General features: G+C 65.4%; 50 protein-coding genes (1 of these 50 only partly in view). 19 read left to right on the forward strand and 31 right to left on the reverse strand.

Annotation, left to right across the window (positions count from 1 at the left end):
• Positions 1-106: 106 nt before the first annotated feature.
• Both F3H87_RS00005 and F3H87_RS00010 read right to left on the reverse strand, forming a co-directional pair.
• Entirely contained in the window at positions 107-1180 is a 1074-nt protein-coding gene (locus F3H87_RS00005; protein WP_223227925.1) for an HPP family protein, read from the reverse strand.
• A gap of 279 nt (positions 1181-1459) precedes the next feature.
• Positions 1460-2347 (reverse strand): LysR family transcriptional regulator, encoded by an 888-nt coding sequence (locus F3H87_RS00010; RefSeq protein ID WP_188129150.1) that lies wholly within the window; start codon positions 2345-2347, stop codon positions 1460-1462.
• A gap of 113 nt (positions 2348-2460) precedes the next feature.
• On the opposite strand from F3H87_RS00010, the gene cuyA reads away from it, so the two are divergent.
• Genes cuyA through F3H87_RS00025 form a run of 3 tightly spaced genes read left to right on the forward strand, consistent with a single transcriptional unit; the run spans position 2461 to position 5279 of the window.
• On the forward strand, positions 2461-3483 hold the full coding sequence (gene cuyA, locus F3H87_RS00015; protein WP_149787076.1) for a D-cysteate sulfo-lyase: 1023 nt from the start codon (positions 2461-2463) through the stop codon (positions 3481-3483).
• 28 nt (positions 3484-3511) lie between these two features.
• Positions 3512-4201, forward strand: coding sequence for a cysteate racemase (gene cuyB, locus F3H87_RS00020; RefSeq protein WP_149787075.1), 690 nt, complete (start codon positions 3512-3514; stop codon positions 4199-4201).
• 52 nt (positions 4202-4253) lie between these two features.
• Positions 4254-5279: a YeiH family protein gene (locus F3H87_RS00025; protein ID WP_149787074.1), complete on the forward strand. Its 1026-nt coding sequence runs from the start codon at positions 4254-4256 to the stop codon at positions 5277-5279.
• Between the two features lie 27 nt (positions 5280-5306).
• Here the strand turns inward: F3H87_RS00025 and F3H87_RS00030 are convergent, their stop codons facing one another.
• The 6 genes from F3H87_RS00030 to F3H87_RS00055 are packed head-to-tail and all read right to left on the reverse strand — an operon-like array spanning position 5307 to position 12320.
• Complete coding sequence (locus F3H87_RS00030; RefSeq protein ID WP_149787073.1) at positions 5307-6290, reverse strand: ABC transporter ATP-binding protein; 984 nt, start codon at positions 6288-6290, stop codon at positions 5307-5309.
• Complete coding sequence (locus F3H87_RS00035; RefSeq protein WP_149787072.1) at positions 6287-7279, reverse strand: ABC transporter ATP-binding protein; 993 nt, start codon at positions 7277-7279, stop codon at positions 6287-6289. Before F3H87_RS00035 ends, F3H87_RS00030 begins: the two co-directional genes overlap by 4 nt.
• Positions 7280-7281: 2 nt before the next feature.
• Positions 7282-8199, reverse strand: a complete 918-nt coding sequence (locus F3H87_RS00040) for an ABC transporter permease (RefSeq protein ID WP_223227926.1) — start codon at positions 8197-8199, stop codon at positions 7282-7284.
• Positions 8196-9137 (reverse strand): ABC transporter permease, encoded by a 942-nt coding sequence (locus F3H87_RS00045; RefSeq protein WP_149787071.1) that lies wholly within the window; start codon positions 9135-9137, stop codon positions 8196-8198. The genes F3H87_RS00040 and F3H87_RS00045 overlap by 4 nt, the downstream gene beginning before the upstream one ends.
• Before the next feature lie 60 nt (positions 9138-9197).
• Positions 9198-10775 carry an ABC transporter substrate-binding protein gene (locus F3H87_RS00050; RefSeq protein WP_149787070.1) on the reverse strand — a complete coding sequence of 526 codons (1578 nt, stop codon included), beginning with the start codon at positions 10773-10775 and terminating at the stop codon, positions 9198-9200.
• A gap of 48 nt (positions 10776-10823) precedes the next feature.
• On the reverse strand, positions 10824-12320 hold the full coding sequence (locus F3H87_RS00055; protein WP_149787069.1) for a M81 family metallopeptidase: 1497 nt from the start codon (positions 12318-12320) through the stop codon (positions 10824-10826).
• Positions 12321-12607: 287 nt separating this feature from the next.
• Between F3H87_RS00055 and F3H87_RS00060 the strand changes: the two genes are divergently transcribed.
• Positions 12608-13033 carry an HIT family protein gene (locus F3H87_RS00060; RefSeq protein WP_149787068.1) on the forward strand — a complete coding sequence of 142 codons (426 nt, stop codon included), beginning with the start codon at positions 12608-12610 and terminating at the stop codon, positions 13031-13033.
• 21 nt (positions 13034-13054) lie between these two features.
• On the opposite strand, the gene F3H87_RS00065 is transcribed toward F3H87_RS00060, so the two are convergent.
• On the reverse strand, positions 13055-15568 hold the full coding sequence (locus F3H87_RS00065) for a cation:proton antiporter (protein ID WP_149787067.1): 2514 nt from the start codon (positions 15566-15568) through the stop codon (positions 13055-13057).
• Between the two features lie 261 nt (positions 15569-15829).
• Between F3H87_RS00065 and F3H87_RS00070 the strand changes: the two genes are divergently transcribed.
• Positions 15830-17785 carry a TonB-dependent receptor domain-containing protein gene (locus F3H87_RS00070; protein ID WP_149787066.1) on the forward strand — a complete coding sequence of 652 codons (1956 nt, stop codon included), beginning with the start codon at positions 15830-15832 and terminating at the stop codon, positions 17783-17785.
• 34 nt (positions 17786-17819) lie between these two features.
• Here F3H87_RS00070 and F3H87_RS00075 read toward each other — a convergent pair whose 3' ends face one another.
• Complete coding sequence (locus tag F3H87_RS00075; protein ID WP_149787064.1) at positions 17820-18110, reverse strand: DUF2218 domain-containing protein; 291 nt, start codon at positions 18108-18110, stop codon at positions 17820-17822.
• Positions 18111-18241: 131 nt separating this feature from the next.
• On the opposite strand from F3H87_RS00075, the gene F3H87_RS00080 reads away from it, so the two are divergent.
• The 4 genes from F3H87_RS00080 to F3H87_RS00095 are packed head-to-tail and all read left to right on the forward strand — an operon-like array spanning position 18242 to position 21773.
• Positions 18242-19147, forward strand: coding sequence for a siderophore ABC transporter substrate-binding protein (locus F3H87_RS00080; protein ID WP_149787062.1), 906 nt, complete (start codon positions 18242-18244; stop codon positions 19145-19147).
• Positions 19148-19151: 4 nt separating this feature from the next.
• Complete coding sequence (locus F3H87_RS00085) at positions 19152-20084, forward strand: iron chelate uptake ABC transporter family permease subunit (RefSeq protein ID WP_149787061.1); 933 nt, start codon at positions 19152-19154, stop codon at positions 20082-20084.
• Entirely contained in the window at positions 20077-21021 is a 945-nt protein-coding gene (locus F3H87_RS00090; RefSeq protein ID WP_149787059.1) for an iron chelate uptake ABC transporter family permease subunit, read from the forward strand. Before F3H87_RS00085 ends, F3H87_RS00090 begins: the two co-directional genes overlap by 8 nt.
• Positions 21018-21773 carry an iron ABC transporter ATP-binding protein gene (locus F3H87_RS00095; protein WP_149787058.1) on the forward strand — a complete coding sequence of 252 codons (756 nt, stop codon included), beginning with the start codon at positions 21018-21020 and terminating at the stop codon, positions 21771-21773. Before F3H87_RS00090 ends, F3H87_RS00095 begins: the two co-directional genes overlap by 4 nt.
• Here F3H87_RS00095 and F3H87_RS00100 read toward each other — a convergent pair.
• The 9 genes from F3H87_RS00100 to F3H87_RS00140 all read right to left on the reverse strand — a co-directional run bounded on the left by F3H87_RS00100 (position 21770) and on the right by F3H87_RS00140 (position 30852).
• Positions 21770-22702 carry a TonB family protein gene (locus F3H87_RS00100; protein WP_149787057.1) on the reverse strand — a complete coding sequence of 311 codons (933 nt, stop codon included), beginning with the start codon at positions 22700-22702 and terminating at the stop codon, positions 21770-21772. The two genes, F3H87_RS00095 and F3H87_RS00100, sit on opposite strands and share 4 nt — an antisense overlap.
• On the reverse strand, positions 22699-23085 hold the full coding sequence (locus F3H87_RS00105) for an ExbD/TolR family protein (protein WP_149787056.1): 387 nt from the start codon (positions 23083-23085) through the stop codon (positions 22699-22701). The genes F3H87_RS00100 and F3H87_RS00105 overlap by 4 nt, the downstream gene beginning before the upstream one ends.
• Positions 23082-23462 (reverse strand): ExbD/TolR family protein, encoded by a 381-nt coding sequence (locus F3H87_RS00110; RefSeq protein ID WP_149787055.1) that lies wholly within the window; start codon positions 23460-23462, stop codon positions 23082-23084. Before F3H87_RS00110 ends, F3H87_RS00105 begins: the two co-directional genes overlap by 4 nt.
• Entirely contained in the window at positions 23455-24105 is a 651-nt protein-coding gene (locus tag F3H87_RS00115) for a MotA/TolQ/ExbB proton channel family protein (RefSeq protein WP_149787054.1), read from the reverse strand. The genes F3H87_RS00110 and F3H87_RS00115 overlap by 8 nt, the downstream gene beginning before the upstream one ends.
• Positions 24102-24536, reverse strand: a complete 435-nt coding sequence (locus F3H87_RS00120; protein ID WP_223227927.1) for a hypothetical protein — start codon at positions 24534-24536, stop codon at positions 24102-24104. The genes F3H87_RS00115 and F3H87_RS00120 overlap by 4 nt, the downstream gene beginning before the upstream one ends.
• Positions 24537-24747: 211 nt before the next feature.
• Positions 24748-26682: a TRAP transporter permease gene (locus tag F3H87_RS00125; protein ID WP_149787052.1), complete on the reverse strand. Its 1935-nt coding sequence runs from the start codon at positions 26680-26682 to the stop codon at positions 24748-24750.
• Between the two features lie 70 nt (positions 26683-26752).
• On the reverse strand, positions 26753-27877 hold the full coding sequence (locus F3H87_RS00130; protein WP_223227928.1) for a TAXI family TRAP transporter solute-binding subunit: 1125 nt from the start codon (positions 27875-27877) through the stop codon (positions 26753-26755).
• A 42-nt stretch (positions 27878-27919) separates the two neighbouring features.
• Entirely contained in the window at positions 27920-29131 is a 1212-nt protein-coding gene (locus F3H87_RS00135) for a CaiB/BaiF CoA transferase family protein (protein WP_149787050.1), read from the reverse strand.
• Positions 29128-30852, reverse strand: a complete 1725-nt coding sequence (locus F3H87_RS00140) for an acyl-CoA dehydrogenase family protein (RefSeq protein ID WP_149787049.1) — start codon at positions 30850-30852, stop codon at positions 29128-29130. The genes F3H87_RS00135 and F3H87_RS00140 overlap by 4 nt, the downstream gene beginning before the upstream one ends.
• 119 nt (positions 30853-30971) lie before the next feature.
• Between F3H87_RS00140 and F3H87_RS00145 the strand changes: the two genes are divergently transcribed.
• Entirely contained in the window at positions 30972-31868 is an 897-nt protein-coding gene (locus tag F3H87_RS00145; RefSeq protein WP_149787048.1) for a LysR family transcriptional regulator, read from the forward strand.
• A gap of 24 nt (positions 31869-31892) precedes the next feature.
• Here F3H87_RS00145 and F3H87_RS00150 read toward each other — a convergent pair whose 3' ends face one another.
• From F3H87_RS00150 to F3H87_RS00180, 7 genes are read right to left on the reverse strand one after another with little or no spacing between them, the layout of a single operon-like run.
• On the reverse strand, positions 31893-33059 hold the full coding sequence (locus F3H87_RS00150; protein WP_149787047.1) for a phenylacetate--CoA ligase family protein: 1167 nt from the start codon (positions 33057-33059) through the stop codon (positions 31893-31895).
• A gap of 33 nt (positions 33060-33092) precedes the next feature.
• The gene (locus F3H87_RS00155; RefSeq protein ID WP_149787046.1) at positions 33093-33884 is read right to left on the reverse strand and encodes an ABC transporter ATP-binding protein; all 792 of its coding nucleotides are present in this window, start codon (positions 33882-33884) and stop codon (positions 33093-33095) included.
• Between the two features lie 2 nt (positions 33885-33886).
• Entirely contained in the window at positions 33887-35134 is a 1248-nt protein-coding gene (locus F3H87_RS00160) for an ABC transporter substrate-binding protein (RefSeq protein ID WP_149787045.1), read from the reverse strand.
• Positions 35135-35171: 37 nt separating this feature from the next.
• Complete coding sequence (locus F3H87_RS00165) at positions 35172-36245, reverse strand: branched-chain amino acid ABC transporter permease (RefSeq protein ID WP_149787044.1); 1074 nt, start codon at positions 36243-36245, stop codon at positions 35172-35174.
• Between the two features lie 3 nt (positions 36246-36248).
• Positions 36249-37127, reverse strand: coding sequence for a branched-chain amino acid ABC transporter permease (locus tag F3H87_RS00170; RefSeq protein ID WP_149787043.1), 879 nt, complete (start codon positions 37125-37127; stop codon positions 36249-36251).
• A 2-nt stretch (positions 37128-37129) separates the two neighbouring features.
• The gene (locus F3H87_RS00175; protein ID WP_149787042.1) at positions 37130-39088 is read right to left on the reverse strand and encodes an AMP-dependent synthetase/ligase; all 1959 of its coding nucleotides are present in this window, start codon (positions 39086-39088) and stop codon (positions 37130-37132) included.
• Positions 39078-39863 carry an ABC transporter ATP-binding protein gene (locus tag F3H87_RS00180; protein ID WP_149787041.1) on the reverse strand — a complete coding sequence of 262 codons (786 nt, stop codon included), beginning with the start codon at positions 39861-39863 and terminating at the stop codon, positions 39078-39080. The genes F3H87_RS00175 and F3H87_RS00180 overlap by 11 nt, the downstream gene beginning before the upstream one ends.
• Before the next feature lie 120 nt (positions 39864-39983).
• Here F3H87_RS00180 and F3H87_RS00185 point away from each other — a divergent pair, with 120 nt between their 5' ends.
• Complete coding sequence (locus F3H87_RS00185; RefSeq protein WP_149787040.1) at positions 39984-40892, forward strand: LysR family transcriptional regulator; 909 nt, start codon at positions 39984-39986, stop codon at positions 40890-40892.
• Between the two features lie 37 nt (positions 40893-40929).
• On the opposite strand, the gene ctaD is transcribed toward F3H87_RS00185, so the two are convergent.
• Positions 40930-42594, reverse strand: coding sequence for a cytochrome c oxidase subunit I (gene ctaD / locus F3H87_RS00190; protein ID WP_149787039.1), 1665 nt, complete (start codon positions 42592-42594; stop codon positions 40930-40932).
• 362 nt (positions 42595-42956) lie between these two features.
• Positions 42957-43685 carry a DUF1428 domain-containing protein gene (locus tag F3H87_RS00195; RefSeq protein ID WP_149787038.1) on the reverse strand — a complete coding sequence of 243 codons (729 nt, stop codon included), beginning with the start codon at positions 43683-43685 and terminating at the stop codon, positions 42957-42959.
• Between the two features lie 98 nt (positions 43686-43783).
• On the opposite strand from F3H87_RS00195, the gene F3H87_RS00200 reads away from it, so the two are divergent.
• Together F3H87_RS00200 and F3H87_RS00205 are read left to right on the forward strand one after the other, a co-directional pair.
• On the forward strand, positions 43784-44440 hold the full coding sequence (locus F3H87_RS00200; RefSeq protein ID WP_149787037.1) for a winged helix-turn-helix transcriptional regulator: 657 nt from the start codon (positions 43784-43786) through the stop codon (positions 44438-44440).
• A 285-nt stretch (positions 44441-44725) separates the two neighbouring features.
• Positions 44726-46444: an ABC transporter ATP-binding protein gene (locus F3H87_RS00205; protein WP_317510909.1), complete on the forward strand. Its 1719-nt coding sequence runs from the start codon at positions 44726-44728 to the stop codon at positions 46442-46444.
• Positions 46445-46451: 7 nt separating this feature from the next.
• On the opposite strand, the gene F3H87_RS00210 is transcribed toward F3H87_RS00205, so the two are convergent.
• Positions 46452-46937 (reverse strand): MarR family winged helix-turn-helix transcriptional regulator, encoded by a 486-nt coding sequence (locus F3H87_RS00210; protein WP_188129149.1) that lies wholly within the window; start codon positions 46935-46937, stop codon positions 46452-46454.
• Between the two features lie 246 nt (positions 46938-47183).
• Here F3H87_RS00210 and ectA point away from each other — a divergent pair, with 246 nt between their 5' ends.
• The 6 genes from ectA (at position 47184) to F3H87_RS00240 (ending at position 53859) form a co-directional block, all read left to right on the forward strand.
• A complete protein-coding gene (ectA, locus tag F3H87_RS00215) occupies positions 47184-47711 on the forward strand; it encodes a diaminobutyrate acetyltransferase (protein ID WP_149787035.1) in 528 nt (175 codons plus the stop codon).
• Positions 47712-47746: 35 nt separating this feature from the next.
• The gene (ectB, locus tag F3H87_RS00220; protein ID WP_149787034.1) at positions 47747-49042 is read left to right on the forward strand and encodes a diaminobutyrate--2-oxoglutarate transaminase; all 1296 of its coding nucleotides are present in this window, start codon (positions 47747-47749) and stop codon (positions 49040-49042) included.
• Between the two features lie 5 nt (positions 49043-49047).
• Positions 49048-49452, forward strand: coding sequence for an ectoine synthase (locus tag F3H87_RS00225; protein ID WP_149787033.1), 405 nt, complete (start codon positions 49048-49050; stop codon positions 49450-49452).
• A 3-nt stretch (positions 49453-49455) separates the two neighbouring features.
• Positions 49456-50880 carry an aspartate kinase gene (locus F3H87_RS00230; protein ID WP_149787032.1) on the forward strand — a complete coding sequence of 475 codons (1425 nt, stop codon included), beginning with the start codon at positions 49456-49458 and terminating at the stop codon, positions 50878-50880.
• Positions 50881-51035: 155 nt separating this feature from the next.
• Positions 51036-51995, forward strand: a complete 960-nt coding sequence (locus F3H87_RS00235) for a TAXI family TRAP transporter solute-binding subunit (RefSeq protein ID WP_149787031.1) — start codon at positions 51036-51038, stop codon at positions 51993-51995.
• Between the two features lie 73 nt (positions 51996-52068).
• Complete coding sequence (locus tag F3H87_RS00240; RefSeq protein ID WP_149787030.1) at positions 52069-53859, forward strand: TRAP transporter permease; 1791 nt, start codon at positions 52069-52071, stop codon at positions 53857-53859.
• A gap of 4 nt (positions 53860-53863) precedes the next feature.
• On the opposite strand, the gene F3H87_RS00245 is transcribed toward F3H87_RS00240, so the two are convergent.
• Positions 53864-57079, reverse strand: coding sequence for an efflux RND transporter permease subunit (locus tag F3H87_RS00245; RefSeq protein WP_149787029.1), 3216 nt, complete (start codon positions 57077-57079; stop codon positions 53864-53866).
• A protein-coding gene (locus F3H87_RS00250; protein WP_149787028.1) for an efflux RND transporter periplasmic adaptor subunit crosses the window boundary here: on the reverse strand, positions 57072-57258 show its 3' end. It continues 785 nt past the right edge of the window; only the last 187 of its 972 coding nucleotides appear in the window; its start codon lies beyond the right edge, outside the window; the stop codon is at positions 57072-57074. Before F3H87_RS00250 ends, F3H87_RS00245 begins: the two co-directional genes overlap by 8 nt.

The following is a 57258-nucleotide window of genomic DNA, read 5'->3' on the forward strand; positions in this document are numbered from 1 at the left end:
GCTGCAGTCGGAAAGATGCAAAATCCGTGCCCAACCAATAACCGAAAAAAACACAACGCTTTCGATGATGACGGAACTCAGCAATCAAAGCCGCCGAATGGCGGGCTCATGCCGTTTGTCGTTCACGTGCGCCCGTCAGCAGCAGCCGCATGATATCCGATCGGGTGATGATGCCGGCAAGGCGCTCCCCTGCCATGACGGGAACCGTCTCTGTGCCCTGGATCGCAAGGCGGTTCAGGATTTGGCCCACCGGGGTGTCGGTCGTCGTCGAGCGGTCCGCCGGGCGGGCGATTTCGGCGGCGGTGATTTTCGGGGATCTTCCCACGATCCGCCGATCGAGTTTCGGCGCTGTCAGCGCATCGATGATATCGGCCTGCAGGATGAGCCCCGAAAACCGGCCATGGCGGTCGACGACCGGAAGGCTCTTGATCCGGTGCTGACGAAACAGTTTCGCCGCCTGCCGGATATCGGTATCGGGCGTCACGGTGATAAGCTGCGCGGTCATGATTTCCGCGCAGGACACGTTGTCGAACCGGTGGTTCGCGGCTTCCCGCTCGGCCGCGGCAAGCAGGCGTCCGAGGTCCGCGACGCCGATATTTGCCGATTGCCTGAATGTTTGCAGGAGCGTGGCAAGCTCGTCCCCGGTCAGCCCGAGCCGGACATCCTCGGCGGTTTCCTCCTCGTCGCCGGTTTGCCGGAACGGATAGACACGGCCCGTCATCCGGTTGAAGACGATGGCGGCCCCGACAAGAAGCGCCGACATCACACCGACCGGCGCCACGGCAAAGGCCGGACCCGCCTCGATCACCGGTTCGGGATGCAGCGCCGCGAGGAGGGCGACCGCGCCGCCCGGCGGATGAAGCGCGCGGGCAAGCATCATCACGGCGATGGCCAGACCCACTGCAAGGGGCGGTGCCCAGGGCCCGGAATAGATGGAAAGAACGACGACCGCGACCAGGGCGGACAGGGTATTGCCGGCCACGGCCGACCAGGGCTGGGCGAGCGGGGCGTTCGGAACCGCGAATGCCAGCACGGCGGATGCGCCGAGCGGTGCGATCAGGGCAAGGCGAAAACTTCCGGCATCGGGTATTGCCAGCGCCAGCAGGGCGCACAGCCCGATGCCGAAGGCGGCGCCGGCCGATGCGCGCCATACCTCGTGACCGACCGGGCGGGGAAGCACTGGCAGAAAGCCGGAGAGATGGAGGCGCCCGTGAGACATGTGGAATCGACTTGCAATTAGGTGGATTGACGGGCTTTTGCCTCAAAATCGGACAGAATGAAAACCCTTTGGATTCCGGGCTGTCACGACAAGGCCGGTGTCATGCCGGTGTGCGGGGCGTTCCGGGAATGACCTTTCCGTTTTGCGCGTGACCTGCGGACATCCGCACGGATCGCCAGGCGCCGTCGAGGCGGATTTCCTTTTTTGCAATGGTGCGGTTTCCGGCCGTTTCGGGGCAGGTCAGGGGTGATCCCGGTTCGAGAGCTCGGCCCAGATACGTTCTTCGGCATCGGATTTCCTGCCGATAAGGCGGGTCGCCGTGGTTGCGATCCGCGGCGTCGGCAGCAGGTCGGAATAGCTTACAAGGCCGCTGCGCGAGGGCAGGTTTTCCAGCATGGATCGCGGTATCCAGGCGATCCCCACGCCGTTGGCGGCGATCTGCATGGCGGCGACCGTAAGGGCGGTTTCCACCGTGACTTCGGTCGAGATCCCCTCGGGGATATGCGGGCTGACCTCGGTTTCGATCAGCTTGCCCAGGAATACGTCGGAGGGATAGCCGATCATGGGCAGGTGGCCGCCTTCGATCTGCGGCCGCATCCCGGCCGACCCGACGGGGATCAGGTCTTCTTTCGAGATAATCAACTCTTCCATGTATTCCTCGGGCGGGTGGGCCAGCTCGGCCATCGACTTGTAGGTCAGCACAAGGTCGGCCTCTTTCGTGATCAGCATTCCCCAGCATTCGGACCGGTTCGCGGACCGCAGACGGAGCGTGTAGCCGAGCGTTGCCAGCCGGTCGGCGATCAGCCCAGGCAAAAGAGATGTCGTGATGGCGTGCTGGCTGGCGATGACGACCCGGCTGCTGACCTGACGGTCGGCCTTGCGCAGATCCACGACCAGCGACTTGAGATCTGCCGACAGGCGGCGCAGGCGCTCTTCCTGTTCTACAAGCGTACCGGTGGGGCGTGCGGGCTTGCGCGAGCGGTCCATGAGTTCCACGCCCAGATAGTCCTCGATGCTGCGCACCCGCCGGGAAAAGGCCGGTTGCGTCAGGTAACGCCGGTGTGCCGCTTCGTTCAGCGAGTCGCTTTCGAAGATAGCGACGATGTCTTCCAGCCATTCCAGTCTCATGTCCGTGCTCCCGGTATTATGCCGATACTGCATGATAGGTCGGAAACTTGGCATTTGAGAACCGGAAATCTTCATTGCATCCTGTGCAGGAACGCGACCTCGGAGGATCTACTATGCATTTCGCGCGATTTGACCGCATTCGCCTGGCACATCTGCCAACGCCTTTGGAGCCGATGAACCGACTGTCGGACGCCCTGGGCGGGCCGCGGCTGTGGATCAAGCGGGACGATTGCACGGGCATGTCCACCGGCGGCAACAAGACCCGCAAGCTGGAATTCCTGATGGGCGAGGCGCTTGCGCAGGGGGCAGACACGGTCATCACCCAGGGCGCGACGCAGTCGAACCATGTCCGCCAGACCGCCGCCTTCTGCGCCCGGCTGGGGCTGGAATGCCACGCGATCCTCGAGGACCGCACACATTCCAACGATCCCGACTACCGCCTCAACGGCAACGTGTTGCTGGACGGGCTGCACGGGGCCACCGTCGAACATGTGCCCGCCGATACCGACATGGTGGCGGCCTGCGAAACCGCCGCGAACGAGCTTCGGGCGAAGGGCAGGACGCCCTATATCATTCCGGGCGGCGGATCGAACCCGGTCGGTGCCCTCGGCTATGCGAATTGTGCGCTGGAACTGGTCCATCAGGCCAACGAGATGGGGCTGAGGATTTCGCGGCTGATCCATGCGACGGGGTCGGCCGGCACCCAGGCGGGGCTGGTGACCGGGTTGCGGGCGATCAATTCCGGTATCCCCCTGCTGGGGATCGGGGTCCGGGCGCCGAAGGAAAAGCAGGAAGCCAATGTCTTTTCGCTCGCCCAGGCAACCGCGGACAAGCTGGGCTGCCCGGGGGTCGTGTCGCGCGAGGATGTCGTTGCCAATACCGACTATGTCGGCGAGGGTTACGGTATTCCGAACGCCGGAACGATCGAGGCGATCGAAATGTTCGCGCGCTACGAGGGGATACTTCTCGATCCGGTCTATTCCGGCAAGGGTGCGGCCGGCCTGATTGATCTTGTGCGGAAAAAGACGTTCGACGGGGCCGAGAATATCGTTTTCCTGCATACCGGCGGGTCTGCGGGCCTGTTCGGGTATCGCGCGACCTTCGAGGAACCCCGGCTGGTCACGCTTGTGGCCTGACCGGGCAGGGGACAACGGGACGGAACGGATGCGCAGGGTGATCGGACTTATCGGCGGAATGGGCCCCGAGGCCACAATCCTGATGATGTCGCGCCTGCTGGCGGCGACGCCCGCGCGGGACGATGCCGATCACATTCCGCTGCTGGTCGACAGCAATACGCGGGTGCCGTCGCGTATCGCGCATCTGATCGAGGGGGGCGGAGAGGACCCCACGCCGGTCCTTGTTGCGATGGCGCAGAAGCTTGTCGCGGGCGGGGCCGGGGTTCTGGCCATGCCGTGCAACACGGCGCACAGCTATTATCCGGCGATTGCCGGGGCGGTGTCCGTGCCGGTGCTGAACATGGTCGAACTGACCGCCGGTGCCGTCAACGGGCAACATCCGGCCGGTCCGGTCGGTATCCTTGCCTCGCCCGCGGTCGAGATTACCGGGATCTTTGCCCGTGCCTTTGCCGATCTGGGCCGCGAGGTGATCTATCCCGCCGACAGGGGCCGTATCCTGTCGGCGATCCGTGCGATCAAGGGCGGGCAGGCCGACAGGGCGCTTCCGATCCTGAACGAGGCCGCGGCCGAGCTTGCCGATGGCGGCGCGCGCGTCGCGGTGATCGGGTGTTCCGAGTTCTCCATCGTCGCGCCGCGCCTGACCGATCCGCCGCTGGCGCTGATCGACAGTCTCGACGTGCTGGTGGCGGCCTGCGTCGCATCCGCGACCTGGCAATGACTGTCCGTTACGTCAGATATGCGGCGCCCCGCGCGGCTTAGGAGGTTTGCAGATGGGATTTTCCGGCAGGGCCCGCCTGACGGGTCACGAAGGGGCTGTGCGTGTCGTCCGTTCGTGGGCCGGGCGGCACGGGCAGGGGATGGCGCTTGCCGCCGTGATTGCGCTCTCGGCGGCATTCCTTGCGGAAAGGTGGGGGGCGCCGCCCATGCTGCTGGCGCTCTTGCTGGGGATGGCGTTCCATCCACTGTCCGAGGACGCGCGCTGCAGGGAGGGTTTGACTTTTGCCAGCGGCACGCTGCTGCGCACCGGCGTCGCGCTTCTGGGGGTCCGGGTGGCGCTGTCGGACCTGGCCTCGCTTGGTCCGGCACCTTTTGTCGGAACGGTGCTTGTGCTGGCGCTGACCATCGCCGCGGGGCTGGGGATCGCCCGGCTTCTGAAGCGGGACATGGCGTTCGGCCTGCTTGCCGGCGGGGCGGTGGCGATTTGCGGTGCTTCGGCGGCACTTGCCATCGCCGCCGCCCTGCCGGCGCGATTGCTGCGCGGGAAGGACGTGACGTTCACCGTGGTCGGGGTGACGTCGCTTTCGTCCGTCGCCATGGTGCTCTACCCCGTCCTTTTCGACGCGCTCGGCATGTCGGACCGGCAGACCGGGTTCCTGATCGGCGCGACGATCCATGACGTGGCGCAGGTTGCCGCTGCCGGGTATTCGCATGGCGTGGATACCGGCGATACCGCGACCCTGGTCAAGTTGACGCGGGTGATCCTGCTGCCGGTGGTCCTGTTGGTCGTGGCTTTTGCAGTCCGCACGCCCGGCCGCAAGGGATTTCCGCTGCCCCCGTTCGTTATCGTGTTCGGCGGGCTTCTCTGCCTGAACAGCGCGGGTGTCTTTCCCGAGGTGCTGCAAGACGCGGTTACGCATCTGTCGTCGGTTCTTCTCCTGCTGGCGATTGCCGCGCTCGGCGCGCGCAGCTCGCTTCCGGCGATGATGAGGTTGGGGGCCGGGCACCTTGCCGTGCCGGTCGGAGCGACCCTGTTCCTTCTGCTTGCGGCGATCCTCTGGGCCGTGCTGTTCGTCTGATCCGGCGCATTCCCCGCCGGCGCCGTGTCAGACGTCTTCGGCGTAGTGGCAGGCGCTCATGTGGCCCGCGCCCATGTCGCGCAGGGCGGGGACCTCGGCGGCGCAGCGGTCGGTCGCCATCGGGCAGCGGGTGCGGAAGAAGCAGCCACTTGGCGGGTCGATCGGGCTGGGCACGTCGCCGGTCAGGACGGCGCGATCCCGGTCGGCCTCGGGGTCGGGCAGGGGCACCGCCGACAGCAGCGCCCGCGTATAGGGATGCCGGGGGTGACGGAACAGGGATTCGCGGTCCGCGATCTCCATGATGCGGCCAAGATACATGACGGCGATCCGGTCGCTCATATGCTCCACCACCGCCAGGTCGTGAGAGATGAAGAGAAGCGCCAGGCCAAGATCCTTTTGCAGATCCATCAGCAGGTTGATGATCTGCGCCTGAACCGAGACGTCGAGGGCCGATACCGCCTCGTCGCAGATGATGATATCCGGCTCCGAAGCCAGCGCCCGAGCAATGCAGATCCGCTGACGCTGCCCGCCCGAGAACTGGTGCGGCATCCGGGCCATCGCCTCGCGCGCGAGGCCGACCTTTTCCAACAGATCGCCGACGCGCGCGTGACGTTCGGCGCGGGTCCGGGCCATGCCGTGACTGCGCAGGGGTTCGGCCACCAGGTCTTCGACGGTCATCCGGGGATTCAGGCTGGAAAAAGGGTCCTGGAACACGACGTTCAACCGTTTGCGCACCGGTTTCATCTGCGACCGGCTGAGCCCGTCGATGCGTTGGCCGTCGAGCGTAATTTCCCCCTCGGTCAGGGGGATGAGCCGGGCCAGACATTTGCCGACGGTGGACTTGCCGCAGCCGGATTCGCCGACCAGCGACAGGGTTTCGCCCCGCGCGATATGAAAGCTGACATCGCTGACCGCATGGACGACCTTGTGCGACCGAGAGAACAGGCCGCCCCCGATCGGAAAGCGTTTCACGAGGTTGCGGACTTCGATGAGGTGTGGCGCGTCGGTCATGCGGCTGAGACCTCTCTTGGCGCGAAATGGCAGGCGGCAAGGTGCCCGGCCGCCTTGGTTTCAAGGGCAGGGTCGATGCGGTGACAGACCTCTTGCGCGCGGGGGCAGCGGTCGGCAAAGGCGCAGCCCCGCAACGGTTTCGACAGGTCGGGAACCCGCCCGGGGATTTCGGCCAGCCGGACAGAGGTTTCGGCGCCCAAAGACGAGCCCAGCCGGGGCACGGCCTTGAGCAGGCCCTGGGTGTAGGGATGGCGCGGGGTGCGGAAAAGGTCGCGGACGGTCGCCTCTTCGACCTTGCGGCCTGCATACATGACCAGCACCCGCTCTGCGAATTCGGCGACCACACCCAAATCGTGGGTGATCAGCATGACGGCCGAGCCGACCTTGCTGCGCAGGTCCTGCATCAGGTCGAGGATCTGCGCCTGGATGGTCACGTCCAGCGCCGTCGTGGGTTCGTCGGCCACCAGAAGGGCCGGATTGCAGGCCAGTGCGATCGCGATCATCGCCCGCTGGCGCATCCCGCCCGACAACTGGTGGGGATATTCGTCCACCCGCCTTTCGGGTGAGGGGATGCCGACAAGGCGCAGCATCTCGATGGCGCGGTCGCGCGCCTCGGCGCGGCTTGCCTTTTCGTGCAGGCGGACAGACTCACCGATCTGCTGCCCGATGGTGAAGACCGGGTTGAGCGACGTCATCGGCTCCTGAAAGATCATGCCGATTTCCGCCCCGCGCAGCTTGCGCATCCGGCTTTCGGAGGCATTCAGCAGGTTCTGGCCGCGGAACCGTATCTGCCCGGCGATTTTCCCCGGCGGCGTCGGCAACAGGCCCAGGATCGACATCGACGTCACCGATTTGCCGCAGCCGGATTCCCCGACCACCGCCAGCGCCTCGCCCGCTTCGATGTCGAAGCTCAGGCCGTCCACCGCGCGGTTCACGCCGGTCGCGGTGCGAAAGTGGATCTGGAGATCCCGAACTTCGAGAAGGGCCATTGTCACACCTGCTTTGCAAGCCGGGGGTCGACCGCGTCGCGCAGCCCGTCACCGAGAAGGTTGACGGCCAGGACGGTGACCGAGAGAAAGATCGCCGGGAAGAAGACGATGCTTGGCTTCACCTGCCAGAGCGCGCGCCCTTCGGCCATGATATTGCCCCAGGACGGCACGGACGAAGGCATACCAGCGCCGATGAAGCTCAGGATCGCTTCGGTGATCATGGCAGAGGCGCAGATATAGGTGGCCTGCACGGTCAGCGGCGCCAGCGTGTTCGGCATGATGTGCCGCCAGATGATCCCGAGCGTGCTGGTGCCGCAGGCGGTGCCGGCTTCGACATAGGGCTGTTCGCGCACCGACAGCACGACCGAGCGCGTCAGGCGGGCGACGCGCGGGATCTCGGCGATCGTGATGGCGAGGATCACGTTGAAGACCGATCCGCCCCGCATCAGGGTCATCAGGGCGATGGCCAGCAGGATCGCGGGGATCGACATCAGCCCGTCCATCACGCGCATCACGATGTTGTCCGCCCACCTGAGGAAACCGGACAACACCCCGATGGCCAGCCCGAAGATCGACGCGCAGACCGCAACGCCCGCCCCCACGATCAGCGAGACCCGTGCGCCGTAGACCGTGCGCGAGAAAATGTCACGACCAAGCATGTCGGTGCCGAACCAGGCCTCGGCCGATGGCGGCTTGACCCGGAATGCCGGGTTGAGTGCGGCAGGGTCATGCGGCGCGATGAGTGGCGCAAGGATCGCCATCAGGGTCACCAGAACCAGCAGGGCGAGCCCGATCCAGAGCGTCGGATGCTCGATCAGCATGGCCATGCCGCGGCTTCGCTGCGGCGGCGGGGCAAGGATCTGCGGCCTTTCGGGGGCGGCGGCAAACTGCGCGTCGGGATCGGGGGGCTGGGCGGTCAATAGCGAATCCTGGGGTCGATTAGGGTATAGCTGAGGTCGATCAGCAGGTTGATGATGACGTAGACGAAGCTGAAGATCAGGATGATCGCCTGGATCACCGGGTAGTCGCGGCGCAGGATCGACTCGACCGTCAGGCGGCCGAGGCCGGGCAGCGCGAAGACCGTTTCGATGACCACTGCGCCTGAAATCATCAGGGCGACGCCAAGCCCCACCACCGTCACGATCGGCACCAAGGCGTTGCGAAGGGCATGGACGTAAAGAACGGTATGGCCGGCAGCCCCCTTGGCGCGGGCCGTGCGGATGTAATCCTGCTGGAGGATTTCCAGCATCGTCGCGCGGGTGATCCGGGCGATCAGGGCGATATAGACGCCCGACAGGGTGGCGGCCGGCAGGATCAGGCTGCGCAGCCAGGGCAGGATGCCCTCGGCTATGGGCTGGTAGCCCTGGACCGGCAGCCAGCCGAGTTTCAGCGCCAGTGTCCAGGCCAGCACGTAGCCGACCACGAAAACCGGCACCGAGAAACCGAGTACGGCAAAGAGCATGATTGCCCGGTCAAGCAGCGAACCGCGCTTCCACGCGGCGGCTACGCCCATGGGGATGGCGATCACCAGCGCGATGGCCAGGGTCACGACCATCAGCGACACCGTGGGTTCGACCCTTTGCAGGATCATGCCGGTGACGGGTTCCCGGGTGAAGATCGACGTGCCGAAATCGCCCCGCAAGACACCGCCGGCCCATTCCACGAACCGCACGGGAAAACTGCGGTCGAGGCCCAACTGGTTGCGGATCGCCTCGATATCCTCCTGCGTGGCCTGGTCTCCGGCCAGGATCGCCGCCGGATCGCCGGGGGCGAGGTAGAGCAGGCTGAAGACGAAGATCATCACGAAAAGCACGACCGGAATGGTCGACAGGATGCGTCTGAGAATATAGGCGCTCATACCGTTTCGATCCCAAGGGGGCATGGGGCACCCGGAAACCGGATGCCCCGTTCCGATGCGTCAGGCGCGATCGACGTTCCAGAACAGGCTGACCGACGCCTGCAACAGACCGGTCAGGTCGGACCGCACCGCCCCGTCCTGGAAGGTCTGGCCAAGCGGTATGGTCGGCACCTGGTCCAGCGCACGGGCATGGGCCTTGTCGAAAAGCTGCTGTGCCTCTTCGTCCGATCCGGCGGACAGCCAGGCGGCGGCGGTCTCTTCCATCTCGTCGTCCTGGTACCAGCCCCACCAGCCTTTTTCGCCCAGGCCGCGGGTCGTGGCGTTGGTCGCGGGGTTGTCGATCGAGATCGAGGGCCAGTTGGTGTGGGCGATACTCCAGCCGCCGTTCTCGACCGGCTCCTTCGACACGCGGCGCTGCACCACGGTGCCCCAGTCGGTGTCCTGAAGATCGACATTCATGCCGATCCGGGTCAGGATATCGGCCGTGATCAGGCCGTGCGGATGGATCGAGGCGATGTCGGTCGGGTTCAGGATCACGACCCTTTCACCGTTATAGCCCGCGTCCTGCAACGCCTTTTTCGCGCCCTCGATATCCAGCGAACCGATGATGCCTTCGCCCAGTTCGTTGACGCCCGGCAGGCCGCAGGGGAAGGAGGCAAGGCACTCCCGGCGGTTGGCATCGTCGGCCGTGACCGCCTGCATATAGGGCGTCTGGTCGATCGCCTTGAGAACCGCGCGCCGGATATCGACATTGTTGAACGGCGCCTGCAGGTGGTTGAACCGCATGACCGAAATCAGGCCGAAGGGGTCCTGGCGAAAGAGGTTCACGTCCGGGTGTGCCTCCATCAGCGGGGCGAGATCGGGCAGGACCCCGGCCAGCCAGTCGACCTCTCCGGCCTGTATGGCGGCGGCGGCGGTGGCGGGGTCGGGAATGACCTGCCAGATCACCCGGTCGAAATTGACCACCTTTCCGCCCGAGGTCCAGGCCGCGGGCTCGCCGCGGGGTACGTAATCCTCGAACTTTTCATACACCATGCGGTCGCCCGAGACATATTCGTCGGCGACGAACCTGAACGGGCCCGATCCGATCATCTCGGTCACCTGTTCGGAAATGTCGGTCTTCGCCAGCCTTTCGGGCATGATCATGGCGGGCGAGGAATGCGGCTTGCCGATCGCGTGCAGAAGGCGGCCGAAGGGGCGGGTCAGCTTGATGACGATGGTCTTGTCATCCTTGGCCGAGAAGCTTTCGGTCGCCGCGCCGAGCGCCTGGCCGAAACCGTCCCGCCGGGACCAGCGTTCGAGGCTGGCGGCGCAGTCCTGCGCCCGGACCGGTTCGCCGTCGTGGAACATCAGCCCGTCGCGCAGGGTGATTTCCCAGGTCAGCCCGTCGTCGGACACGGTATGCCCCTCGGCCATCTGCGGGACCGGCTGAAGGTTGGCGTCCATGCCATAGAGCGTGTCGAAGACGCAGTACCCATGCGTGATCGACACCGCCGCCGGGGTGAAGACCGGGTCCAGGATGGTGAGGTTGGAACTGGGCACGTAGCGCAGCACCTTGGTGTTGTTCTGCGCGATCGAGGGAATGGACAAGAGCGGCGTCGCGGCGGCGGCGCCAAGGAGGCTGCGTCTGGTGATCATGATCTTTTCCTTCCTGAAGGTATCGTTCTTATGGTGTTTTTCCGTTTCTCATGCCGTTGCGGGGAGCGGCTGCGGCTGGTCGGTATCGTCGGCGGGCCAGAACGGTCTTTGCCGGTTCTCCCAGGCGACGTCCTGCAGGCGGAGCGGCGCCCCGCCGGGGCCGTGCAGGGGGATGTATTGCACGCCCGGCCCAAGCAGTTTGCGGTAGTTCATCAGGTTCTTGAACGAGGCGATCTTGCACCCGGCGATGTCGATACCGCAGGCCGCGTAATGTTCGTCCATATGTTCGTAGAAGGGGAAGCTGCCGACCAGGATTCGCACGCCGCCCTTGCGCAGCAGCGCCGTCTGCCCGGTCGTGACGGTTGCGCCGGATGCCGGGCCGCCCGAATAGGTGAACCTGCCATCGCAGAGCCGTTCGATCCGGGCCACCACGCTGACGGGGCGGAACCAGCGGTCGTCCTGCTTGGCGCCGATGTGAAACTCGGCCTCGGCCCCTTCGCCCAGCTCGAAGGCGCGGGCGGCCGTTTCGGGGTCGACGATGTAAATCGCCGCGTCCGTTTCGGGCGCGACTTCGAGCAGCGCGGACAGCAGGGCCGGGGAATCGCCCTGTGCGCCGGCCCCCATGGCGTCGGGCGCATCGACGATGAGGGTCCGACCCGGATAGTCAACCGCCGCGCGGACCGCCTCGGCCGGGGTCATTGCGGGCAGTTCGAAGACACGGCGGCGATCCCAGATCGCATCCAGAACCTGCTGCGCGACCTCGGTCGCGGCGGCCGGATCGCCATCGGTGACAGCCAGGCCCGTCACCCCGACATCGGCCATGTCGAGCCATGGCTGGACCGGGAAGTAACTGACCGAAAGGGCGCGGCCCTCGGCCTCGAGCCCGCGCGACAGGGCGGCGACCTGTGCCATGGGTTCGTCGCCAAGCGTGGCGCCGCCCAGCACCGGGACAATGGCATTGTACTTGCGGATGCGCGTGACCGGATCGATCTCGCCCTTCATCGCCCGCACCAGGAGCCCGGCTGCGCAGGCGCCGGTCCGGTAGGCATCGACATGGGGATAGGTCTCGTACCCGACGATGATCTGCGCCATGTCCGCCATCCGCTGTGTCACATGGGCGTGCAGATCGAGGCTGACGGCAATCGGGATCGCCGGATCGCCAAGCCGCTCGCGGACGGCCCGGATCACGCCGCCTTCGGGGTCCTTTTCGGTCGCGCAGATCATCGCGCCGTGCAGGGACAGGTAGACGCCGTCAAGCGGCAGGGCGGCAGAGATGCCTTCGGCAATGATATCCACGACCTCGTCGTAAAAGGTATCGTCCACATGCCCGCCGGAAACGCAGCGCGACATGAAGATGGGGACGACCTCGACCCCGGCTTCGGTCAGGGTGTCCAGCGCGCCGGTGATCGAAAACTGCTTGCCGGCAGCGACCCTGGTGACGTCCTCGCCGTGGAAAATCCCGAACCGGGCGAAATCCTCCTTCCGCGCAACGCGGAGCGACAGGCTGTTTCCCTCGAATTCGAAGCTGGCGATGGCGACTCTCATGACGGTTCCCTGGCCTGTTATCGTGTCGTTCCGAAGCGGCCCCTGCTTTCATCGAAAGCCGGGATGTTGTCCGAACCTATGGGCTTAACGAAAAGTCTTGCAGTAGCTTGGACCGATTTCAAATGCGAATTGAAGTTCTCAATATGCCAATCTCGCATATTTTGTTGAATTGGGCGTGGGGCGCCGCCGCCGCGGCCTGTGCGAACCGGAGCGGTTTGCACTTGCGGTCTCCGGCAGGGAGGATGAAACAATGGCTTTACTGACAGGTGCGAAGGAAAGGCCGGTTCATGATCTCCAATTGCTTGTTTTGCAGGATCGCCGCCGGCGAGTTGCCCGCGCATCGCCTGTACGAGGATGACCACATCGTCGCCTTTCTGGACCTGCACCCGATTCGTGCCGGTCATGCGCTTGTCATTCCAAAGGCGCATCATGTCTGGTTTGAGGACCTGCCCGAGGATCTGGCGACAAGGATCACGACCTGCGCGCAACGTCTGGCACGGCGGATGAAGACGCTGTACGGGGTTGAGCGCGTGGCGATGTTCTATACCGGCATCCATGTGCCGCATGCCCATGCCCACGTTGTCCCCATGCATCATGTGCATGACGTTACCTCGCAGGCGTACCTGTCGGCAGGGTCCGACGATTATGCCACGCCGCCGCAACTGCCGGCCTCGGAAATGGAAGAGATTGCCCGCCAATTGCGTGAAGGATAGCCGCCCTTCCGGGGCCGGCCGCTACGGCCGATGCGAATTCGCGGGCAGTAACGTGACTGCGTCGATCCCGCGCTTTTCCGCACTGGCCCGCACGGCGTCCTGAAGGGCGCCGCTGCGATTGAGAAGGCGAACGAAACGCGCTTCGTCGAGAACCAGAAGCGTCGAGGGCGCGATGGAGCGCACCTCGGTCCGGCGCGTCTTTTTCATGAGAATCGCCATCTGTCCGAACATCTCGCCCCGGCCCAACCGCCAGGTCTGGCCCGCGGTCTCCAGCTCGACGGCCCCCGAGGCGATGAAGAACACGCTTTTCGCATCGGTGTCCTTGCTGACGACCGTTTCGCCGGCATTCACATAGCGTGTCCTGAACGCCTGGCTCAGCCGTTTCAGGCTGGCGTCGTCCAGATCCGCGAAGAGGGGAAATTGGCGGACCAGTTCGATACGCTGCAGGGCGATGTCGAGATGCGGGCGCTCCTCTGCCGCGGCACGGCGCGAGGCGAGATCCTCCAGAAGCTTGGTATAGATTTCCGCCTCGATCAGCCCATCCTCTCGCATCGCGGCATATTCGCGTTCTTCGAGCCGCAGCGCGGTGCGGCGGATGAACCGCCGCTCAAGCTCTTCGGCATAGCCGGGGTATTGCAGGCGCAGCCCTTCGAGCGCGGTTTCGACCGCTTCGACCCGGCGCGACAGCAACTCGTGCAGCAGATCGGAGAGCCGCCGTCCGTGAATGCGCCGGATGCGGCCGTCGATAAAGGCCCCCAGATCCCGCAAGACAAGGCGCTGCGACAGCAAAAGCTCGAACCTATCCGCGGTCATCCGGGCAAGCGGGCCGGAAATGTGAAACCGGCTTTGCAAAAAACCGGCCGCCCGGAACCCGCGGCCATAGGCCACGCTGCGCCGCGCGGCGCGATTATAGCCGTTGCGCCCGCCGGTGCGCGCGCCCTCGATCAGGCGGTCGGCATCGGACAGGACCTGTTCCGCCATCCTGGCCGAAATCGTCCGCTCGCGGACCTTGGCGAGAATGGTGTCGCGCTCGTGACCGGCCAGCGCGATCAGGCCAAGCGTCACCCGGTCCCGGTCGAGAATATCGGTGCTGTCCTCTGCCGCCTTGACGGCGTCGTCCAGCCTTTCGCCGAACCGCTTTGCCTCGGACCGGACGATTTCGCGGCTGAGATCGTAATTCTCGGTCGTCCGGGCCACATCCTCGCGCACGGTTTGCAGCGCAACGGCGATAACCTGACGGGACAGCGCCTCGTCGATCGGCGACAGCCGGTCGAGGCCCAGGCGGGTGATGATCCACCGCAATGTCGAGCCTTGCGCGATCAGCGTAAACAGCGTGAAACCCGTGGCGAGGATGCCGACGACCCGCTGGATTCCGTCGGGAACCCGGAAACTCTCGGTCACCGCAAGCGCCAGGGCGAGCGTTACCGCCCCGCGCAGCCCACCCCAGAGAATGGCGACCCGATACGGCCTTTCGACCGTCGGAGAGAGCCGGAGCAGGGTCAGGAGCGGCAGAAGGCCGAACAGGATTATCGCCCGTGCCGCGATGGCGGCGAGGGTGACGACCCCGATCAGCACGAAATCCGCGATCCTGACTTCTTCCAGCATCCGCGGGATCAGGAGGGCGGCAAGGATAAAGATCAGGGCCCCGGCCCAATGGGCAAGCACGTCCCAAAGCTCCCGCAGGTTTGTCCAGGTCTGCGGGGGCAGGCGCCCGGGCCCGACAAGGTTCAGCGTCAGGCCGGCGGCGACCACGGCAATCACCCCCGAGGCGCCGACACTCTGCTCGGCGACGACATAGGCCAGGTAGGGCAGGGCCACCGAGGTCGAAAGCACGGCCAGTTCGTGACCGCCGAACAATGCCATCAGCCGAACCGAAAGCCGCGCGGCCAGCCAGCCCGTGAACGCCCCGCCTGCGATCAGGAGCGGAAAGCGGGCCAGCGCGTCGGCAAGGCTCGGGTTGGGCACGCCAAGCATCACGAAGCCCATGAACAGGCCGAACAGCGCAATGGCCGCCGCGTCGTTCAGCAGGCTTTCGCCCTCGATGATCCGTGCCAGCCGGCGCGGCGCCGAGATCGAGCGGAAGATCGACACGACGGCCGAGGGATCGGTGGTCGACACGATGGCCCCGACCAGCAGACAGGCTGCCAGCGGCAACCCGCTTGCCCAGGACAGGGCGTAGCCGACGCTGATGGTCGCCACCACCACCGCGACGACCGCCATCACCAGGATCGGCACCCAATCGTCCATCATCCGGCGCAGGTTCATGCCCAGGGTCGCCTGAAACAGCAGCGTCGGCAGGAACACGTAAAGAAAGACATTCGAGCGGATCGGCAGCCCGAGGATCGCCTCGGCCACCGGGTTCAGGGCGTCCGTCAGCTCTGTCTGCAGGAAAAAGATCGCGCTGGCGCCGATACAGATGCCGAGGATGGCAAGGATCACGCTATAGGGAAGCTGCAACCGGGCCGCCAGCGGCTCGGCAGCGCCGATCACCAGGAAAAGCGCGGCGATGAAGGTTGTGACCAAAACAATGTCCATAGCATTGAAATACCACAGGGATCACCAGGCGCATTTGAAAAACGATGGATACAGGCTGTGCACGGGTATGTGTGTGAAGGGAACCCCGGGCCGGCCACCCCGGTGCGGCGCTATTGCGCAGCCGGACAATGGCAGGATCGTCTTGGCCGCCTTGACCTGACTATTTTTGTCAACTAATGAGGGCGCCGAAAGCACGTAGCCAGATGGCCCTCCTCCCTCGGTAGGCGCCCAGCCACGCTGGAACAATCGGGGGATAGAGATATGCAACTGACATATCGCAGCATATTGCTGCTTGGAACGGCGCTTTGCGCAGGTATGGCATCGGCGCAGGAACCGGGGCCGGTTTTTCTCGGGACGCTTCGCATCGACGTCGAGGCGGCGCAGAACCTTCTTGGCAATGACGAGATCACCGAAGAGGAAATCGAAGGGCGCAACCCGGCAACCATGGCCGACGTGTTCGCCGGCGAATCATCGGTGACGGCATCGGGCGGTGCGGCGATCGGGCAAAAGGTGTTCGTCAACGGGATCGAGGAAAGCCTGTTGTCGGTCACGATCGACGGAGCCCGGCAGAACAAGTCGGCCTTTCACCATACCGGGAACATCCTGCTCGATCCCGCGCTGCTGAAATCGGTCGAGGTCAGCAAGGGTATCGCCCCCGCCGATGCCGGGCCGAATGCCCTGGCTGGCGGGCTGGCCTATACGACCAGGGACGCCCGCGATTTTCTTGAGGTCGGGGATACGTTCGGCGGCCTTACGACGCTGCGGGTGGGATCGAACGGGCAGGGCTTCCGCCGCTCGCTTACGCTGTTCGGGCAGCAGGGCGGTTTCGAATGGCTGCTGAGCGGCACGCGCCAGACCGGCGATGATTATGCCGATGGCGACAACGTGACCGTGCCGGGCACCGAGGCCGATCTGGGTGCTTATGTCCTCAAGCTGGCGCATACATCCGATACCGGAAAGCGGCTGTCCTTCTCGGCATCCGATACCAAGGATACCGGCATTCGCGCGGCGCAGGCCGGGGGTGGCGGCCTTTTGTTCACCCGGCCCGATTTCGCCGAGGTCGTGGGCCGGCCGAGCACGTTCGTCGAGGGCCTGTCGCGGCGGCAATCCTATACCCTGACCTACACCGACGAGAACCCGCAGGGCTGGCTCGCGCCGACCCTGCAGCTTAGCTATAACGAGCAGGAAATCGACGCGTCGGGCGTCTGGGGGCTGAACACCAGCCTGAGCGGCGTGGCGAAGAACGAGTTTCAGCTTGGCAATGGCACCCTGACCGCGGGACTGGATTTCTTCCGCGAAACCGCCGAGGGCGAGGGGCGCGGAACCGGGCCGTTCGGCTCTTCCGGCGAGGAGACGCTGACAAGCGTCGGCATTTTCGCGCAGGCCCGGCAGGATCTGAGCGACCGGCTTTCAGTGTCCTATGGCGGGCGCGTCGACCACCAGGAATTCGAAGGTGCGGACGGTTCGAAATTCGACGAAACGGGGCTGAGCGTCAACGGCGCGCTGGACCTTGTGCTGACCGACACGCTGAGCCTGAATGCCGGTGTGGCGTCAAGCTGGGGCGGCTTCGAACTGGGCGAGGCGGCGCTGATCAATTTCGGCGATGTCTGGGATTATACCGGGTTCCGGTCGTCGCGCGCCAATACCGCGCGCATCGGGCTGCGCTACGAAAGCGGCCCCTGGGCCGCAAGCGGCGCGCTGTTCCACACCGCGATCGACGATATCGCGGCGGTTCTGCCCGAGGGCAGCCCTAGGGCGCGCGGCGCGCTGTCCGACCTGACCTCGCGCGGGTTCGATGCGTCGCTGAGCTGGACCGGCGAAAGGTTGTTCGCGCGGCTCAACTATACCTACGCGGATGTCGAGGTTGACGGTGACCCGATCAGCTCGACGGCCTATTACCTGGGCCGCCCGATGGGTCACATCTTTGCCCTCGAGGCCGGCTATGACGTGACGCCGGAATGGCGGGTCGGCGGCAATGCGCAGGTGGCCCTGGACAACGATGACGGCGCGGTGTCGCTGCCCGGCTACGAGGTGCTGAACCTCTATGCCAGCTACAAGCCAAGGCATGTGGACGGTCTGGAAATCCGTCTGGACATCGAAAACCTGTTCGATGCCACCTATTCCAGCCGCAGCTCGGACGGGATCGGCCTGCCCAATGTCGTCGCCCTGAACGAGCCCGGACGAACGATTTCCCTCACCGCGACCATGCGGTTCTGAAACCTGGGGCGGCCCGCGGGCCGCCCTTTTTTTCTTATACCGGGGCCCAGTCCATTCCCGAAAAATCCTCGCGGAAGGCAAAGCGTTTGAGATGGTCGTCGATAATGTGCCTGGCGAGTTTGAGCCCGTCTTCGTCGCTGGCGGTGATCTCCACGCGCAGCGCGGCATCGGTCGCGGTAAGGCGTGCGGGGCCGGGGGGCAGGTCGGCGGTTCCTTTTTCGGCGTCGTATTCCACCGGTATCTTGTGGGCGAAATGCTTGCACAGCTGCTGAAGGTATCTTGCGCCGTTCGACGTTGCGAAGGTTCCGGTTTCGGTGATCGTCATCCTGTGTCCTTTCCTAGTCTTTTTGTCAGAATATCGCTTGCCAAGGGTGGCGGCAATCCTTTACCCACCCAGTCAAGCGCGCAGCCATGTCCCCGAGCCCAGCCACGCGACAACATCCAAGGAGTCGACCCATGCGCATGAGCCTTTTCGGCGCGCTGTTCGCTGCCGCATTCGCCGGACCCGTGCAGGCGCAGGACGTGACCGTGCAAACCGCGACCGGCCCCGCAGAGGTTGCGGCCAACCCCGAAACGGTTGCCGTGTTCGATATCGCTGCTCTCGACACGCTGAACGCGATGGGCGTGCCGGTCGCCGGCGTTCCCTCTCCGGTCTATCTCGAGGCGCTGGAGGACCTCGCCGCCACCGCACAGACCGTCGGCACGCTGTTCGAGCCCGATTTCGAGGAGCTGGCGGTGATGCGGCCGGATCTGATCGTCGTGGGCAACAGATCCTCGGTGCAGACCGGGGCGCTGGAACGGATCGCGCCGGTGATCGACATGACGATAGGGGGCGAGAACCTTGTCGAGCAGGCGCGCGCGCGTATCCGCGCCTACGGGGCCATCTTTTCGGCCGGGGACAAGGCCGAGGCGCTGATCGGCACGATCGACGCCCGGCTCGACGACGCCCGGTCCGCCGTTGCGGGAAAAGGCAATGCGCTGATCCTGCTGGCCAGTGGCGGCAAGATTTCCGCCTATGGCGCGGGCAGCAGGTTCGGCTGGCTGCATACCGATCTCGGCCTGCCCGAGGCGGTCGGGGGCCTTGAGGCGGAAAACCACGGTCAGTCCGTTTCGTTCGAATTCGTGGCCGATGCCGATCCCGACTGGCTGCTGGTCATCGACAGGGGCGCCGCCGTCGGCGCCGAGGGCGAGGCCGCCGCCGCCACGCTGGACAACCCGCTGATTGCCCGGACGACTGCCGCGCGCAAGGGGCAGATCGTCTATCTGGACGCGGTGCCGCTCTATATCGCGGGCGGTGGCGCGGGATCGCTGATGCACACGCTGGACGAGGTCGTGGCAGCCTTCGGCGACGCAGAAGGCTAGCGTCTTGGCGCGCGTGGTCTTTGCCGCGGTGCTGGCCGGGCTGATCCTTGTCAGCCTTGGTCTGGGCGCGGCCTCGCTTGCCGAGGACGGTGCGTGGCTGCTGATGGTCAGCCGCTTCCCGCGCACCGCCGCGGCGCTTCTGGCCGGGGCCGGGCTGGCGCTGGCCGGTGTGGTGGTGCAGCAGGCGGTGCAGAACCGCCTTGTCGAGCCGTCGCTGACCGGAACGCCCGAGGCCGCGATGCTGGGTATGCTGGCGGTGACGCTGATCGCCCCGGGCTTGTCCGTGGCGGGCAAGATGCTGGTCGCGGCGGCCAGCGCGCTGGCCGGGATGGCCGGTTTCCTTGCGCTTGCCGAACGTGTGCCCCGGCAGGACCCGATGCTTCTGCCCATCGTCGGCCTGATCTACGGCGCCATTCTCGGTGCCGTTGCCACCTGGGCGGCCTGGTACACGGATCTGATGCAGTATCTCGGGATCTGGCGGCTGGGTGAGTTCTCGGGCGTGATGCAGGGCCGGTACGAATGGCTTTGGGTCGTGGCCGGGCTGGCCGTGCTGCTTTATGCCGTTGCCGACCGGATCACGATCCTCGGGCTGGGCGAGGCGCAGGCGCGGTCGCTCGGTCTCGATTTCAGGCAGACGCGTGGGCTGGGGCTGGTGATCGTGTCCGTCCTGACGGCGCTGGTCCTGGTCACGGTGGGGGCATTCCCCTTCGTCGGGCTGGTCGCGCCCAACCTGGTGTCGCGGTGGCGCGGCGACAACCTGCGCGCCAACCTGCCGCTGATCGCAGGGCTGGGCGGAACGCTGGTGCTGGCCGCGGACGTGATCGGGCGGCTGGTCGGCCATCCGTTCGAGATCCCCGCCGCCACGGTGTTCGCCGTCTTTGGCGCCGGCGTGTTTCTCTGGCTGCTCCATGCCGCCCCCGGACGATCCCATGGCTGAGCGGCGGCTGGTCCTGCTTGCACTGGCGCTTTTGATAGTCAGCGCCGGTTTCATGGCGTGGAAACTGCGCGCGCCCTTCGGTTTCATCCTTGAGTTGCGCGGTATCAAGCTTGCGGCGCTGATCTGCGTCGGCGCGGCGACCGGTGCGGCGACGGTGCTGTTCCAGACCGTTGCGATGAACCGGCTGCTGACGCCGGGGATCGTCGGGTTCGACGCGTTGTTTGTGCTGTTCCAGACCCTGTTGGTGGCCACCATCGGCGGCAGTGGCGTGGCGCGTATTCCCGGCGTCGTTCAATTCGCGGTCGAGGCGTCGATGCTCATGGTCGCGGCGGCGGGGTTGTTCGGCGTGCTGCTCAGACGCGACGCGGCCGACGTGACGCGGATGATCCTGACGGGGGTGATCCTCGGGGTGTTGTTGCGGGGGCTGGCCGAGATGGTCCAGCGCCTGCTGGACCCGTCGGAATTCACCGTGGTGCAACAGGCGATGTTCGCCTCGTTCGGGGCGGTCGATCCGGGGCAGCTCGGTGCCTCGTTCGTGGTCCTGGCCTGCGTGCTGGCCCTGTCGTGGCGGATGGCCCCGGCGCTGGATGTTGCCGCCCTCGGGCGTGGCACGGCGCGGGGGCTTGGGCTGGATCACGACCGGGTTGTCATCGCAGCCATGCTGATGGTCGCCGCGCTGGTGTCGGTCTCGACCGCGCTGGTCGGCCCGGTCACCTTTCTGGGGCTGCTGGCGGCCAGCCTCGCCCGGCAGCTTGTCGATACGCATCGCCATGCGGTGCTGATCCCGGCCGCGGCCGGGATAGGCGCGACGATCCTGGTCGCCGGGCAGTTCGTCTTTGAGCGCCTTTTTTCGAGCCAGTCGGCGCTTGCCGTGGTGGTGGAGTTCTTCGGGGGCCTGCTTTTTCTCGCCCTCGTCCTGGGAAAGGCACGCGCATGATCGAGGTTCGGTCCCTTACCTATCGCGTCGGCGATGCCGATATCCTGAAAGGCGTCGACCTTGAGCTGCCGGAGGGCGGGATCACCGCGCTGATCGGCCCGAACGGCGCGGGCAAATCCACGCTTTTGCATAGTATCGCGGGGCTGAACCGACCGGCGGCGGGCACCGTGCGCATCGGCACGCTCGATCCGTTTGCCGCGTCAGGTCCGGCGCGTGCCCGTACCGTCGCGTTGCTGCAGCAGACGCCCGTGGCGGTCAGCCGCCTGCGGGTGAGAGAGCTTGTCGCATTCGGGCGCTGGCCGCATCACAGGGGCCGGGTGACATCGCGGGACGAGGATATCGTTGACGAGGCACTGGCCGCCTTCGCGCTGACCGACCTTGCCGGGCGGCAGGTCGAAACCCTGTCGGGCGGGCAGCGCCAGCGCGCCTTCATTGCGATGACCTGGGCACAGGACACGCCCTGGATGCTGCTGGACGAGCCGCTGAACGCGCTCGACCCGCGCCATGCGCGCGACCTGATGGCGCGGTTGCACCGGCTGTCCCGGGAAACGGGGCGCAGCGTGGTGATCGTGCTGCACGATATCAACGCCGCTGCCGGATGGTCGGACCGGATCGTGGCCATGAAGGACGGCCGTGTCTTTGCCCATGACACGAGCACCGCGCTTCTCAGGCCCGATACGCTGGCGGCGGTGTTCGACACGCCGTTCGACGTGCTGGAGCACAAAGGCCGGCCGGTTGTCGTGGCGCGTTAACGCCCCTTGATCTGGATCGAAAAGCTGCGTTGCGCGCCTTGCGGCGGCTGCGGAAACGGCGCGGCGCCCCGCACCAGTTGCAGCGCCGCGCGGTCCAGCTCGGCCGAGCCCGAACTCCGCGCCAGCGAGACCGAAGACAAACCCCCGTTACCGCTTATCGAAAAGGCGACCACGGCCGCGCCGCGCGCCCGCACCCGCGGCTTGCCGGCGCGTGACAGCTTGCGCATCACGATGCCCGGGTAATTGCTGACCGCCGCGTTGCCGGCTGCCTGCTGGCGGCCGCTGTTGCCGCTCTGGCGCGCGGTGGCGTCGGATTTTCCGGTCGCCTCGCCGGCGCGGGTGTCGCGCGCGCCGCCGGTCGGGGCCGGTTTCGGATCGCGCACGGGTTTCGGCGCCGGTTGCGCCTTGGCCACGGGTTTCGGTTTCGGGGCGCGATCGGGGTCGCGCAGTTGCGGACGCACAGAGCGGGAAACGGCCGCGCTGTCGGGCGCCTCTCCGGTCAACCGCTCGGGCCGGTCCTCGGTGGCGGGTTCGACGGGCTCCGGCTGAACCGGTTGCAGCGCGGCTATCCGGTCGGGGGCATCCGCAATCTCGGGCATGACCGGCAATGCCTTGTTTGCCGGTTGCACCTCTGCCCTGGTTGCATCCTCCTGTGGTGTCGGTTCCGGTTTCAGCGGCGTTGCGTGCTCGGGCCGGTCCTGCGGTGCCGGTTCGGCGTTGGAAACCGGCGTGGCCGTATCGGGCTGCTCGGCCGTCAGCGTGCCTGCGGACATATCCGCGAAATCGTTGCCCAGGCGGACCTCCGACGCGCCGGATGCGCCCTCGATCAGGGGCGTGTCCTGTGTGACAAACGTCACAGCCAATGCCGCATGAGCCGTGACCGCGACGATCAGCGCGGCCGCCTTTGCCAGCCGGGACGAGGCGGTCATTCCAGCCCCCTTTCCGTGACGATCGCCACGCTTTCGGCCCCTGCGGCGCGCAGGGCGTTGCCAATGCTGACAAGCGTTCCGGCCGGCAGGTCGCGGTCGGGCACGATCCGAATCCTGCCGCGCGCGTCCTCCGGCAGGGCGTCGACGAATGCGGCCGGGCTAAGGACCGCAACGCCGCCCCGGGTCATCCGGCCATCGGAATGGACCACGAGGGCATCGGCGGGCGCGGTTCCCTCGATATCCGCCGTGCGCACCAGCGCCAGCCCCTTGTCGAGAGGCGGGGCCAGCGTTCCGGCAACCAGGAAGAAGATCAGCATCAGGAAGACGATGTTGATCAGGGCGGTCGTGGGTTCACGATCTTTCCGGGCGGCTCTGCGTCTCATGTCGCCTCCAACACCGTGACGCGCAGTTGCGGAAGGCTGCGAAGGGCGCTCAGCAGATCGGTCAGGCGCTGGGCCGTCACGTCGCCCTGCATGGCGATCAGCACGGTCAGCGGCGCATCCCCGGCGCGATGCGCATCAAGCGCCCCGGCCAGCGCCTCGACGGTGCTTTCTGCCCCGTTCAGGCGCAGCCGGTCCGGCGCCAGCGAGATGAAAACCGGGTTCTCGGGCGCGGCGCCCGACCCCGCGCCGCCGGTGGCCAGTTCAATCTCGGCAAAGCGGGTGAAGGTCGAGGACAGCATGAAGAACAGCAGCAGCAGGAAGATCACGTCGATAAGCGATGTCATCGACAGCCTGCGCCTGCGTTGCTTCCTACGCATGGGCCGGTTTCGACTCTGCCGTATCCGGCAGGCGACGCCCCTCGGGCGCAAGGATCGTGTGCAACGCCGTCTGCGCCAGCACGCGTTCGGAATCCATGCGCGCCTCGAACCAGCTCAGCACCAGGGCGGTCGGCATCGCAACCGCAAGCCCGACCGCCGTGGTCAGCAGCGCCACCCAGATACCGCCCGCAAGGATCGAGGGGTCGACCTGCGCGCCCGCCGCCTGAAGTGCCTGGAAGGCGGAGATCATGCCGAGAACCGTGCCGAAAAGGCCCAGCAGCGGCGCCAGTTGCGCGACCGAGTCCAGCAGGCGAAAACCGCTTTCCAGCCGGGCAAAGCGCATTTCGGCCTCGGCTTCGAGGCGCGCGGCATCCGTCTGGCCGTCAATGGCCATGCTGACGACGGGGCGCAGGTAGCTGCCCGAACGGTCCAGATGCGCGCGCGCGCCGGTGCGGTCACCGGCGTCCCAGGCCATGACGGCCTTTTGCAGCGCCTTGTGCCGGCCGACGCCGGCAACGGTGAACTGCCAGAGCTTGTAAAGCACCACCGCCAGCACGAGGACGGACAGCGAAACCAGCACCAGCACGACCGGACCGCCCAGATCGGCGATGCGCAGGATGGAGTCACGGAGCATGGTAATCATCCCAGCACCTCCACCCCGGTCCGGCTGCGCAGTTCGAGATCCCTGGTGCAGGCGTCGGGCGGCGTGCCTTCCCCGGTGCAGGTCTCGGCCCCGTTGATCAGCAGGCGGCCAAGCGACGCGCAGGCAAGGCCGGGCACCACGAACTGCCTGACACGCGGCCGGGCGGCGGGCAGGGCGCCGAAATCGAACAATGTCAGGCGGTCGACACGCCCCTCGGTGTCGAACAGCACGGCCTCGTATACCGCCTGCGAAATATCGCTGTCGTGGCCATTCTGGATGAGAAAGCTTATCCGGCAGGCGTCGCCCACCGTTTCGACCGCGTTAAGCTCGATCGTGACATGAGCGTCCTGCTCTGTCTCGGCCAATGCAGGGCCCGCGCCCAGGGAACCGGCCAACAGGATGGCGATGGCACATCTTTTCAAGACCAGCACTTCCAGCCTCCGTTGTCTCGCATGATCGTCTTGGCTGGGCGTGCCGCCTTGCTGGACGGGGGTGTGCTATCACCCGGTAGGGGCGGGCGCAATACCTGATAAAATCAGTACAATATTATATGCGTCGTGCGATGCGCCGGGGGAGGGCAGGCCGGGCACCGAATCCGGCGCTTCGACCCCATCGGACGGGGTGCCTGGATTGCGCGTTTTGCTATCCGTCCTGCCCGCGTTCCCCGACGCTCACCCCTTTCCCCAGGAACACCAGCCCGGCGACGGTTCCCGCCAGCACGGCGAGGCCGGCCAGTTCCACGGTCCGGTCGGGGATCAGCAAAAGCGCGCCCGCCACGAACAGCGCGGCCCGCGCCGCGAACCCGATCCGCCCCGCACCGTAGAGATAAGCCTCGAACGCGCAGGAAATCAGAGCCAGCGCAAGGGCGGCGGTTCCGACCGTGGCAATCACCGTCATTGCCGGTCCGTTCAGCAGAAGGGCCGGCTGGTACACGAACACGAAGGGCAGAACGAACAGGGTCGCGCCAAGCCGCATCGAGGTAAAGCCGGCCTGCATGGCCGATGCGCCCGAAATCTGCGCGGCGGTGATCGCCGCAAGCGCGACCGGCGGCGTGATGTAGGACAGCATTCCCCAATATAGAACGAACAAATGCGACCCGATCGGGTCGAGCCCCAGTTCCACGAGCGCCGGAGCCAGAAGCGTTGCCAGGAAGATGTAACAGGCGCTGACGGTCATCCCCATCCCCAGCACGAAGCTGGTGACCGCACCCAGCACCAGAAGAAGCGGCACGTTCTCGCCGCCATACTGGATCAGCTCGCGCGAGAATGCGCTGCCGACCCCGGTGATGGCCAGCGCGCCCACCACCATCCCGATGCCGCAAAGCGTTGCGACAAGATGCGCAATGTTGCCCGTCACGTCCTGCAGCAGCGCCATAACCGCGGCCGCCTTCGGCAGCCTGCGATGCCTCAGAAGCGCCAGAACCAGCATGAGCGCCGTGGCGTAATAGGCCGAGCGTGACGGGCTGAACGCGAACAGAAGCGCCACGAGCCCGCCCAGCGAGGCCAGGTGATGCCACCCGCCGGTCAGGACACCGGCCAGCGTTTCCTTTTCGGCGTCGGGCTGGCCGGTCAGCCCGTTGCGGGCCGCGTAAAGATCCACTTGCAGCAGCAGCGCCACGTAATAGAGCAGCGCGGGAACCAGCGCCGCCACCATGATCGACGTATAGGGAACGTCGAGGAACGACGCCATGATGAAGGCGACGGCCCCCATGACCGGCGGCATCAGCGTTCCGCCGGTCGAGGCGCAGGCCTCGGCGGCGGCGGCGTAGCGGGGCGGATACCCGGCCTTCTGCATGGCCGGGATGGTCAGGCGGCCGGTTGTCAGCACGTTCGAGATGACGCTGCCGGACAGCGATCCGAACAGGCCGCTGGACAGGATCGCCACCTTGGCCGCGCCGCCCCGGCTTCGCCCCATCAGCGCCAGGGAAAGATCCATGAAGAACTGGCCGCCCCCCATGCCGGCCAGGACCGATCCGAAGATGATGAAGCCGACAAGCGTATCGGCCACAACACGCAACGGAATGCCGATGATGCTTTCCATTCCCATGGCGTGTGCCGCGACAGTCTCGGACAGGCTGAGGGACGGCCCCCACAGGAAGGCGGGCATGATGTCGGCGAACAGCGGATAGGCGGCGAACAGCGCGCAGATCGCCAGCAGCAGGACACCGGCGGTGCGCCGCACAGCCTCCAGCGAAAGCAGCACCAGAAGCCCGGCCATCGCCGCCGCGCCCGGCGGTGCGATCACGTCCCAGCCGCTGGTGATGATGGTTTCCGCCTGATAGCTCAGATATCCGCAGGACAGCAGCGACAGCACCACAAGGGCCAGGTCCGCAGGGCTGACGGGCGGGGCGATCAGGCCGTCGCGGCGTGCCGGGTTGATCAGGAACGCCGCGGCGAGGAACAGTCCGATGATGACGTAGTAATACCGGTTCGCCAGTAGCGGAAACACCCCGAAGAGCGACAGGTTGAACGTCTGCACGATGATGACGGCCAGACCGGCTGCGCCCAGGCAGCTCAGGGCGATACGGACCGTGGGCGTCAGCCGTGCGGCGGGTACATGAGTTTCGGGATCGGCCATGTCATGCCTTCGCAAGGGTAAAGGGAAAAGGCCCCATGCCGGACTCTGCCGGCATGGGGGCGAACCTGCCCTATTGCAGCGCGTTCGCCTTGTATTCGGCCCAGAATGCGGCCCAGTCCTTGTCGGCGATGCCCTCGTCCAGCGCGGCCTCGATGGCACTGTCCCAAGCCTCACGGACGGCGGCCAGCCGGTCGAGCCGCTCCTCGTTCCATGCCGCGTCCTTCTCGGACCAGACGCCGATCTCTTCGAGATAGCGGATCGCTCCGGGATGGAAGGGCGCATCGGCGGGCGTCGTGCCGGAATGCTTCAGCGCCCATTGCGGCGTGGCCTTCGTGGCGCCGGAATAGATGCCATAGGTTTCGTCCAGCGCCCTGGTGAAGTTATAGACCTCGTCGGCATCCGCATCCGCATAGACCGTGATCATCGGGTAGCGCACGGCGAAGATATGGGCGGGGTCTTCTTCCGAGATGCCGGCGCCCTGCGTCGTCGTGGCCGGCGCGAAGAAGCTTGCGACCGAGCGGATCGCCTCCCAGCCCTCGGCGTTGTCGGCGGGCATCGGCGCCCAGTCCAGCCCGCGCGACGAGCTTTCCAGCTCGTAAAGGGTCGAGGCGGTGGGGGTTGAGCCGGCGACATCCACCTGCCCGTCGACCAGCGCCTTGAGCGCCGCACCGTAGGAAGGCACCTCGACGACCTCGACGTCGTCCCAGGTCAGCCCGCCAAAGGCCAGCAGCGCCTCGACCTTGATGTTGATCGACGGGTTGGCCTTGATCCACGGCACACGTTTTCCCCTGATGTCCGCCAGTGTCCCGATCCCGGCATCCCCGGCCACCGCCATGCCGAAGGTGGACGGGCGGCCCGCGATCACCCGCAGATCCTGCGGCCCCCATTCGCGGACCGAGAAATCGTAAAGCGCCTCGGTGGCGAAGAACAGCTCGTTGGCCAGCCAGCCGTATTGCACGCGCCCGGTCTTGAGCGGCAGAAGACGGCCGATCGACGTGCCCGACGGCATGATCCGAACGCGCGTGCCGTATTCCTTGGCAAAGGCGTCGGCGATGGCGGATGCCTCGGCATAGCCGCTCGATCCCACGTCATAGGTGGCCCACAGCATACTTTTCGGCAGGTCGGCCTCGCCGGCCGATGCCGTGCCTGCCGCCAGCGCAAGCGCCGCGCCCGTCATCTTGATGAAATGCATCATGGTGTTCATTCCTCCCTTGAACAAGTTGCCTGGTTTGAGTGCCTATTGGCCGGACCGTGCCAGCGGCACGATGCCGGTGGATGTCAGCCGTGTGATTTCCTCCTCGGGGAAATCGTATTCGCGCAGGATGTCGGTACTGTGCTGTGCAAATCGCGGCGGGCGCATCCGGTAGGCGGGTGCGCTGCGCGACGGGCGCACCGGCGCCCCCACGCCGCTGTAATCCCCGATATCCACCCGCATACCGCGATGGGCCGTGTGCGGATGCGCAAGGCTTTCGGCCACGTCCAGCACCGGGCCCGCGGGCACGCCCGCGCGGATCAGCCTGTCGGCCAGAACGCTGCCGTCGGTGTCCTGCATCGCGGCCTCCAGCGCGTCGCGCAGCGCGTCCCGGTTCGTTACCCGCCCGCCATTGCTGGCAAAGCGCGGGTCCTCGGCGATCCCGGGCGCCCCGATCTCGTGGCAGAGGCGCCGGAACTGGCGGTCATTGCCCACCGCCAGATAAATCGGCCGGGTGCCCGTGGCATAGGTGGAATAGGGCGAGATGTTGGGATGGCTGTTGCCGGTGCGGACCGGCGTCTTGCCCGACATCAGGTAATTCGCGGCATGCGGATGCAGCAGCGATATGGCGCTGTCGAACAGGGTGGCATCCACGAACTGCCCCCGGCCGCCCTGGTTGCGGTCGTGCAGGGCCAGCAGGATGCCGATCACCGCGTTCAGCCCGGTCACCATGTCCACCACCGGCAGCCCGACGCGCGTGGGGCCGCTGTCCGCCGTGCCGTTGACGCTCATCAGGCCGCCCATGGCCTGAAGGATCGCATCATATCCGGGCAGGCCGCCCAGGGGGCCATCCGCTCCGAATCCGCTCACGCGGCAATGGATCAGCCGCGGAAACCGCCCGGACAGCACGTCGTCATAGCCAAGCCCCCATTTCTCCATCGTTCCGGTCTTGAAATTCTCGAGCAGCACATCGGCATCCTCGAGAAGGCGCAGCAGCACCTTGCGGCCCTCATCCTGGCGCAGGTCCAGCGCCATGGCGCGCTTGTTGCGGTTCACCCCGTCGAAATACGAGGCGGTGCCGTCGCGGAACGGCGGTCCCCATTCGCGGGTCTCGTCGCCGGCAGGCGGCTCGATCTTGATAACGTCGGCGCCGTGATCGCCCAGAACCTGCCCGGTCAGCGGCCCGCCCAGGACCCGGCTGAGGTCGATCACCTTCAGGCCGTGCAGCGCACCGGGGGATATCGTCGCCCCCGTCATTGCGCCGCCACCGGCTGATCCGCGGTATCGTCCAGCAGCCGTGCGGCCATCTCGGCTTCGCTTGCGTCGGGTGCAAAGGGGTCGCGTGCCGTCAGCTTGTGCTGCAGGACCGACTGCGCCAGCGCCAGCCTGTCGCCGGTCGTCGCGTTGCCCACCTGGCGTAGCTGCGCATCCTCCCATGTCAGGAACGCCGCCGATGTCGCGTTGTAGACGGCGCTGGCCGCCGCGCGAACGTCGATCTCGCGGTCGCGGTCATGCGCGACGGTGTCGAGGAATTCGGCCGCGCGGGCGAATTGCCCGGCGATGGCCGTCTGCTCGCCCAGGGTGTCGCGCGCATTCCCCAGCAGATCCGTCACATGGGACTCGAGCGCGCTCAGCGCATCCTCGCGGCGCACCGCGCGGGCCACGTCCAGCGCGACGATATTGCTGGTGCCTTCCCAGATCGAGCCGAGATGCGCATCGCGCAGGATGCGTGCATCCGACCATTCCTCGATATACCCGCTGCCGCCGCGCACCTCCATCGCGTCCCCGGCAATCTTGCGCGCATCGCGGCAGGTGCGGAACTTGACCAGCGGCGTCAGGATGCGCAGCACCTTGGCCCGGGCGGCATCGCCGGCATCCGCGCGGCGCAGCACATCGGCGGTGTGAAACACCATCGAACGCCCCTGTTCGGCCGTGGTGATCATCTTGAGGAGTTGCCGGCGCATCAGCGGCAGGTCGATCAGCCGCTTGCCGAAGGCGGTGCGATTGCGCGCGATGAACAGCGATTCCGTCACCGAGCGCCGCATCAGCCCCGCCGATCGCACACCGTTGGCAAGGCGCGACATGTTGATCATGTCGGTCATCTGCTTGAAACCCTGTCCCGGGTCGCCCACCAGGAACGCGGTCGCCCCCTCCAGCGCGATTTCACCCGATGCCATCGACCTGGTGCCCATCTTGTCCTTGAGCCGCAGAATTCGGTAATCGTTCTTCCGGCCATCGGGAAGGTGCCGGGGCAGCAGAAACAGCGACAGGCCCTTGGTGCCCGCATCGCCGCCTTCCGGCCGGGCCAGAACCATGCCAAGCGCGGCGTCCGGGTTGGAACAGAACCACTTGTCGCCATAGAGCTTCCAGTCGCCGTCTTCGAAGCGCGCGATCGTGTCGATCGCCCCCACGTCGGAGCCGGCCGCCTGTTCGGTCATGAACATCGAGCCCTGGAAAAGCGTTTCCATGTCCTGGCTGGTAAGCTGGTCGAAATAGCGCGCCACAAGGTCCGGGTCGCCGAACTTGACCAGTGTCCGTGTCAGCGAATCGGTCATGCTCAGCGGGCAGCAAAGGCCGAACTCGGCCTGAACGAACAGGAAGACCAGCGCGTATTTCACGACCGGCGGCAGCTTGTCCGCCGCCCCGAAAACCCCGCCACGATGAGACATCGCGGCAAGCCCGAACTCCCCGAAGGCGTAGCGTTCAAGCTCCTGGTAATCGGGGTGCTTGAGAATCTGCTCATCCTCGGCACCGTTGCGGGCGCGGATGCGCAGCTCGGGCGGGTTCTTGTCGGCTGACAGCGCCAGCTCTTCAAGCCGCCCGCCGGCCAGCGCGCCCATGCGTTCCAGTTCGGGCCGGACCAGGTCGCATGTCTCGCGGTCCAGGTAGACCTGCATCAGCCGCCACAGGTCGGGGTCGGCGTCGAACAGGCTCAACCCCCTGCTGTCGGGGATATTCTGGTGAATGGTCGGGAACATGCGGGCCTCCCAGATTGGTCGCGTTGTCTGTCGGGAGAGAAATGACGAATCTTTTGATACAAAATCCAATACCGATTATGTATTTAACGATACCAATAAGGATATGACTGGAATTTTGGATGGCCGTCACGTTCCGCCAGCTTGAACAATTTCTCGTGCTCTCACAGGAGCTTCATTTCGGTCGGGCCGCCCGGAAGCTGAACATCTCGCAGCCCCCGCTCAGCGCGAGTCTTCGCCAGCTCGAGGCGCAACTTGGATTTCGCCTGATGGAGCGCAACAGCAAATTCGTCCGGCTGACACCTGCCGGCACGGTCTTCGCCGAACATGCGGCGCGGATTCTCGGCCAGCTCGATTCTGCGCGGGTCATTGCGGCCGAGACAGCCAAGGGCGCCGCCGGGGAACTTGCCGTGGGCTTCGTGCCGTCGATGCTGTTCCGGGATCTTCCGGCCAAGCTCAGGGCCTTTCAGACCAGGCATCCCCGGATCGACCTGAACCTGCAAGAGATGAACACGATGCGCCAGATCGAGAATCTTCTCGAACACAAGATCGACGTGGGATTCATCCACGCCGTTCCGCTGCCCAAGGGCCTGGCCTCCCGAACGCTGGAGACCGAGCGGCTTGTCGCATGTCTTCCACGCTGGCACCGGCTGGCTTTGAAAAGCCGGATTCGTATTTCCGATCTTGCCGGTGAGCGGATCATGGTTTTTTCCCGTACCTTCGCCGCGCATTATCACGACAAGATCACCGCGCTGCTGCGCGCTGCGGAACTGGAACCCGATACGGGGTTTCACATCCAGCACTGGTTTACGGTCGTGGCGCTCGTCAAGCAGGGGATGGGGGTGTCGCTTGTTCCGGCCTCTCTTGGCAACGGGGCCTTTTCCGAGGTGGCGTTCGTAGAGATAGCCGAGCGCAACGCCGAACATGACGTGTCGATGGTCTGGCGCGAAGACGACAACGCGCAAGCCCTTCAGAACTTTCTGATGTCGGTGCAACGCTTTGCGACCGATGCGCCGTGATGACGGGCTGCGCGGCCGGGCCTGTCAGGGCGGCGGCCTGCGCTCGTCCGAGATTACCTTGCCGTCATTGGGCAGGCTGTCCGGCGCGACGATCCTGACCGTGCCCCTTATGCGCAGCCGCTCGGCCAGGCGGTCCTCGATCCCCTCCGGCGGGGTCGGGTCCGGGTGCTCGATATACAGCACCATGCCGTCACGCTCGTTCTCGCGGGTGATCACGAGGCGCATACGTCCCGCGCCTGGCACGTCCTTGCGCATCGCCTCGACCTGTTCGGGGCGCACGAACATGCCCTTGACCTTGGCGGCCTGATCGGCCCGGCCTTTCCATCCGGCGATGCGCGGCGCGTCGCCCGGCAAAAGCGCGGACAGATCCCCGGTGGCAAAGCGGATCAGCGGGTAATCCGGGTCGGGCCGGGTGATCAGCACCTCGCCCACCTCGCCATGCGGTACCGGATCGCCGGTGCCGGGGCGGGTGATTTCAAGGATGATCCTGTCGCTGACCCGCATCCCCTGACCGGTGTCGTCCTCGTAGGCGACGATGCCCAGCTCGGCTGTGCCATAGGCCTGCCGAACCTTGATGCCGCGCGCCTCGAAACCGGCCTGCAGCGAGGGCGCCAGCGCCGCGCCCGAAACCAGCGCCAGCCGGATCGGATTGGCGATCCCCGCCGCGTCGAGCTTGCCCAGAAGGATATTCAGAAAATCGGGAATGCCGATATAGACCTCGGGCCGGTATTGTCCGATCGCGGCAATCTGGTCGTCACCGGCCGACGGGCCGGCGGGAATCACCGCGCATTCCAGCGACCGGGCGCCGCTGTCGAACATGAAGCCGGCGGGCGTCATGTGGTAAGAAAAGGTGTTGAGCACGATCATGCCCGGCCGCACCCCGAGCGCGCGCAGCGCATCGGCCGCGCCGAACCAGTCGTCACCGGCGCCTTGGGGTTCATAGATCGGTCCGGGCGAGGAAAACAGCCGCGCCATGCCGCCCGGCGCGGTCAGGTTCAGCCCGCCGAAGGGTGGGGTCTGCGACTGCTTCGCCAGCAGATCGGATTTGCGCAGGACAGGCAGCCGCGCCAGGTCTTCCGGGGTGGTCACCCCGTCCGCCGCAGCCCCGGGCAACCCGGTCCAGGCGCTGCCGGACTCGCGAATCCGGGCAAGCGTTTCGGCAAGGGCCGAAAAGGCGCGCGTATTGGTCATGGCCGTCTCCTGCTTGCGATGTGCCGGCCGATCTCAGGCCAGCCAGCGTTTGCGCCGGCTGTAATGCTTTACCGCGCGGTAATCGGTATGCTCTCCGCCGCCGAGATAGAATTCCTGCACGTCCGGGTTTTCCTTCAGTGTCGCGGCCTCGCCCGACATGACGATCTGGCCGTTCTCGATCAGGTAGGCGCGATCGACGATTTCCAGCGTCGCGGCCGCGTTCTGCTCGACCAGCAGCACGGTCAGCTTGTGGCTTTCGTTGATCTTGTTGATGATGCCGAAGATCTCCTGCACCAGCAGCGGCGACAGGCCCAGGCTCGGCTCGTCGAGCATGATGAGCCGGGGTTCGGTCATCAAGGCCCGGCCGATCGCCAGCATCTGCTGTTCACCGCCCGACAGGTAGCCCGCCTTCGAGCGCCCCCGCTCACGCAGGCGGGGGAAATAATCGTATACTTCCTCGCGCAGCTCGTCGAAAGACCGCCGCCCCGATCCGGCGCGATAGGCGGCGACAAGGTTCTCGTCTGGCGTCAGGTGCCCGAAAACGCGCCGCCCCTCCAGCACATGAACAAGCCCGGCCGCCACGCGGGCCGGGGCCCCGAGCGCAAGCAGATCGGTATCGCCAAAGCGGATATCGCCCCGCGTGACCTGCCCCCGCTCGGGGCCGAGCAGGCCGCTGATCGCCTTGAGCGTGGTGCTCTTGCCGGCCCCGTTGGATCCGAGGAGGGCGACCATCTCGCCCTCCCCGACTTCGAGGGACACGCCCTTGATCGCAAGAAACACCTTGTCATAGATGACTTCGACATTGGAAAGGACGAGTCCCGGCATGATCACTTGCCCTCGCGGTAATCTGCGGCGCCGGCTTCGATCTCCTTGCGCACGATCTCCTGGAAGGCCGCGCCCCAGTCGCCGACGGGCACCCAGGCGTTGCCGTCCCATTGCCCGACACGGCCCGAGCCGCCGCCCTGGTGATCGCTTTCGGTGATCGTCACCGGCGGCATGAACCCGTCGGCATCGAAATCCGAGATCATCTCGAACCCGGCCTTGAGCTTCGGCCCGTCAAGCGGCGCGCCATGCGCCTCCAGCGCCAGCCGCGCGGCCTCGACCGAGACCGCCATGGTCGCCACGCCGATATTGTAATAGGTCGTCCCGACATTGGCCGAGTCACCCGCGCCCTTGCCGGCGTCGATGACCTTTTCCTGGATGCGCTGGATGATCGGCGAGTCGGAGCCCGTGGCCACCGCCTCGAACCGCTTGACGCCGGTCATCACGTCCGCGCCCACGTTGGCCACGTCGGTTTCGGCCAGCCAGACCACCGAATGGATGCTGTCGGGTGCGATGCCGTTGCGGATCGCCTCGCGCACCGAAACGGACTGGCCGCCCCCGGCGCCCCAGATGAACACCGCATCGGGCCGATAGCGGCGCACCTCGGACCACGTGGCCGACTGTTCGTTGCCGGGCGACGCGTAGGGGAAGGCGCGCAGTTCGAAGTTCTTTTCGCTGGCCAGCTCCTCCAGAACCGGGATCGGTTCACGGCCGAAGGGGCTGTCGATATGCACGATGGCGATCTTCTTGCCTTCGAGCCCGCCATTGTCCTCGATATACTGGGCCAGAACCGTCGCTTGCGACCAGTAGGTTGCCATCATCGGAAAGACATAGGGAAAGGTCGTGCCGTCCGATGCGTCGCCCCGGCCGTGCAGCGCGGTGATCAGGACGACCTCGTCCTGGATCACCTGGTCGACCAGCGCCCGGCTGACCGGGGTCGAGAGGAAGTCGAACAGGATCGCGCCTTCCTCGCGCGAGCGGTTATAGGCCTCGATGCCGCGCTGCGGCTGGTTGCCGGTATCGCGCACGATGGCCTCGAACATCGTCCCGTCAAGGCCGCCTTCCTCGTTGATCAGCGTCAGGTAATCCTGCTGCCCCTGGTTATACTCTCCGGTCACGAAGGTATAAACCGCGGTGAAATCCTGCAGCAGGGCGAACTTGATCGTGTCGTCCTGGGCCTGGGCCGTGCCCGCGCCGCCCGCCAGGGCAAATGCCAGCGTAGCGGAGCCCATCGTCTTCTTCAGCCAGTTCATAAGGTTCTCCTCCCTTTGTTTACCCCCTGAACGGGGATCAGCTTCTGGAATGGCGGAATGGCCAGACCAGAAAATACTTGCGCGTGTTGTCGTAGATCTTTGCCAGCCCCAGCGGCTCCCACAGCAGGAAGCCGATGATCATCGCGCCGTAGAAGATCAGCGGCAGATGCGCCATCATGTTCTGCGAGATGTCGATCCACTGGGACGCACCCAGCGTGGCGATGAGGTTGGTCAGCACGATCGGCACGATCAGCACGAACCCCGCGCCCAGATAGCCGCCCACCGCCGAGCCCAGCCCGCCCACCAGCACCATGGCGACCAGCTGGATCGAAACGTTGAAGCTGAACTGTTCGGGCGTCACCGCGCGGTAATAGCAAAAGGCCAGCACCGCCCCGGTGACACCGCCCAGAAAGGACGAGGTCATGAAGGCCAGCAGCTTGTAGCGGAACGGGTCCACCCCGATCACCGCCGCCGCGAAATCCTTGTCCCGGATGGCGATCAGCGCGCGGCCGAAGCTGGTGCGTTTCACGTTGAGAAAGAACAGCGTCACCAGCAGCGTCCAGCCCAGGGCGAGATAGTAGCGCGAGGTCAGATCCTGGATCGGCAGGCCGAGAAAGCGCACTTGCGGGGTGCGCAGCGTGGCCTGCGCCCCACCCGAGATTGCCGGTACGTTGACGATCACCCAGTCCACCAGATACTGCATCGCCAGCGTGGCCATCACCAGGTAGAGCCCCTTTACCCGCAGCGCCGCGGCGCCGAAAACGGTGCCGATCACCGCGGCGAACAATCCCGCCCCCAGCAGCGCCAGTTCGAACGGCACGCCCGCCCGTACCAGGTGGACCGAGGTATAGGCCCCCATCGCCATGACCGCCGCGAAGCCGAAATGCAGCTGCCCCGCCAGCCCCATCAGAAGCGACAGGGACAAAGCCGCCGCCGTCCAGATCATCCAGGGCATCAGGTAGCTGCCCAGATAGAGCGACGAGACCAGAAGCGGCGCGGCCAGTGCCAGCGCGGCCAGCGCCAGCACCTGCCAGCGGTCCGCCGGGATCGGCCAGAGCGCGCGGTCGGCGGCGTAGCGGGTGTGATAGACGCCGGATTGCCGGTAGAACATGGGTCAGATCCTTTCGATGTCTTCGCGGCCGAAAATGCCGTAGGGCCGGATCATGATGGTCAGAAGGATGATGAGCGATGTCACCACGTCGCGCGTCGATCCGCCCACGTAACTGTCCAAGTAGCCCGGCACCACCGATCCCAGGATGCCCACCAGCAAGCCGCCCAGCAGCACGCCGGCGATGGAATCGACACCGCCCAGGATCACCACCGCGATCGCCGGGAAAAGCAGCGCCGACAGGGTCCAGTCCACCCCCTGCACCGCGCCCCACAGCGTGCCCGCGCCCACCGCGGCGATCCCCGCGATCCCCCAGGACAGGCCGATCGCGCGTTCCACCGAAAGCCCCACCGCCCAGCTTGCCAGGTGGTCGTCCGAGACAGCGCGCATCTTGGTGCCCAGACGGGTGCGGAAAAACAGCAGCGACGCCCCGATCAGCAGCAGCGCCACCACCCCGCCGACGATATAGGCCCGGTTCAGGAACACGTCGCCGATGATGACCGGAGACAGGCCGATCCCGGCATTGAGCGGTTTCGGCGCCGCGCCAAGAATGCCCGGCACCAGCCCGCGCAAAAGGATCTCGATCCCCAGCGTCAGCATCACCACCATGATCACCGGCTGCCCCACCATGCGGCGCAGCAGGAAGCGTTCGACCAGCAGCCCGAGGGCGAACATCGCCACCGCACCCAGCAGGACCGCCAGCCAGAGCGGCAGACCGTAAGAGGTGAATATCCAGACCACATAGGCCGCCGTCATCACCAGCGCGCCCTGCGCGAGGTTCGGCACCCCGGCCGATTTGTAGATCAGCACGAAGCCAAGGGCGACAAGCGAATACATCAGCCCCGTCAGCGCCCCGTTCAGCAGCAGCTCCAGGAAATACGCCATGCTCAGCCCTCCCGTTCCGGCAGATCGGTGATTTCCAGACGCCGGGTCAGGGTGCCGGTCTGGCCGGTCTCGTAGGTGATCCGCGCCTCGTAATCGAGGCTATGCTCGCCCGCATAGACCGCGTCGATGATCGCCTTGTAATGCTCGTCTATCACATTCCTGCGCAGCTTTCGTGTGCGCGTCACCTCGCCATCGTCGGGGTCGAACTCCTTGTGCAGGTTGACCATCCGGCGGATGAACAGGGTTTCGGGCACCGCGTTGTTGAGATGCGCGATCTCGCCCGCGATCAGCGCCCGCACCTCGGGGCGTTGCGACAGCTCGGCATAGGAGGTATAGGGAACGCCGCGTTCCTGCGCCCACTGGCCGACCGCCGAAAAGTCGATGCAGACGATCGCGCTCAGGAACTCGCGCCCCGCGCCGATGACGCAGACATCGCGGATATTGGGCGAGAATTTCAACCGGTTCTCCAGGTAGGTGGGGATGAAGCGCGTGCCGTCGGCCTTGTGCACCACCTCGGACAGCCGCCCGAGCACCACAAGCTGTCCGTCATCGGAAAACTCGCCCGCGTCGCCGGTGCACAGCCAGCCGTCGCGCAGCGCCTCGGCGGTGGCCTTTTCGTTCTGGAAATAGCCGTCGAACACGTTGTCGCCCCGGATCAGGATTTCGCCGGTGTCGTCGATCTTCAGCTCGATGCCGGGAAAGGGGCGGCCCACGGTGGTCAGGCTGATATCCTCGACCGATTGCGCCACTGCCAGCGCGCAGTTCTCGGTCTGGCCATAGAACTGCCGCAGGTTCAGCCCCAGCGCGCGGAAATAGAGGAACACGTCCTCGCCGATGGCTTCGCCCGCCGTATAGGGGCGTTCGACCTTGCGCAGGCCAAGCTGGTCGCGGATCGGCCCATAGATCACCAGATCGCCCAGGCGATACCACAGCCTTTGCAGGACAGAAGGGGATTTGCCCTCCATCCTGGCTTCTTCCAGGCGGATGGCGAAGGGCATGAAATGGTCGTAGAGCCGCCGTTTCAGCCCGGTCGTCTCGGCGATGCCGACCTGGATTCGGGTCAGCATCCCCGACCAGGCGCGCGGCGAGGCGAAATACAGCGTCGGTGCGATCTCGCGCAGGTCGTGCAGTGCGGTTTCCTGGTTTTCGGGAATGTTGACGGTAAAGCGCAGCTCCAGCCCGGCCGCGATGGAAAAGGCGAAATCCCCGACCCAGGCCATCGGCAGATAGGCCATGTGCTGCTCGCCCGTGCGGAAATAGCCCGCGGCGGCGGCGTTTCGCACCCCGGCCAGCACATGCCCGTGCTTGAGCGGAATCCCCTTGGGCGCCCCCGTGGTGCCCGAGGAATGCAGCAGCACCGCCGTGTCATGCACGTTCGGGCGCGACAGCAGGTCGTCGCGCAGCGCCGGATCGCCGGCAAGCCGCGCCCGCCCGCGTTCGATCAGCGCCTCGATCGGTTGGGCGCCTTCGGGCGCCGCACCGTCCAGCCCGCGCGGGTCGTCGTAATAGATCGCGCGCAGGCCGTCCCACTGGCCGCGCACGCTTTCGATCTTGTCCACCTGCTCCTGGTCTTCGGCCACGGCGGCGCAGATATTCTCGCGCTGCATCTGCCCCAGGATTTCACTGGGCTGGGCATCGGAATAGGCGGGCGAGGGCACCGCCCGCAGGCAGACCAGCGCCAGCATGGCGAAATAAAGCTGCGGGCGATTGTCGCCAACCACAAGCACCACGTCGCCACGCCCTATCCCCTGCTCTTCGAAACCGGCGGCCAGGGCCAGCACGACGTCCAGGTAATCCGGCCAGGTCAGTTCGTGCCAGATCCCGTGGTCGCGCTCGCGCATGGCGATGCCGTTGGGATAGTCGCGCGCGTTGCGTGCCAGGATCGCGATCAGGTGATCGTCCGCTTTCCAGTTCGGATGCAGCGCCGCCGCCGCGTCGTCGGTCACTCGATCAAGCCGCATCGCCGGTTCTCCCGATATAGGCCGCCACCACGGCTGGATCGGCGATGGCCTCTTTCGGCGGTCCCTCGGCCAGCGCCATGCCGTCGTTGAGCACCAGCGTGCGGTCGCAGATCGCGGTGATCACGTCCATGTGGTGCTCGATGATCAGGACGGTCAGGCCAAGGCTTTCCTGCGCATCGAGGATGAAGCGCACCATGTATTCCTTTTCCTCCTGGTTCATGCCCGCCATCGGTTCGTCCAGCACCAGCATCCGAGGCTCGGCCGACAGCGCACGCGCCAGTTCGACGCGTTTCTGCAGGCCCAGGGGGATCACGTCCACATGCTCGTCGCGCACGCTTTCGAGTTGCAGAAGGTCGATCACCTCTTCCACCTTCTCGCGGTGCTGTATTTCTTCGCGGCGCGCCCACCACGGATAGAACAACGAGGCCAGCGGATTGGGATGCATGAAGTTGTGCCGCCCCATCAGGATGTTGTCGAGCACGCTCATGCCGCGAAACAGCGCCACGTTCTGAAAGGTTCTGGCAATGCCGCCCGCCGCGATCCGATACGGCTTCATGCCGTTGATCTGCCGCCCTTCGAACAGGATGCGCCCCTCTTGCGGCGGATAGAAGCCGGTGATGCAGTTGACCAGCGTCGTCTTGCCCGAGCCGTTCGGCCCGACCAGCCCGTAGATCTGGCCCTGCGCGACCGAAACCGACACGCCCTTGAGCGCGTGTATCCCGCCGAACCAGCGGCTCACGTTCTCGCATTGCAGTACGTTTTCGCTGGCGCTCATGGCAGCCGCAGGGGCCGTGATACCGGCCCTCCTCCCGTGGCGATCCGCATCAGTTCCTCCCAGACCACTGCGTTCAGGACGAGGCTAGCAAAGGACATGCTTTCTGATAAGCTGTAAATTATGGAAAGAAACGTTCTAAGAAATCGAACGCACCCCAACCTGGTCGATCACCTCGAAGCTTTCGTCACAGTCTATGAGGCCGGCGGTTTTTCGGCGGCGGCGCGGGTGCTGGGCCGGGCGGTTTCGTCGGTCAGCTACGCGGTTGCCCAGCTTGAATCGCATTGCGGTTTCGAACTGCTCAGCCGCGGCGCCGGCCAGGTAAGCCTGACCGAACGTGGCCGGGCCGTCTTCGCCGAGGCGCGCACCGTGGTCGACAACGCCCGGCGATTCTCGGCCCATGCCCGGCTTTTGCAAAGCGGCGAGGAAACGCGCCTGCGCGTGCTGGTGGACGTGCTTTTCCCCCGCCAGCGCCTGAACGAGGCGCTGCTGGCCTTTGGCGCGCGCCACCCGCGGGCGCGGATTCAGCTTTTCAACGTGTCGCTCAACACCATGTGGAGCGATCTGCGTCATGGCGAATACGATCTGGCCATGGCGCTGACCGGCGCGATCCCTTCGGACATGGAGGCGCGGGCCTTTGGCGAAGAGCGGCTTGCCCCCTATTGCGCCGTGACGCATCCGCTGGCCGCGGTGAAAGGGCCGGTGCCCGCCGGTGCCTTTCAGGCCGAGCGGCAGTTCTATTACATCGGCGATCCCACCATCGACGTGGAGCGCGTGGGCCGCGTGTTTTCGACCGATATCTGGACGGTCGACGATGTCGAACAGATCCGGCGGCTGGTGATGGCCGGGGCGGGCTGGTGCTTCGGGGCGGATTTCACCTTCGAAAACGAACTTGCCACGGGCCAGGTCCGGCGGCTCGATTGCGCCGACCCCAAGTTTCATCCGGTGCGCAATATCGGCGTGGTCTGGCCGCTCGAACGCCCGCCGGGCATTCTCGGCACGTCCTTCATCGAGCTTTGCTGCAAACCGTGAATGCGACCGGTTATTTTGCCGGAACATCGCGATCTCCTTATTCGGCCGGGTGCCGGTCCCAATCCCCGGGCTTCGGCAAGTCCTCGAACGTGTGTTCGGGCACCGGCGAGGGCAGCGTCCATTCCAGGGTGTCGGCATAGTCGTTCCAGTAGCTCGCGGCTGTCTCGCGCTTGCCGGCCAGCAGGGTGTAGAAAATGATCCCGATGAACAGCAGGAACGAGGCGAAGGACAGCAGCGCCCCCCAGCTCGACACCGCGTTCCACAAACCGAACGCGTCGGGATAGTCGATATAGCGGCGCGGCATCCCCTGGCGGCCCAGGAAATGCTGCGGAAAGAACGTCAGGTTCGCACCGATGAAGAACAGCCAGAAATGCAGCTTGCCCGCCCATTCGGGATATTGCCGCCCGGACATCTTGGCGATCCAGTAATAGATCCCCGCGAAAAGCGCGAAGACGGCACCGACGCTCATCACGTAGTGGAAATGCGCGACCACGTAATAGGTATCGTGATAGGCGCGATCGACGCCCGCCTGCGCCACGACGACGCCGGTAACGCCGCCGATCGTGAACAGGAAGATGAAGCCGATGGCGAACAGCATCGGCGTCCTGAACTGGATCGAGCCCTGCCACATCGTTGCCAGCCAGGAAAACACCTTGATGCCGGTCGGCACCGCGATCGTCATCGAGGCGATCTGGAAATAGCTCTGCTGCGTGATCGACATGCCGACGGTGAACATGTGATGCGCCCAGACCAGAAACCCCAGCGAGCCGATGGCGATCAGGGCCCAGACCATCGGCAGGTAACCGAAGACGGGTTTCTTCGAGAAGGTGGCGACGACATGGCTGACGATGCCGAAGCCGGGCAGGATCACGATATACACCTCGGGGTGGCCGAAGAACCAGAACAGGTGCTGGTAAAGGTTCGGATCGCCTCCGCCGGACGGGTTGAAGAAGGTGGTCTCGAAATTACGGTCGGTCAGCAGCATCGTGACCGCGCCGGCCAGCACCGGAACCGCCATGAGCAGCATCCAGGCGGTGATGAAGACCGACCAGGCGAACAGCGGCACCTTGAACAGCGTCATGCCCGGCGCGCGCATGTTGAGGAAGGTCGTGATCATGTTGATCGCGCCCAGGATCGACGAGGCGCCCGAAACATGGATTGCGAAGATGGCCAGGTCCATCGACATGCCGCCATCCCGCACCGAAAGCGGCGCGTAGAGCGTCCACCCGACGCCCGCGCCACGCTGCCCGTCACCGCCCGGCGCCAGGAGCGACGCGAAGGCGAGGGCGGTTCCGGCGACGAACAGCCAGTAGCTGAGATTGTTGAGCCGCGGAAACGCCATGTCGGGTGCACCGATCATCAGCGGCATGAAATAGTTGCCGAAGCCCCCGAACAGCGCCGGTATGACCACGAAGAACATCATCAGCACGCCGTGATAGGTGACGAGGATGTTCCACATGTGCCCGTTGGGCGTGCATTCGGCGGCCGACGGCCAAAGGCGCAGCCCCTCGAGGCACATGTATTGCACCCCCGGCTCCATAAGCTCCAGCCGCATGTAGACCGAGAACAGAACGGCGATCAGGCCGACGGCCGCCGAAGTGAACAGGTAAAGGACGCCGATGTCCTTGTGGTTGGTGGACATGAACCAGCGGGTGAAGAAACCCCTGTGGCCGTTATCCTCGTTCAGCGTCGCTTTGCTCATGGGGGCCTCCCTGGGTGGGGTGCGCAGGAAAGGTGGCGCGCACCGGCGCCGAAGCCGTGCCCAAGGCTCCCGCGCCCTGGACGGACCGCGAGGCAGCCCTTGTTCCTTCGGCGATGGCCGAGATTTGAATCGGTATTTATAATACCTATTAGTTTGCGATGTAATTGGTATTGTCAATGCCGATTTTGGCGGCGTGGACGACAACGCAAGGTTGGCCCGGCAACATCCCGTGCTGGTCAGGACTCACGGTTTGCAAGGATAGCCACGGCGCCCGCCTTGCCGACGGGCACGACAGAAAAAGCGCGGCCTGCAACCAGCACGCCGCGCAGTATGTTCCGGACCGTCAGTTGATCAGTGCAAAGTCACGTGGCTTTCCCCGAGTCGAACAGCGGATCGAAGCCGGCCCACATCATCCGCATCCCGTCGAAAGGCATCTCGGGCATGTCCTGCATATCGCCCATCTCGGCCTCCATCGCCTTTGCGGCGGCATCGCAGGTGGCGCGGTCGGGCCAGGCGGCCCAGCTGAACACCGGCACCTCACCGTCCTCGGCCCTGGTCGCGCGGTAGAGGTCGGTCTTCTTGCCACGCGGGACATCCTCGCCCCAACATTCGACCATCCCGAGGGCACCGCCCTTCTGAAACATCTTCCAGCCCTCGTCGGCCATTTCCACGTAAGGGGCCTTGTTCTTTTCGGGTACGGCCAGAAGGAAGCCCTGGTAATACCCCGCGCCGCTATGCGTGCCGGCCTCGTAGACCGGGGCGAAGCCGCCGAAAACCATGCGGCTGCCGTCGAAGGGCATCTCGGGCATGTCCTTCATCGCCGGATCGTCCTGCATCTTTTGCCAGGAGGCGTCTGCGGTTGCCTTGTCGGGCCATTCGATCCACGAGAACACGATGGTTTCATCCTCCCTTGCGTCCACGGCACCCTGGAAATCGGTCACTTTTCCTTTCGGTACATCCGCGCCCCAGGTTTCGACCATGCGGATGGCGCCGTAGGATCTGAACAACGGCCAGGCGGCCGCGACATGGTCCGCGTATTTGTCCTTGTTGGCGGTCGGAACTGCCGCCACCGCGCCCGTGAAATAGGTCATGTCATGTCACCTTTCATGCAGATGTCGTGCAGGCGAATCCTGCTTGCGGGATCAGCGTGCCAGCGGTAGTATTAAAAAACAACTGAAAGTATGAAAAAGTGACGAAACAGGCGGAAACCCCGCGCATACGCTATGACGAAGGATGTCTGGCCGCCCATGCGCTGAACGTGATCGGTGACCGGTGGGCGCTGCTGGTCGTGCGCGAGCTGATATTCGCGCCCAAACGGTTCCAGATGATCCGCGCGGGCCTGCCGGGCATCACGGCCAGCGTGCTGACCGGCCGGCTGGCGCAGCTTGCGCAGGCCGGGGTGCTTACCCATGACGAACGGCTGGGTATCTATACCCTGACGGATGCCGGGCACGGCCTGCTGCCGGTTCTGGAATCGCTCTGCCGCTGGGCCCTGGCGATCCCGGGGCACGATCCGTCCCGGTTCATCAGCCCCTCGGCCCTCATGATCTCGATGGGGGTCAACCTGATCCCCGACCGCGCGCAGGGGCATGACATGCTGGCGGGGTTCGACTTTGGCGGCGAGGCTTTCGGGATGCGGCTGGCCGATGCGCGGCTGCAGACCAGCGCGGTGGGCAAGCCGGACGCGCCCTTTGTGCTGAAAGGCAGCGGGAACACGCTGGCGGCGGCGGTTTACGGCACGACCCCGCTGCCGGTCCTGGTGTCGCGGGGCATGGTCGACGCACGGGGCGACGTGGATGCCGCGCAGGAATTCCTGTCGTTCTTCAGGCTCTCCGCACCGATGTGACGCTTGCCTTGAAAAACCGGATACCCGTGACCAACTGGATACGGCGCATCGGCGTTCTGCGATCGACCGGCCGGGAAACCCTTGCCCGCACGGCGTGAGGGCGCGCAGCTTCCGGCCCGGTTCCCCGATCCGGTCGTGCCCCCGTGGCGCGTCTGTTTGGGATCGACTGTCCCGGATAAGCTTGTTAGATACGCGAGACCCAAATACGGTTAGGCGAGTTGAATGGCATCGCTATTGAAAAATTGGCTGCCGGCTTTCACGAAAAACGCGCGGGATAACAGCCTTTTGTGGCGCCTGCTGCGTGACAGCATCCCCGAGCACAAGACCAAGTATTTCGTGGCCATTCTGGCCATGATCGTCGTTGCAGGCACGACCGCCAGCACCGCCTGGCTGATGGGCGAGATCGTCGACGCCATGACCGACACCGGCAACCGCGCGCGGGTCTATTGGGTGGCGGGCGCAGTCGCGCTGACCTTCATGGCCAAGGGCATCGCATCCTTCGCGCAGGCCGTCCTGATGGCGCGCGCGGGCAACAGGATCGTCGCGGAAAAGCAGACGACGCTGTATAACCGCCTGCTCAAGCAGGGGGTCGGGTTCTTTTCGACCACCGAATCCTCGGACATCCTGATGCGCGTGACGAACAGCGCCCAGCGGGCGCGGATGGTCATCGACACGATCGTTACCAGCGTGGTGCGCGACACCCTGACGCTGATCGGCCTGATCTGTGTCATGATCTATCAGCAGCCCGTCCTTTCGATCGTCAGCCTGGTGGTGGGACCCGTCGCCCTTTGGGGGGTCCAGAAGATCCTGGCGCGCGTCCGGGACGTGATGAAGCAGGAACTGAAAAGCCTGGCCGAGATCATCAAGGTCGTGCAGGAAACCTCGACCGGGGTGCGGGTGATCAAGACCTTCGCGCTTGAAGGGGTCATGCGCGACCGCATGGATCAGGCCGTCCGCAGCGTCGAGCGCCGCAACAACAAGATCGTCCGGCTGGAAAACGCGACCGCGCCCCTGATGGACACGATCACCGGCCTTGCGATTGCGTCGGTCGTGGTTCTCAGCTCGGTCAACCTGTTCGGGGGGGAGCCGTCCTCGCCCGGCCAGCTTATGTCTTTCGTGACCGCGTTCCTCATGGCCTATGAACCGGCCAAGCGCCTGATGCGGATGCGGGTCAAGATCGAGCACGGCATGGTCGGCGTGCGGCTGATGTTCGAGCTGCTCGACAAGCCCATCACCCTGCACGAGGCGGAAAACCCCGTGGTGCTGGCCGACGGGCCGGGCCATGTGACATTCGACAATGTCGGTTTCTCGTACACGGACGGGAAATCCATCATCCGCGACATGACCCTCGATTTTCCGGCGGGGAAAACCACGGCGCTGGTCGGGCCGTCGGGCGGTGGCAAGTCGACGATTCTCAACCTGATCCTGCGGCTCTACGATCCGCAGGAGGGGTCGATACGGATCGACGATGTGGATATCAGGGAGGCGAGCTTTGCCAGCCTGCGGGAAAAGATATCCTATGTCGGTCAGGACACGTTCCTGTTTTCCAGCAGCGTTGCCGAGAATATTCGGATCGCGCGTCCCGATGCCACCGATGACGAGGTCGTTTCGGCCGCGCGTATCGCCCATGCCGATGAATTCATCCGCGACATGCCCAAGGGATACCAGACCAAGATCGGCGAGAACGGGGCCTTCCTGTCCGGCGGGCAGCGCCAGCGGCTGGCGATCGCGCGCGCCGTCCTGAAGGATGCACCGATCCTGGTGCTGGACGAGGCGACCAGCGCGCTGGATGCCAATTCCGAGGCGCTGGTGAAAAGCGCGCTCGACCAGGTGACGCAGGGCAAGACGACGATCGTGGTGGCGCACCGGCTGTCGACGGTCATCCATGCCGACCAGATCTGTTACCTCGAAGATGGCCGGGTGGTCGAGCAGGGCACGCGTGACGAACTTCTGTCCAAAGGCGAGAAGTTCAGGGATCTCTATGAGATGCAGCTTTTGGAGTGACCGGCGCTCAGGGTCGCTTGCGGCCCATGTGCAGCTCACCCGTGGTCAGGACCGGGGCGGCGTCGATCTCTTCGGCGTCCAGCATCGCGGCCACCCGCTCCAGCCCGGCCACCAGCATCGCCTGTTCCCAATCCTCCAGCGCCTCGAAGGAGCGCACGAACTTCTGTTGCAGCGCGTCGGGGGCATTGACCAGCGTTTCGTGCCCTTCGGGGGTGATGGTCACGTTGGTCTGGCGCCGGTCGGTCTGTGACGGCATGCGCCGCACCTGCCCGCGGATCACCAGCTTGTCGACAAGGGCGGTGATCGTGGCCTGGCTGACGCCCATCTGCTTGGCCAGTTCCTTGGGCGTGGCACTGCTTTTCTCGTCGACGATCTGAAGCACACGCAACTGCGCCGGCGTCAGGCCCGCGGAATGCGCAAGCTCGCGCGCATAAAGTTCGGTCGCGCGCAGGATGCGCCGCAGGGCGATCAGGCTGTCGTCGGTTCTGTCCATCGGGCTCTCCGCAATCGGCGGTATCATCTCAAGTTTTGTCATATCCTTCAATCGCCTAAGCATCTCCTTTCCGTCTGGTCGGATTGGTACGGTCATCAAAATTACATAATTCGTTAATATAAAGCAATTAACGGCGAAATTTGGCGCATACTGGCCTTATTCGGATATTAATGCTTTATCTCTTGAAATAATTTTCATGCTGTCTATTTTACATTCCAAACAAACCAAGCGAGGGATCTCGATCCAATGCCGAAAGATGTGACACCGCCCCGAACGCGTATGCCCCGGCTGCGCAAACCCGAAGCGACGGACGGGGCGGAAATCTGGGGGCTGGTGCGCAACTGCAAGCCGCTCGATGAAAATTCGATGTATTGCAACATCGTGCAGGCCGAACATTTCCGCGACACCTGTGTCGTGGCTGAAATGGACGGCGAGATCGTGGGCTGGATTTCCGGCCACATGATCCCGAACCAGAACGCATTTTTCGTCTGGCAGGTGGCGGTCAGCCCCAAGGCGCGCGGCCTGGGGTTGGGCAGGAAGATGCTGCACCACCTGGTCGAGCGCGAGGAATGCGATGAGGCGACCTGCCTGAAAACCACGATCACGCGCGACAACGATGCAAGCTGGGGCCTGTTCCGCAGCTTTGCCCGCATGATCGGTGGCGATCTGAGCGATGAACCGCATTACATCCGCGACGAACATTTCGACGGCAAGCACGCCACCGAACACATGGTCACGATCGAGTTCCCCGAGGAGCTGGCGAAAGCCGCCTGATCGAGACCTTGCTTCCCAAACACGAGGATTTTCCCATGCCGACTGACAAGTCAGCCGACAAGACCGCTATTTTCCAACGCCGCGAGAGCGAGGCACGCTCTTACTGCCGCGGTATGCCCGCCATGTTCACCCGTGCGCAGGGCTCCGAGATGTTCGATGCCGACGGCAATCGGTATATCGACTTCCTGGCCGGATGTTCTTCGCTGAACTACGGCCACAACGATCCCGACATGAAGGCCGCGCTGATCGATCATATCGGCAACGATGGCATTGCTCATGCGCTGGACATGCATACCGAACCCAAGGCCGCCTTCCTTGATGCGTTCGAACGCATCATCCTTGAACCGCGCGGGCTGGATTACAAGGTGATGATGACCGGCCCGACCGGCACCAACGCCGTCGAATCCGCGATGAAGCTGGCGCGCAAGATCACCGGCCGCAAGAACATCATCGCCTTCACCAACGGCTTTCACGGCATGACGATGGGGGCGCTGGCCGCGACCGGCAACGCCGGCAAGCGCGGCGGTTCGGGCATGAGCGCGCTGGATGGCGTGACGCATATGCCCTACGAAGGCGCCTTTGGCGACGATATCGACAGCCTGGCGCTGATCGAACAGATGCTCGACAACCCGTCGAGCGGCGTTGACGCGCCCGCCGCCTTCCTGATCGAGCCCGTGCAGGGCGAGGGCGGGCTGAACGCCGCCAGCGCCGAATTCATGCAGGGCATCGCGCGGATTGCGAAAAAGCATGGCGCGCTGTTCATCGTCGACGATATCCAGGCGGGCTGCGGCCGCACCGGCACCTTCTTCAGCTTCGAAGAGATGGGGATCGAACCCGACCTTGTGCCGCTGGCCAAATCCTTCGGCGGGATGGGCCTGCCCTTTGCCGCGCTGCTGATCAGGCCCGAGCATGACATCTGGAAGCCGGCCGAACATAACGGCACCTTCCGGGGCAACACCCATGCTTTCATCACCGCGCGCATCGCGCTGGAAAAATTCTGGGCCGATGATGCGTTCCAGAAGGAACTGGCGGAAAAATCGGTCATGCTGACCACTGCGCTGCAACAGGTTGCCGAACTGATCCCCGGCGCCACGCTGAAGGGCCGCGGCCTGATGCAGGGTGTCGATGTGGGCTCGGGCGAACTGGCCGGCGATATCTGCGCCCGCGCCTTCGACAAGGGGCTGGTGATCGAAACCTCGGGCGCCCATGACGAGGTGGTCAAGGTTCTGGCCCCGCTCACCACATCGCCCGCGCTTTTCCGCGAAGGATTCGATATCCTTCTCGACGCGACGCGCGAGGCGACGACCAACATGAAAATTGCAGCGGAGTAAGCACGATGATTGTCCGGGATTTCGACGACATCACCAAGAACGAACCCAATCGCGTCGTATCGGACGCCCAGTGGACATCCGTGCGGATGCTGCTGGCCGGTGACAAGATGGGGTTCTCGTTCCACATCACCGTGCTCGAGGCCGGTTCGGAACATACGTTCCATTACAAGAACCACTTTGAAAGCGTCTATTGCATGCAGGGCAAGGGCTCGATCACCGATCTGGCCACCGGGGAAACCCACCAGATCAAGCCCGGCACCATGTATGCGCTGGACCAGCACGACAAGCATACGCTGCGCGCCGAGGAAGAGCTGTGGATGGCCTGCTGCTTCAACCCGCCGGTGACGGGCAACGAGGTGCACCGCGAGGACGGCTCTTACGACGCCATGCCCGAGGAACTGGTGGACTGACCCATGGCCCATACGGTTGAGAAAATCGGCGGGACATCCATGTCCCGCGTCAACGAATTGCGCGATACGCTGTTCATCGGCGACCGCGAAGGCACCGACCTTTATGGCCGCATCTTCGTCGTGTCGGCCTTTGGCGGCATCACCAACCTGCTGCTTGAGCATAAGAAAAGCGGCAAGCCGGGTGTCTATGCGCAATTCGCCAATGCCGACACCGACCACGGCTGGCACGAGGCGCTGGACCGCGTGTCCGACGCCATGATCGCGGCGCATCGCGCCGTTCTGGACAGCGCCGCCGACACCGAACGCGCCGACGAATTCGTACGCGACCGGATCGAGGGCGCGCGCAACTGCCTGATCGACCTGCAACGCCTGTGTTCCTACGGGCATTTCCGCCTGGCCGAGCATATGCTGCAGATACGCGAATTGCTGTCGGGCCTGGGCGAGGCGCATTCCGCCTTTGTTACCACGTTGCTGCTGCAGCGTGCGGGTGTCGATGCGCGGCTGGTCGATCTGTCGGGTTGGCGCGACGAGGGCGACGTGACGCTTGAGGAACGGATCGAAACCGCCATGAAGGGCGTCGATCCGATGACCGAGATGCCCATCGTCACCGGCTATGCCCAATGCGCCGAGGGGTTGATGCGCGAATTCGATCGCGGCTATTCCGAGGTGACGTTCTCGATGATGGCGGCCCTGACCGGCGCGCGCGAGGCGATCATTCACAAGGAATTCCACCTGTCCTCGGCCGATCCCAACCTTGTGGGGCCGGGCGCCGTGCGCAAGCTGGGCCGGACGAATTACGACGTGGCCGACCAGTTGTCGAACATGGGGATGGAGGCGATCCACCCCAAGGCGGCCAAGACGCTGCGCCAGGCCGATGTGCCTTTGCGCGTGACCAACGCGTTCGAACCGCACGACCCCGGCACGCTGATCGACGATCAGCCCGCGGACGAGGCCGCGGTCGAGATCGTGACGGGTCTGGATATCATCGCACTCGAGGTGTTCGAGCAGGACATGGTGGGCGTCAAGGGCTATGACGCGGCGATCCTCGATACGCTGACGCGTCACGATGTGCGCATCGTGTCCAAGGTGTCGAACGCCAACACGATCACGCATTACGTGGACAGCTCGCTCAAGTCGATGCGGCGGGTGGAAAAGGATCTGGCGGCGAAATACCCCTCGGCCGAAATCCGGTCGCGCACGCTGTCGCTGGCCTCGGTCATCGGGCGCGACCTGCGCGGTCTGTCGGTTCTGACGCGCGGTTTGCAGGCGATTGCCGATGCCGGGCTGGAATCCATCGGCGCAACGCAGGGGCCGCGCAACGTGGATGTGCAGTTCATCCTCGACCGCGAAGACCTGAAACCCGCGATCAAGGCGCTGCACGGCGCGTTCATCGAGGATCAGGCACGCGAACTGCCCCGCGTGGCGTGATCGCGGCCACAGTCATGCGACTTGCGCCCCGGCCCCTCTGGCCGGGGCGTTTTTTATCGTGTGGAGAGCGTAAACGCATGTTTTCGCCCATGTCCGGCGATTGACCACGGGCAGCGGGTGTAGTTTCTATTGTCCGAACTCAGGGAGGATTTCGCATGTTGACTGCAATCAGATGGCTGGCCGGTGCGGCGGCGGCCGGTGCCATGCTCGCCACGCCCGCGTGGGCCGAAACGCGCGTCACCTATAAGTCGGCCAAGGCCGGCACGTCCTATTACCAGATGGGCGTGCAGATTTCCGAGGCGATGAAGGCCGGATCGGGCGGCGACATCATCGTGACGGTGGAAGAGGGGCAGGGATCGGTCCAGAACGTGATGGAGGTGCGTGCCCGTGGCGGCGACTATGTATTCACCACGCCGCCCGCTCTGGTCGGTCTGGCGCAAGGCGGCAAGGCGATGTTCGAAGGCAAGGGCGACCCGGCCTTCGACGAAATCCGCGCGCTGTTCCCGATCCCGTCGCTGACCATGCATTTCGTGATGTCCGAAGCCTCGGGCGTCACGACGCTTGCCGGGATGGAGGGCAAGACGATCCTGCTGGGCAAGGGCAGCTTCGGCGCGACCGAGGGCGAGAAATACCTCGGGCTTTTCGGCCTTGAGGGCAAGGTGACGATTGCGGATGCCGAACTGTCCAACGCGGTTGCCGCGCTCAAGAACGGGCAGATCGACGGGTTTGTCACGGCCGGCAGCTGGCCCGCGCCCAACGTGGTCGAGGCCGCGGCCTCGGCCGGTGTCACGGTCCTGTCGCTCGATGACGACCAGGTCGCCCAGACCAAGCGCACGCGGCTGGTGATCCCGGCAGGCACCTATGCAGGGCAGGATGCCGATATCGTCACCACCTCGTTGCCGGTCGTGGCCTATGCCACTACCGGGATGGATGACGAAACCGCCTATCAGCTGACCAGGACCTTCTGGGAAGGCAAGGCGAAGATGGCGGAAAGCGCCGCCTGGTGGGCCGGTGTGGACGAAAGCCTGATGGCGACCATCACGGGCAAGATCCATCCCGGCGCGGTCCGGTATTACCAGGAGGCCGGCTTTGCCCTGACCGAGGGGCAGATGTAGCCACCCGCCAGGGCGGGACAACGGGGCCGGGCCGCATATGGCCCGGCCTTTCACGTGCAAGGGGGCAGGGATCATGGGCGCGACCGACGATTTGCCGCAAACCATCGTGGCGCGGGTGCTGTGGCTGGCGCTGGCCGCGCTGCTTGTCGCCTTTCACATCGGGCTGATCTTTTCCGGCCTCGTGCCCAACCTCGTCAGCCGCCCGCTGCATATGGCGCTGATCCTGCCCTGGATCTTTCTGTACGGCGCATCGGGCTGGCGGCTGGCCACCGGCGCGGTGCTGTGCGCGCTGGGCGTGGCGGGCAGCGTCTGGATCGCGTGGAACGCCGATGCGCTGGGCGATCAATACGGGTTTCTGGAAAGCGAATTCCAGGTCTGGCTGTCCTTTGCCCTGCTTGCCGTGGTGATCGAGGCCGCGCGCCGCGCGATCGGGTGGCCCTTGCCGACGGTGGCGCTGGCCGCGCTGCTTTATGCGTTCTTCGGCCACCTGATCCCGGGTGAATTCGGCCATTCCGGCGTGCCGCTGCGGTCTTTCATGGGCACGATGGTGATCGCCGAGGGCGGCATCTGGGGCAGCCTGACCGCGGTTTCGGTGGGCGTCGTGTCGATCTTCGTCATCTTCGGCGCGGTGCTGAACGCGGGCGAGGCGGGGCAGGGCTTCATGAACGTGGCCGCGGCGGCGGCCGGGCGGCTGAAGGGCGGGGCGGCCAAGGTGTCGGTCCTGTCCTCGGCTCTGTTCGGCTCGATCTCGGGGTCGGCCAGCGCCAATGTCGCCTCTACCGGGGCAATCACGCTGCCCGCGATGGCGAAGCTGGGCTATCCCAAACGGCTGGCCGCGGGGGTCGAGGCGGTGGCCAGCTCGGGCGGGCAGATCATGCCGCCGCTGATGGGGGCGGGGGCCTTTGTCATGGTGGAACTGACCGGCACGCCCTACACGCAGATCATTGCAGCCGCATTTTTGCCTGCGATTCTCTATTTCTGGGCGGTCTGGGTGGGCATCAACGCCTATGCCACTAGGTTCGACCTGCGCGGGCTGGACGAAAAGGACCGCCCCGCCGCGCGCGACGTGGCGGTGACGGCGCTGTTTTTCCTGATCCCGTTCACGGTTCTGCTGCTGGGCATGTTTGCCCTTGGCTACACGCCGCAATACGCTGCCTGCCTTGCCATCATTGCAGGCGCGGTGCTGTTGCTGACGGGGGCCGACCTGCGGTTCGACGCCGCGCGCACCGCCGCGCGGGTGGTCGGGGCGTTGCTGACCGCGTCGAAACAGGTGGCCATGATCGCGTCGATCATCCTGTGCGCGTCGATCATCATCGGTGTGCTGGGGTCGACGGGGCTGGGGGTCAAGATCACCTCGGTCATTCTCGAGGGCTCGGGCGGGTTGCTCTGGGCGTCGCTCTTGCTGACGGCGCTGGCCTGCCTTGTGCTGGGGATGGAGGTGCCGACCACCGCCGCCTACGTGATCTGCGTTTCGGTTGCGGGGCCGGCGCTGACCGAGCTGGGCCTTGCGCCGTTGCAGGCGCATCTCTTCGTGTTCTGGTTCGCGCTTTTGTCCACCATCACCCCGCCGGTCTGCGGGGCGGTGTTCATCGCCTCGGGCATGATCGGGGAAAACTGGTTGCGCGTGGCCGGCACCGCGATGGCGCTGGGCGTGGGGCTCTACCTGATCCCGCTGGGGATGATCGCGCAGCCGCAGATCATCGCGCTGGCCGACGCGCCGGGCGCTACGCTGCTGGCCTTTGGCCTGATCGGCGCGGGGCTGGCGGCGATTTCCTTTGGCCTGATCGGCCGTGCCGCCGCGCCCTTGCGGCTGGCGCTGGTGGCGGGCGGGGCCGTGCTGATCTTCGGCCCCGCGCTGATCTGACCGCTCAGGTCTTGGCGATGCGGTAGATTGCCGGGATCACCAGAACCGTCAGCGCGGTCGAGCTCAGCAGCCCGAACAGCAGCGAAATCGCCAGCCCCTGGAAGATCGGGTCCATCAGGATCACCGCCGCCCCGATCATCGCCGCGACCGCGGTCAGCAGGATCGGCTTGAACCGCGTCGCCCCGGCCTCGATCAGCACGTCCACCGTCACCGGCTCGCCCGGCCGGGCGTGGCGGATGAAGTCGACCAGCAGGATCGAGTTGCGCACGATGATGCCCGCCAGCGCGATGAACCCGATCATCGACGGGGCCGAGAACGGCGCGCCGAACAGCCAGTGACCGGCCATGATGCCAAGGAACGTCAGCGGCACCGGTGTCAGGATCACCAGCGGCAGGCGGAAGCTGCCGAACTGCGCGACCACGAGGATATAGATGCCCAGCAGCGCCACGGCGAATGCGGTGCCCATGTCGCGGAAGGTGACCCAGGTCACCTCCCACTCGCCATCCCACAGCAGGACCGGGTGGTCGGTTTCCGCGGGCTGGCCGTTCAGGCGGATTTCGGGCTTATGACCCTCGGGCCAGTCCATCGCGTCGATCCGGTTGGCGACCTCGATCATGCCGTAAAGCGGCGCCTCGAAATCGCCGGCCAACTCGCCCGTGACCATGATGGTCTCCAGCCCGTTGCGGCGGAAGATCGGGAAGCTCGCGCGCTCTTCGGTGATGCGCACCACGTCGCCCAGCTCCACCACGCCGCGCCCGCCGGGCAGGGCGTTGGCGGGAACCGGGGTGGACAGCGCGGTGGCATCCATCACGCGCTCGGCCCGGTCGCGCGCCACGACGATGGGGATGGGTTGCCGCCCGCCGCCGCGATGGGAATAGCCCACCACCATCTCGCCGTTCAGCAGCCGCAGGGTTTCGGCCACGTCGGATTCGGCCACGCGGTAGAAATCCAGGTCCGAGGGCGCCATCACCGCGCGCAGCCGCCGGGGCTGTTCGCCATAGTTGTCATCGACATCGACGACAAAGGGGATGTCCTCGAAAACCGCGCGGATTTGCGCCGCAACCGCGCGGCGCGTGTCGGCATCGGGGCCGTAGACCTCGGCCAGCAGGGTCGAGATCACCGGCGGACCGGGGGGCGGTTCGACGACCTTCAGCACGGTCCCGGCAGGCACGTCCAGCGCGGACAGCTTTTCGCGCAGGTCCAGCGCGATGTCGTGGCTGGTGCGTTCGCGCGCCGACTTGGCCTCGAGGTTCAACTGCACATCGCCACGTTCGGGGGTCTGGCGCAGGAAATAGTGCCGCACCAGCCCGTTGAAATTGAAGGCCGAGGCGGTGCCGGCATGGGTCTGCGCGGAATGCACCTCGGGCAGGGTCATGGCGATGCGCGCGGCGGCCTGCGCCACGGCATCGGTCGCCTCGGCGCTGGCGCCCTCGGGCAGGTCGATGACGATGGACAGCTCCGACTTGTTGTCGAAGGGCAGCAGCTTGACCGTGACATCCTTTGTATAAAGGGCCGCGAGCGAGCCGAAGGACAGCACCACGACCGCCAGCAGGAACAGCCAGCTGCGCCCCTTGCCCTTCAGCAGCGGGCGGGCCACGGCGGCATAGATCCGGCCAAGCCGGCCACCGGGAAACCCGCCTTCGCCCTCGTCGTGATGCAGCGGCGCACGGCCCGCGATCTTCAGCATCAGCCAGGGCGTGATCGTCACCGCCACGAAGAAGGAAAAGATCATCGCGGCGCTGGCATTGGCGGGGATCGGGCTCATGTAGGGGCCCATCATGCCGCTGACGAACAGCATCGGCAGCAGTGCCACCACAACGGTCAGCGTGGCGACGATGGTGGGGTTGCCGACCTCGGCCACCGCATCGACAGCCGCGCGCATCCGGTCGCGCCCGTCCTTCATCGCCCAGTGGCGGGCGATGTTCTCGATCACCACGATGGCGTCGTCCACCAGGATGCCGATGGAAAAGATCAGCGCAAAAAGCGATACCCGGTTCAGCGTGTAGCCCATGATCCAGGCGGCAAAGAGCGTCAGCAGGATCGTGACCGGGATGACGATGGTGACCACCATCGCCTCGCGCCAGCCGATCGCGAAGAACACCAGCGCCACGATGGACACCGTGGCAAGGCCCAGGTGGAACAGCAGTTCGTTGGCCTTCTCGTTGGCGGTTTCGCCGTAGTCGCGCGTTACCTCGATCTGAACGGTGTCGGGGATCAGCTTGCCCTGCATCGCCCCGACCCGGTGCAGGATTTCCTCGGCCACGATCACGGCGTTCGACCCGGCGCGCTTGGCCAGGGCCAGCGTCACGGCGGGTGTGCGGGTGATCGCGCCATCCTCGCCACGGCGGAGCGTGGCAACGTGGTGTTCGTCCATGTCGGTGACAAAGGCCACCTCGGCCACGTCGCGGACATAGACGGTGCGCCCGTCGCGCGCGGTCAGTTCCAGGTTGCCGATTTCCCCGGGCGTCGACAGGGTCTGCCCGATCACCAGCCCGATCTGTTCGCCGCCATCGCGCAGCAGCCCGGCGGGCGTGGCGCTGTTGGCGCCCTGCACCTTGCCGGCAAGCTGTTGCAGGGTGATACCGTAAAGCGCCAGCTTTTCCGGGTCGGGCGCCACGCGCAGCGCCTCGTCCGTGGCGCCGATCACGTAGGTCAGGCCGACATCCTCGATCGCGGCCAGCCGCACCTCGACCTCGCGCACGATGCGGGTCAGGTCGGCGGCGGTGATCGCCTCCTGCCCCGGTGCCGGGCTGAAGGTCAGCGCGACGATGGCCACGTCGTTGATGCCACGCCCCACCACCAGCGGTTCCGGGATGCCCACCGGGATACGGTCGAGATTCGACAGGATTTCATCGCGCACACGCAGGATCGCGGTGTCGGCGGACACACCCACCTCGAACCGGGCGGTCACCATCGCGCGGTCGTCGCCGGTATCGGAATAGACGTGCTCGACATTGTCGATGCCCTTGACGATGGTTTCCAGCGGTTCGGTCACCAGCTTGACCGCATCCTCGGCGCGCAGCCCGTCTGCCTGCACGTGGATATCCACCAGCGGCACGGAGATCTGCGGCTCTTCCTCGCGGGGCAGGCTGACCAGGGCGATCAGGCCCATCGCCAGCGCCGCGATCAGCATCACCGGCGTCAGGGCCGAGGTGATGAAGCCGCGCGTCAGCGCGCCGGCAATGCCCAGCGGGCCCTTTTGGGGGGTGTCGTCACTCATTGCCGGTCACCACGATATCGCCGGGCGCCAGCCCGCTCAGAACCTCGCGCCAGAGGGTGCCGTCGCGCATGATGTCCTGGCCCAGCACGACCACGTGGCGCAGCGCCGCGCCGTTGTCCTCGATCATCACGAAATCCAGCCCGCCGGTCTGGCTGACCGCCGATTGCGGCACCAGCAGC

It is taken from the genome of Lutimaribacter pacificus (assembly GCF_900142185.1).
GTDB classification, from domain to species: domain Bacteria; phylum Pseudomonadota; class Alphaproteobacteria; order Rhodobacterales; family Rhodobacteraceae; genus Lutimaribacter; species Lutimaribacter pacificus.

What these genes read in the sequence shown, in the direction of transcription:
- F3H87_RS00135 (WP_149787050.1), bottom strand. Translation starts at nt 29,131, where the DNA reads ATGACGGGGGCGACGATATCCCCCGGTGCGCTGCACGGCCTGAAGGTG.
- F3H87_RS00110 (WP_149787055.1), bottom strand. Translation starts at nt 23,462, where the DNA reads ATGCGTAGGAAGCAACGCAGGCGCAGGCTGTCGATGACATCGCTTATC.
- F3H87_RS00245 (WP_149787029.1), bottom strand. Translation starts at nt 57,079, where the DNA reads ATGAGTGACGACACCCCCCAAAAGGGCCCGCTGGGCATTGCCGGCGCG.
- ctaD (WP_149787039.1), bottom strand. Translation starts at nt 42,594, where the DNA reads ATGAGCAAAGCGACGCTGAACGAGGATAACGGCCACAGGGGTTTCTTC.
- cuyB (WP_149787075.1), top strand. Translation starts at nt 3,512, where the DNA reads ATGCGCAGGGTGATCGGACTTATCGGCGGAATGGGCCCCGAGGCCACA.
- F3H87_RS00125 (WP_149787052.1), bottom strand. Translation starts at nt 26,682, where the DNA reads ATGGCCGATCCCGAAACTCATGTACCCGCCGCACGGCTGACGCCCACG.
- F3H87_RS00115 (WP_149787054.1), bottom strand. Translation starts at nt 24,105, where the DNA reads ATGATTACCATGCTCCGTGACTCCATCCTGCGCATCGCCGATCTGGGC.
- ectA (WP_149787035.1), top strand. Translation starts at nt 47,184, where the DNA reads ATGCCGAAAGATGTGACACCGCCCCGAACGCGTATGCCCCGGCTGCGC.
- F3H87_RS00175 (WP_149787042.1), bottom strand. Translation starts at nt 39,088, where the DNA reads ATGCGGCTTGATCGAGTGACCGACGACGCGGCGGCGGCGCTGCATCCG.
- F3H87_RS00060 (WP_149787068.1), top strand. Translation starts at nt 12,608, where the DNA reads ATGATCTCCAATTGCTTGTTTTGCAGGATCGCCGCCGGCGAGTTGCCC.
- F3H87_RS00090 (WP_149787059.1), top strand. Translation starts at nt 20,077, where the DNA reads ATGGCTGAGCGGCGGCTGGTCCTGCTTGCACTGGCGCTTTTGATAGTC.
- F3H87_RS00155 (WP_149787046.1), bottom strand. Translation starts at nt 33,884, where the DNA reads ATGCCGGGACTCGTCCTTTCCAATGTCGAAGTCATCTATGACAAGGTG.
- F3H87_RS00045 (WP_149787071.1), bottom strand. Translation starts at nt 9,137, where the DNA reads ATGAGCGCCTATATTCTCAGACGCATCCTGTCGACCATTCCGGTCGTG.
- F3H87_RS00130 (WP_223227928.1), bottom strand. Translation starts at nt 27,877, where the DNA reads ATGATGCATTTCATCAAGATGACGGGCGCGGCGCTTGCGCTGGCGGCA.
- cuyA (WP_149787076.1), top strand. Translation starts at nt 2,461, where the DNA reads ATGCATTTCGCGCGATTTGACCGCATTCGCCTGGCACATCTGCCAACG.
- F3H87_RS00050 (WP_149787070.1), bottom strand. Translation starts at nt 10,775, where the DNA reads ATGATCACCAGACGCAGCCTCCTTGGCGCCGCCGCCGCGACGCCGCTC.
- F3H87_RS00140 (WP_149787049.1), bottom strand. Translation starts at nt 30,852, where the DNA reads ATGTTCCCGACCATTCACCAGAATATCCCCGACAGCAGGGGGTTGAGC.
- F3H87_RS00185 (WP_149787040.1), top strand. Translation starts at nt 39,984, where the DNA reads ATGGAAAGAAACGTTCTAAGAAATCGAACGCACCCCAACCTGGTCGAT.
- F3H87_RS00030 (WP_149787073.1), bottom strand. Translation starts at nt 6,290, where the DNA reads ATGACCGACGCGCCACACCTCATCGAAGTCCGCAACCTCGTGAAACGC.
- F3H87_RS00170 (WP_149787043.1), bottom strand. Translation starts at nt 37,127, where the DNA reads ATGGCGTATTTCCTGGAGCTGCTGCTGAACGGGGCGCTGACGGGGCTG.
- F3H87_RS00010 (WP_188129150.1), bottom strand. Translation starts at nt 2,347, where the DNA reads ATGAGACTGGAATGGCTGGAAGACATCGTCGCTATCTTCGAAAGCGAC.
- F3H87_RS00105 (WP_149787056.1), bottom strand. Translation starts at nt 23,085, where the DNA reads ATGAGACGCAGAGCCGCCCGGAAAGATCGTGAACCCACGACCGCCCTG.
- F3H87_RS00070 (WP_149787066.1), top strand. Translation starts at nt 15,830, where the DNA reads ATGCAACTGACATATCGCAGCATATTGCTGCTTGGAACGGCGCTTTGC.
- F3H87_RS00240 (WP_149787030.1), top strand. Translation starts at nt 52,069, where the DNA reads ATGGGCGCGACCGACGATTTGCCGCAAACCATCGTGGCGCGGGTGCTG.
- ectB (WP_149787034.1), top strand. Translation starts at nt 47,747, where the DNA reads ATGCCGACTGACAAGTCAGCCGACAAGACCGCTATTTTCCAACGCCGC.
- F3H87_RS00180 (WP_149787041.1), bottom strand. Translation starts at nt 39,863, where the DNA reads ATGAGCGCCAGCGAAAACGTACTGCAATGCGAGAACGTGAGCCGCTGG.
- F3H87_RS00100 (WP_149787057.1), bottom strand. Translation starts at nt 22,702, where the DNA reads ATGACCGCCTCGTCCCGGCTGGCAAAGGCGGCCGCGCTGATCGTCGCG.
- F3H87_RS00145 (WP_149787048.1), top strand. Translation starts at nt 30,972, where the DNA reads ATGGCCGTCACGTTCCGCCAGCTTGAACAATTTCTCGTGCTCTCACAG.
- F3H87_RS00025 (WP_149787074.1), top strand. Translation starts at nt 4,254, where the DNA reads ATGGGATTTTCCGGCAGGGCCCGCCTGACGGGTCACGAAGGGGCTGTG.
- F3H87_RS00035 (WP_149787072.1), bottom strand. Translation starts at nt 7,279, where the DNA reads ATGGCCCTTCTCGAAGTTCGGGATCTCCAGATCCACTTTCGCACCGCG.
- F3H87_RS00230 (WP_149787032.1), top strand. Translation starts at nt 49,456, where the DNA reads ATGGCCCATACGGTTGAGAAAATCGGCGGGACATCCATGTCCCGCGTC.
- F3H87_RS00075 (WP_149787064.1), bottom strand. Translation starts at nt 18,110, where the DNA reads ATGACGATCACCGAAACCGGAACCTTCGCAACGTCGAACGGCGCAAGA.
- F3H87_RS00150 (WP_149787047.1), bottom strand. Translation starts at nt 33,059, where the DNA reads ATGACCAATACGCGCGCCTTTTCGGCCCTTGCCGAAACGCTTGCCCGG.
- F3H87_RS00055 (WP_149787069.1), bottom strand. Translation starts at nt 12,320, where the DNA reads ATGAGAGTCGCCATCGCCAGCTTCGAATTCGAGGGAAACAGCCTGTCG.
- F3H87_RS00210 (WP_188129149.1), bottom strand. Translation starts at nt 46,937, where the DNA reads ATGGACAGAACCGACGACAGCCTGATCGCCCTGCGGCGCATCCTGCGC.
- F3H87_RS00235 (WP_149787031.1), top strand. Translation starts at nt 51,036, where the DNA reads ATGTTGACTGCAATCAGATGGCTGGCCGGTGCGGCGGCGGCCGGTGCC.
- F3H87_RS00080 (WP_149787062.1), top strand. Translation starts at nt 18,242, where the DNA reads ATGCGCATGAGCCTTTTCGGCGCGCTGTTCGCTGCCGCATTCGCCGGA.
- F3H87_RS00160 (WP_149787045.1), bottom strand. Translation starts at nt 35,134, where the DNA reads ATGAACTGGCTGAAGAAGACGATGGGCTCCGCTACGCTGGCATTTGCC.
- F3H87_RS00225 (WP_149787033.1), top strand. Translation starts at nt 49,048, where the DNA reads ATGATTGTCCGGGATTTCGACGACATCACCAAGAACGAACCCAATCGC.
- F3H87_RS00165 (WP_149787044.1), bottom strand. Translation starts at nt 36,245, where the DNA reads ATGTTCTACCGGCAATCCGGCGTCTATCACACCCGCTACGCCGCCGAC.
- F3H87_RS00095 (WP_149787058.1), top strand. Translation starts at nt 21,018, where the DNA reads ATGATCGAGGTTCGGTCCCTTACCTATCGCGTCGGCGATGCCGATATC.
- F3H87_RS00195 (WP_149787038.1), bottom strand. Translation starts at nt 43,685, where the DNA reads ATGACCTATTTCACGGGCGCGGTGGCGGCAGTTCCGACCGCCAACAAG.
- F3H87_RS00065 (WP_149787067.1), bottom strand. Translation starts at nt 15,568, where the DNA reads ATGGACATTGTTTTGGTCACAACCTTCATCGCCGCGCTTTTCCTGGTG.